The sequence below is a fragment of the Dyella sp. ASV21 genome (genome assembly GCF_016428975.1).
Taxonomy (GTDB): domain Bacteria; phylum Pseudomonadota; class Gammaproteobacteria; order Xanthomonadales; family Rhodanobacteraceae; genus Dyella.
The window spans coordinates 1-54,099 of the sequence record NZ_JAELTT010000005.1; the positions used below are offsets into that span (position 1 = coordinate 1).

Genomic DNA, 54,099 nt, shown 5'->3' on the forward strand with positions numbered 1-54,099 from the left:
CGGCAGGCCGCTCACCATGATTGGCGAGCAGTTGAATCTTAGCCCCAAGACTGTGTCGACCTACAAGCAGCGCCTGATGGAGAAGTTGCAGGTGGATCACGTGATCAGCCTGGCGCATCTCATGACCATCCACGGCCTGCTGGATACCCATAATAATCAGGTAGGTAACTGATTAGGTCGCCCAGGCGACAGGCACAAAAAAGCCGGACCATGGTCCGGCTTTTTTGTGTCCGAAAGATCGCGCGGTGATTAGCCGTGCGATGCATCCTTCTTGGACTGTTCGGCATCGGCCTCGTCGGTGCCTTCGGCATTAGCCGGTGCATGCGCCGGTTGCACGGCAGAGACATCCGAGTGCGCGAGGAGATCGCCCTGGCGCGGAATCACCGGCGTAGCAGTCGGCTCCGGTACCGCTACCTGCTCGGCCTCGACCTTTATGTTCTCTGGCCTGGGCTGTGCCGCCACGGTCGGTTCGACGTGCGAAGTGATCTCCGTGTGGTGGAGAACGTCGAGCGTAGCGGTGCTGAGCGTTTCGGCGTGCACGGGCTCCGGCGCGGCAGCATGGGTCTGAGGCGCATGAGTGACCGAAGCCTCCACGTTAGTGGTGAGCGTGTGGTCGGCGCGCTCTGTTTTTTCCGCCTTGATGGGCTCGGGCTTGGCGGCCGGTTCGGCTGCTTCGACCATTACCGCAATTGTGGCGGGCGCGGGAGCTGGCTGGGCGGCTTCCGCGGGCGGCGTGACGGATTCCACTGAGGCTGCCTCCACGGACGCCGCCTCGATCTTCACGGTTTCGACGTGAATCTCCTCGGCCTGCTTCTCGGGGATGGGCGGCAAGCTGGGGAGGTTGAACGATGCGGGCGAAACCGCGCTCATCACATCCTCGGCCGCAGCGTGAGCCAGCCTGGTGGTTGGCGCAGCGCTTTCGCTGATCGTCGCGGCTGCCATCGAGGCTGCCGCGACGGTGGCGGCGCCCGATGCCGGTGCGGTATAGGCGGCCCGCTCGGTGCTGGTGCCTTCCTCGTCCCGATCCTCATCATCCAGATCGAATTCGTCGCCTGCACCCTCGGTCGACTGACCGTTGGCCTGCTGTGCGGCGTCCTCGTGACGACGGCGGCGGCGGCCGCCGCGACGGCCGCGGCGACGGCGCGTCTGGCCGGCTTCGCCTTCGGCGGGCGCGTCAGTGGGCGTATCGTTGCTGGCTATCGCGTCGATGACGGGCAGGGCGGTGACGGCCTCTTTGGCGGCCTCGTTCAGCGGGGCGGTCTGCGGACGCTCAGCGGCGACAATGGCTTGCTGCTGGGGCTGCGTCGGCGCGGCGGCGTTCTGCTGGGCCTGCGGCTGGGCGGCGCGCGGCTGGCGCGGCGTCTGCTCCTGTCGGGGCTGCTTGCGCTCGGCCTGGGCCGTCTGGTTGGCATCCGCCTTGGCTTGCTGCTGACGCGGCTCCTGCGGCTTGCCGCCCTGGGCTTGCTGCTGGCGCTGCTGTTTGTTGCCCTGCTCGGCGTTGCGCTGATCCTGGCGGCCGCCCTTGCCCTGGGCTTGCTGCTGCTGACCCTTCTGGCCTTGCGGCTGCTCGCGGCGCTGCTGCTGTTGCTGCTGGGAGCGGTTGCCCTGCGTATTGCCCTGGTTCTGACGGCCACGTTCGTCGCGGCGATTCCCGCGTCCCTGGGGCTGCGTGGTCGCTTCGGCCGGGGTGGCGGCCGGTGCGGGCGTAGCCGGGGCACCTGTGCCGCGGAACCAGCCGAACAGGCGGGAGATCACGCCGCCGGCGGGCGCCGGGGCTGCGGCTGGCTGGCGGGCCGGCTGGCGGGCCGGCTGCGGGGCGGTCGGTGCCGGGGCGCTGCTGGCGGATTCTTCGCGGACCGGCGCCGGCGTGGCGGGAACGATGCCGCTCACGGCGGGCTGTTCGCTGCTACCCAGGGCTTGGCCCATCTTCGGCAGGGGCGAGGCTTCCACTGCGGTGAGGCGTTCGTAGCTGGGCTTGCTGTGCTCGCCCATATCCGCTTCGCGGATACGCTGGATTTCGATATGCGGGGTTTCGAGCTTGTCATCGGCCACGATCACTACGTGAACCTTATTGCGCAGCTCGATTTCAACCACGCTGGCGCGCTTTTCATTGAGCATGAAGTTGGCCACGCTCGGCGGGACCTGCACCAGCACCTGGCCGGTGTTGTCCTTCATGGCGTGCTCTTCGATCAGTCGCAGCGTCGACAGCGCCAGCGATTCCACGCCGCGAATGTGGCCGTGGCCTTCGCAGCGGGGGCAAACGATCTGAGTGGCTTCGCCCAGGCTGGGGCGCAGGCGCTGGCGCGACATCTCCAGCAGGCCGAAGCGGCTGATGCGGCCGATTTGCACGCGGGCGCGGTCCAGCTTCAATGCGTCCTTCAGGCGCTCTTCCACCTCGCGCTGGTGCTTGGGGCTGTCCATGTCGATAAAGTCGATCACGATCAGGCCGCCGGCATCGCGGATGCGCAGCTGGCGGGCGATTTCCACCGCCGCCTCGAGGTTGGTGTTGAACGCCGTTTCCTCGATGTCACTGCCCTTGGTGGCCTTCGACGAGTTGATGTCGATGGCGGTCAGTGCTTCGGTCTGGTCGATCACGATGGAGCCGCCGGAAGGCAGGCGCACCTGGCGATCGAAGGCGCTCTCGATCTGGGTTTCGATCTGGTAGCGCGAGAACAGCGGCGTGTCGTCGCGGTACAGCTTGAGCTTGCGCAGGGCGGTGGGCATCACCTGCTGCATGAACTCGCGCGCATCGTTGTAGAGCGATTCCTCGTCAATGAGGATTTCGCCGATGTCGTTGCGCAGATAGTCGCGCAGGGCGCGGATGAACAGCTTCGATTCCTGGTAGATCAGGAACGGTGCCTTCTGCGCCTGGGCGGCGTTGGAGATCGCCCGCCACAACTGCAGGAGGTAATCGAGGTCCCACTGCAGCTCTTCGGCGTCACGGCCGAGGCCGGCGGTACGCACGATCAGGCCGACGTCGTCGGGGACCGTGAGGTGCTCCAGTGCTTCCTTGAGCGCCTGCCGGTCTTCACCCTCGATGCGACGCGATACGCCGCCCGCCTTAGGGTTGTTCGGCATCAGCACCATGTAGCGGCCGGCGAGGCTGATAAAGGTGGTCAGCGCCGCACCCTTGTTGCCGCGTTCTTCTTTTTCGACCTGAACGACCAGTTCCTGGCCTTCCTTGAGCAGGTCGCGGATGTTGGACTTGTTGGGGTCCAGGCCGGGCGTGAAGTACTCGCGGCCGATTTCCTTCAGCGGAAGGAATCCGTGGCGTTCCGCGCCGTAGTCAACGAAGCAGGCTTCGAGCGATTGCTCCACGCGAGTGATGCGGCCCTTGTAAATATTGGCCTTTTTCTGTTCGCGGGAGGGAATTTCGATATCGAGATCGTAAAGGGTTTGGCCATCGACAATGGCCACGCGCAACTCTTCACGCTGAGTTGCGTTGATCAACATACGTTTCATTGTAATTTTTCCTCGGCTTGCCGCGCGTCGCGTGCCACGGTGGCGCCGTAACGTCGGCGGCCTGCCGGGGATCGCGCCGCTGCGGTTAAGCGGCAACATGTCGGCATCGTTTCCGGTGCCGGGATGATTCGTGGCAATGCGCTCGTCGCCCCGGAACCACATGGAACCGGACAAACGACAACCCGAACCGTTACGATGAAAGGGAGCAGCGACCGGCTGCCGGAGAAGGCGACCGGCGCTATCCTCGCCGACGTCACGAGCGGGCTTCCCGACACCAGCCGAACTTCGGTAGGGCGGGACGAAAGCGCCGGCCGAGTATCCTATTACGCCAGGTTTTTTTCAATGCAGACGGTAACTTCCCCAGACGCACCTCACGGTGTGCGTCAAGTCGAGATTGGCCCCGAGCGGGACGGTCAACGTATCGACAACGCGCTGATGACACTCCTTAAAGGGGTGCCTAAGAGCATGATCTATCGCATCCTGCGTACGGGGCAGGTGCGCGTCAACGGGAAGCGAGCCAAGCCCGATACGCGTCTCGCCGCCGGTGACATGCTGCGCATTCCGCCGGTGCGCACGGCTGAGAAGGCGCCCGATAAGGGGCCAGCCCCCGGTCTCGTCTCAAGCGTCACTGAGTCGATTATTTTCGAGGACAAGCACTTCCTGGTCATCGACAAGCCGGCGGGAATTGCCAGCCATGGTGGCAGCGGAGTCAGTCACGGTGCCATTGAGCTGCTGCGCGCCGCTCGTCCCAGCGAGCACTTGGAGCTGGTGCACCGCCTCGATCGGGATACCAGCGGCGTGCTGGTATTCGCCAAGACACGCGCCGGCCTGATTGGATTACAGGCCGCCATTCGCGAAGGTACGGTCACCAAGCAGTACCTGTGCCTGATGGTGGGTCACCCGCGCAAAGCCAAGTTCAGCGTGAATGCGCCACTGCAAAAGTCGGTATTGCAAGGGGGCGAACGGATGGTAAGAGTGTCCGATAACGGCAAGCCCTCGCTCACTTTTTTCCAGGAAATGGAGCAATACCCTAGCGCTCGTCTGATGCAGGCGACGCTGGGTACCGGGCGCACCCATCAGATTCGTGTGCACTCGGCGCACGCGGGCCACCCGCTGGCGGGCGATCCCAAGTACGGCGACAAGGAAATGAACAAGCGATTCAAGGATCTGGGCCTGAATCGCCTGTTCCTGCATGCCTCCCACCTGAGTTTTGAGTTGGATGGGCGTGCCTACAGCTTCTCCGCACCCATGCCAGATGACTTGAAGGAGTTTCTGGATGTGCTTGCTGTAAAAGGGAAAAAGATTCGCTACGTGCAGGAGCAACGCTTACTGGAAAAAGCGCGCACTGACCTCAAGTGAGCGCAGCCAGTGGCCGGTGAGTCCGCTTTCCACCAGGAGCGCGGACAAAGCGTGGGCTACGGCAATCGGCAGTAGTCGCGGTGCCCGCAGGAAGCACCAGGCCCACCACAGTTCGGCCATGAAGCAAAGCTGCATCAAGGCGCCATTGGGCGTGTGCAACAGGCCGAACACGGTCGCTGTGATGAGCACGATCACCGGGGCAGGTAGCTGCGTCTTCCGTAATCGCCCCATCACCACCGCCAACATGGCCCATTGCTGGAGTAGCGCCCAGGCGAAATAGGCCACGATGTGCAAGGTCGGCAACTTCGTCAGGCCGTGACCGTCGGCAGCGATAAGCGCGGCGGCAACTGGCAGCGGTACCAACGGCCACAACCAATCGGCCGTGCGATGGCCCAGCCAGGACCACGTCACCGGGCGCCGACGCCATTCGCCCTGGCCGCCGTAGATCAGTGCGGCGACAAAGGCGAGCGCGCCGGGAATGGAGGGCTCTACGCCCCAGCGCAACCCGGCGATGAGCCAGAGTGGGCCGAATGCTATGGCTGCCGTTTCCAGCCATGGGCGTTGAACCTCCGGAGTGTGGCGATAAGCGAGCCAGCACAAAAAGGTCAGGTAAGCGCTCAGGGTGGTCCAGTCCACCCACGGTGGCAGGTTTCCGCGACCCGGTGCGGCGACGGCGCGCCCGCTCGGCAGGATCAAGGCTCCGGGCCAGGTCTGCCGAGCGCTGTCGCGCAGAATGAGCAGGGATTCGGCAGATGCGTCGGCCGGCAGTCGCACCAGGGGCGTGTTTCGGCGGACGTCGGCCGTCAGGGGATCGATGGGAAGTCGAATATCCGCTGCTTGGGCGTCGATCGGCCGAAGTGGCGCCATCGGTTGGGCTGTCAGCAGGGTCACCTGGCGAATGCGCAAAGTAGCCTGGGCTGGTAGCTGCACACGTAGCCGCAACATGTAAGTGACGACATCGGGTGGCGCGCAGGCCGCTCCGCTGACTGCGCGCCACGCCATGGAGCGCAGGTCCTGTACCCACTCGTTCGCGCCGGTATCCCATGGGGTGGCGTCGGTCTGGCACGGGGCGGCGGTTTCCGTCGCCTGATAACTCAGGCTGAGTCGGCCGCTTGCCGAGCTTTGTGCATCGAGCTTGAGGAGCGGCCAATGACGCAGATCCACTGGACCGTTCAGTGGCAGGCCGAGTTCGAAGGGCGTGCCGTCCCGGCTGGTGATGCGAAGCCCCGTGTCGCTTGTGACCAGCTCCGTTGAGCCGAAGACCCGGCGCGCCACCAGATCATCCGGGCGTTGCAGTGGCCATTGCCAGAGCGGCTTCCCTTCACGGAGTGCCGTCCACATGGCTTCGGCGCGCATCGACAGATGCTCGCGGGTGAGCCATGCCGAAAGCGCGGCCATGCCCCACAGGAGGATGCCCGCGGCCAGCAAGAAGCCGGCTCCGGTGATGAGGCGGCCAGGGCGGGGCATGGTGCTCAACGGTCGAGCAAAGCCTCGACGCGTGCGGCGCAAATGAAGTCGTTCATCGACAGGCCGCCCACGTCGTGCGTCGACCACAACACCTGGCAATGGCCGTAGCCCGCCTCAAGGTCGGGGTGATGGTCTTCCTGGTTGGCCATGAAGCCCACCGCATTGATAAAGCCCAGCGTGCGGTGGAAGTCGGGGAATTTGAAGTCCTTGATGATGGCCTTGCCGTCGTTGGCGGTGTGCCAGCCGGGCAGGGTCGCCAGCAGCTCGGCGATGCGAGGGGCGCTCAGCTCGTTCTCCTTGCCCTTGAGCGGGGTGCAATGCTGGGTGGCGAGCGGGCTGAGACTCATGGCGATCGTTCCATTGCGAGATGAAGGCTGCGAAGGGTCCGAGCTTGGCACGCAAAAGTCAAAAATGGGCAGTCGGATCAAAACAGGACTAAAATGGTGCTGTTTCGCCCGGCGTGGTCCGGGTTTGCGTCGGAGTAGACATGATCGACATTTCAGAACGCGCGCAGCAGCACTTCCTGCGGCTGCTTTCCCAGCAGGGTATCGATGGACTCGGTATCCGCCTGCGTGTGACATCGCCTGGTACGGCGGCGGCCAATTGTGAGTTGGAGTTCGTCGAGCCGACCGAGCTCGCCGGCCAGGAATGGACCATCGTCTGTGATGGTTTCGAGTTTCATGTGGATGGCGACAGTGCCGCGTGGCTGGAAGGTGCGTCAATCGATTTCGAGCCGAACGCCACCGGTGGTCAGCTCAATATCCGGGCGCCCCGTATCAAGGGCGAGATCCCAGGTGAGGCGGCGGGAGTGATCGAGCGCGTACGCTACGTGCTGGAGGCGGAAATCAATCCGAAAGTCGCCTCGCATGGCGGTCGCGTGACGCTGCTGGAGGTGGATGCCAACGGCGTGGTGCTGTTGCAGTTCGGTGGTGGCTGCCACGGTTGCGGCATGGTGGACGTCACCCTCAAGCATGGCGTGGAAAAGACCCTGCGCGAGCGCGTGCCGGAAATTACCGAGGTCCGCGATGCCACCGATCACACCAGTGGCAGCGATCCCTACTACAAGCGACAGGAAGGCCAGTCGGCAATCGGCTGAGCCCGCCATGGGTGGTCGATGGTGCATGGCTAATGCATCTCAAGGAAAAGGCCCGCTTGTGCGGGCCTTTTCGTATCGCCAGGGCAGGGAGGCTTACTGTTTGCTGTCGCCCTGGATGTGCCCCTGCAAGGTATCCAGCTTGGTCGGCAAGCTGGAGAAGTAGGCGGCGACATCTTCAATGTCCTGATCGGACAGCGTGGCGACAAAGCCCTTCATGATGGCGTTGTCGCGCTTGCCGACTTTGTACTCATGCAGTGCTTGTTGAATATACATATTGTACTGGCCCGCCAGTCGCGGGTACTGCGGGTCGATCGCGTTGCCATCGGTGCCGTGGCAGGCGAAGCAGGTGGCGGCTTTTTGCTTGCCGTTTTCGATGTTGCCGTTGGCCAGTAGCGGGGTGCAGGCGCACGCCAGCGCGGCGCCAAGCGAAAGCAGGGTGAGCGCACGATTCATGCGGTGAGAGTCCTTGGCTTACTTGGCGAGGCTGGAGAGGTAGGCGGCGATGTCGGCAATGTCCTTGTCGGACAAGCTTTGTGCCTGGGCCATCATGGTTGGATGGGTGCGCTCGCCACTCTTGTACTCGTGCAGGGCATTGACGATGTACTGCTCGTTCTGCCCCGCGATGCGCGGCACCGGATAATTCGGATAGGCATTGGCATAGCCCGGAACGCCGTGGCAGCCGTTGCAGGTATAGATCAACTTTCGTCCGGCAGCTTTGTCACCCTCGGCATGCACGCTGGCAGTGGCGAGAAGAGCGGCGGCCACGGTCAGGCCAAGCAGTTGCAGTCGAGTCATCAAGATCGTCCCCACGATTCTGTGCTGGTACTCGGTGAAAGTTCTGGAAGTATAGTCGTTGCTTTCACAAACGGACAACATGCCGCAAGCCGCTGATTTATATCGGGGCGTGCGGCCTGCGCGGTCGTTCGGTACCGAGGTGCGACGGGTTCGCGCCATCCGAGTAAAGCCAATGGGAGGGGATATGCCGCAGGTGGGAAGGGCGTCGGTGCGATGGGTGGGTAAGGGGCGGGCGATGGCGATGTGTGCGCTGATGATCGGCGCGATGGGAGCGTGGGCGGGTGATGCGCCTACACATCCGCGCATCATTGGCTATGTGGGCGATAGCGCCACGTTGCCGCATGTAAGTGCGCGCAAGCTCGATGTGATCAATTACGCCTTTGGGCGGCTGGAGCCCACGGGTGACGTCAGCTTTCCAAGCCCGGTAGCCGATCGCACGCTGGCGACCTTCGTTGCGTTGCGCAAGGAAAACCCCGCGCTCAAGGTCATCGTCTCCATCGGTGGCTGGGGTGCCGATTACTTCTCCGACGTGGCCGCCACGGAGGCGGGTCGTGAGCGCATGGCCGACAGCGTGGCGGCACTGATCGAGAAACACGATGTGGATGGCGTCGACCTGGATTGGGAGTACCCCACGTTGCCAGGCCCGGGCATCTCGCATCGCCCGGAGGACAAACGCAATTTCAGTCTATTGCTGGAAGCCTTGCGCGCACGCCTGGATACGCTGGGCAAGGCGCATGGCGGTCGCCATTACCTGTTGACCATCGCCGCAGCGGACAGCGAGTTCGTGTCGGGCATCGAGCTGGAGCGTGCAGCGCGTTCGCTCGATTGGATCAACCTGATGACGTATGACTTCCACAACAGCCTCACGCCCACCACGGGGCATCATGCGGGCTTGCATCTGTCCGCGCTGGCACCCGCGGATGATCGTGCCGGCGACAAGGCCGTCGCGCAGTTCCTCGCGGCAGGTGTGCCGGCGAGCAAGCTTAATCTGGGCGTGGCGTTCTATGGTCGCGCGTTCAGCGGCGTGGAGCCCGCGCACGATGGCGTGCAACAGCGTTACGCCAAGTACGCCGGCAGCCCCTCATGGAGCGAGTTGCTCGCTGACTACATCGACAAGAACGGCTATCAGCGTCACTGGGATGCGCAGGCGCAGGCGCCCTATCTGTGGAATCCGGCCACGCGCACGTTCGTTACGTACGAAGATCCCGAGTCGCTGCGCGCCAAGGCGGCCTTCGTCGAAGCCAAAGGGCTGGGCGGTGTGATGTATTGGGAGCACAGTCTCGATCGCAACGAAGCGCTGCTGGATGTGCTGGACCAGGCGCTGGGGCACTGACGTCGGCGTCGTGTCGACGCCATCAATAGCGCGCTCCATTGGCCATCCCCGTCAAGGCGGGGATGGCGTTGGCCGGGTTCCGTGACACGGTGCAGGTTCGCGCCGTCGATGGGCGCGCGGCTATCCAAGCAGGCTTTTGAAGATGTGGATGCCAGCGGTGTACTCGCCGATGATGGTGCCCATGCACACCAGGAAGAAGTTGAGCAGCGTGCGCGCCACGCGATTCTTCCACCAGCCGCTCCAGTGACCAATGTCATCGCGCAGGGATTCGAAATCCGCCACGCGCGGACGGCGCACCCAGGCTTCCACCATGGCACTGATGCCACCGGAGGGGATGCCGGGACGGAACGGCTTGATGGGGCCGGCGACAAAGGCGGCAAGGATGCTGAGCGGATGCCCGCCTGCGATCAATGCACCCAGCGCCGAGAAGCCGCCGGTGAATAGTACCCAGTCGCGCAGCGCCGCCGTGCCTAGCGAAGTGTTGCGATGGAAGGCAAAGGCGATCGCCGCGAACACCGCAATGACCAGGCCGAGCGCGATCCATTTCGGCCAGCGCGCCTTGGGCGGAGCGGCGGCAAGCGTGGTGGCTTCCGCGCCCGGATCGCCCTGCTGCGACCGCAATTGCTCGCACAAGCCCTTCAGGTGGCCTGCGCCGATTACCACCAGCACGCGGCGACCTTCGCCGTAGCTGGACTGTGTCGCCTGCTCGCGCAGGCGAGCCGCCATATACGCATCGCGCTCGGCGATCAGGCTGCGGTAGAGCGGTGCGGACGTGGTGGCGAACTCACTGAAGGCGCTTTCCAGCATGTCGCCTTGCTTGAGTTTCTCGATCTCGGTTTCTTCAATGTCTTGCCGTTCGAACACGCTGGCGATCAATCCGCCGAGCAGGCCAAAACGCTGCCAGAACCCCACGCTGTGCCAGGCGCGGCGCAGGGTGGTGCCTACCTCGCGGTCGACCAGCCACACCGGCAGGCCGCGCTGCTCGGCGCCATCCATGCCGGCCTTCATCTCCGCGCCAGGCTGGATGCCGTACTGCTCGGCCAGGCGCTTCTGGAACGACGACAGCACAAGGCTCGCGGCGACCATGCCGGCCTTGCCCTGGCGGATCACCTGGAACAGATCCATCTGTTTGAACGCTTCCGGATCGCGCATGCCCTGGGCGCGGCTGTCGCATAGCTCCACGGCGACGGCGTCAAAGGTTTCATGCGCCAGCAGTGCTTCCACCGCCTCCACGCTGGTGCGCGATACGTGGGCGGTGCCTAGCACCACGTATTCCACGCCATCGCGGGTCACGCGCTCGATGGGCTGGTCGCGCAGGACGGCGGGCAGGGTGGCGTCGATATCGGTCTGGCTCATGCAGGCTCTGGGCGTGGCGGATGCATCATGGCATGGGGATGCTGGCGGTCGGGCACAAGCCATGACCGCCAGCGCGCGGGCCGCTGTTCAGTCGCGGAAGCGCTTGAGCAGGTCGCTGTAAGCGTCGATGCGGCGGTCGCGCAGGAACGGCCAGATGCGGCGCACATGCTCGCTGCGCGCCATGTCCACATCGACGATCAGCAGTTCGCGCTGATCGGTGCCGGCCTGGGCCAGGAACTCGCCCTGGGGCCCCGCCACAAAGCTGGTGCCCCAGAACTGGATGCCGTTGCCCACGCCGGCCTTGTCGGCCTCGTAGCCGGTGCGATTGCAGGAAAGCAACGGCAGGCCGTTGGCGACGGCATGGCCGCGCTGCACGGTGACCCAGGCTTCGCGCTGCCGATCCTTCTCGGCCTGGTCGTCCTGCGGGTCCCAGCCGATGGCGGTGGGGTATAGCAACAGGTCGGCGCCGGCCAGCGCCATCAGGCGAGCCGCTTCCGGATACCACTGATCCCAGCACACCAGGACGCCCAGGCGCCCCACCGAGGTTTCGATGGGGTCGAAGCCCAGGTCGCCCGGCGTGAAGTAGAACTTCTCGTAGAACGCCGGATCGTCGGGGATGTGCATCTTGCGGTACTTGCCCGCGATGGCCGCCGAGCGATCGAATACCACGGCAGTGTTGTGATAAAGGCCGGTGGCCCGCTTCTCGAACAGCGATGCGACGACGACGAGCTTCAGTTCCTCGGCCAGTTTGCCGATGCGCGCCGTGCTGTGGCCCGGGATGGGCTCGGCCAGGTCGAACTCATCCACCGACTCGCGCTGGCAGAAATACGGGCCGTTGTGCAGTTCCTGCAGCAACACCAGCTCGGCGCCCTTGGCGGCCGCTTCGCGCAGGCCGGCTTCGATAGCGTCGAGATTGGCGTCGCGGCTGCCGCGGTCGGTTTCCTGCAGCAGCGCGACTTTGAGGGTTTTGCGGGTCATGAATGCGGCCTCGCAGGCGTGGCGAAAACGCATAGTGTAGCGAACCCTGTGGTCAGGCTCGTGTTGGGCGTTCAGCGGCCGTAGGTAAGCGTGACCTGGGCCTTGCCTAGCGTATGACTATGAATCATGAAGCCTGCCAGCGCCGGCGATGCGTCATCGGGAAGCTCCAGCGCCGCTACGTCGAGGGCGTAGACCGTGAAGATGTAGTGGTGCGGCGCATCGCCCTTGGGCGGGCACGGGCCGCCCCAGGTGCCCTGGCCATAGTCGTTGCGCACGGCGAGTGCCCCTGCGGGGAGTGCGCCGCCGGTCGGCAGTGCGCTGGTGGTGGCAGGCACGTTGACCACTACCCAATGCCACCAGCCGCTACCGGTGGGCGCGTCGGGGTCGTAGACGGTAAGCGCATAGCTGCGCGTGCCGGCTGGCGCGCCTTGCCAGCGCACCGCGGGTGCGCGGTTGTCACCGGTGCAGCCGAAGCCCTGAAAGCTACTGCTCTGTGGAAGGTGGCCGTGCTCGCCCTCTACCTGTAGTTGGAAGTCCGCGGCGTACGCACTCAGGGCGACGACGGATGTGAGCAGGGTGGCGATCAGGCGGCGCATGGAGAACCTCGTGGGTTGTGAAGTGCAGCCATGATGGGACGCGTCGTTACGACGCAGTGGCCTCAAGCGCGCAACGACTCGCCTGAATCGCTCAATCGCGCAAGTCGGAAGGCAGTGTGCCGAAGCGCTCGCGAAAGCGCGCCGTGAAGCGTGATGGCGAGGCATAGCCGCACTCCACGGCGACCTGTTTGAGTGGCTTGTCCGTACCCTGCACCAGGGCCAGGCCGTGCACGAGGCGCACTTCTTCGAGGATGTCGCGAAAGCCCGTGGTCTCTTCCGCGAGGCGGCGGCGCAGAGTGGCTTCGCTCAGTGCGAGCCGGCTGGCCACGTCTTCGGCGCGCCATTCGTGCGCGGGTTGTGCGCTCAGCAGCAGGCGAATGCGCTCACCAAGGCGGCGTGGGCGTTCCAGCGGCGGCTGGAAACCGGCCATGGCCACCGCAGCCACCAGCTCGGCCACGCGGTGACGCAGCAGATTGTCGGGAAGTTGTTCGGTGACGCCTTGCTCGGCGTGGGCAAAGGCTTGTTCCAGCGCCCGGGTAGCGGGCAGGGGCGCCCAGGGTGGCGTTGCCGCGTCGCCGGGCACCGGCGATGCGTGTTCCAGCATGGCTTGAGGCAGGCACAGGCACACGGCGCGATACGTGCCACCGTCCGGTGGCAGGTTTTCCACGTGCAACAATTGCCCGGGCGCGACAGCGGCGAAGCCACCAGCGATGATCTCGTCCTGTCGCTGGCCATCGCCCAGGCGCTTGCTGCCGGCACGCACCTGAAAAATGGAAAACTCCGCGAAGGGGGCGGCTGCGATGCGCTGCCGACGCCTTGCGAAAATCTCCAGGCGGGCGAGGGTCACGCGTCGACTCAGTCGATCAGGCCCGCCGGAAGCTGCATGGTGATGCAATGCAGGCTGCCGTTCTGCCAGATCAGGGGGCGGCAAGGCACTTGCACCACCTCGCGGCCGGGATGAGCCTCGCGGATGATGCGCGCCGCTTCATCGTCGGCCACGTCGCCATAGGCGGGCACCAGCACGGCGCCGTTGACGATCAGGTAGTTGGCGTAGGAAGCCGCCAGGCGGCGACCTTCGTCGAGAATCGGGCGCGCCCAGGGCAACGGGTAGAGCTGGTACGGACGGCCATCCGGCGTGCGCAGCGCGGCGAGTTCCTCGCCCATGCGCTTGAGCTCGTCGTAGTGCGGATCGGTGTGGTCATCGCAGGCCTGGTAGACGATGCGATCGCCCGGAGCGAAGCGCGCCAACGTGTCGATATGGGCGTCGGTATCGTCGCCTTCCAGGTAGCCATAATCCAGCCACAGCACGCGCTTGGCATGCAGGCTGTCGCTCAGGATGGCGGTCATTTCCTCGCGCGACTGTTCCGGATGGCGCTGGGTAAGGCAGCGCCAGGTGGTGAGCACGGTGCCCACGCCGTCGCTTTCGATGCCGCCACCTTCCAATGCCCAGTCCACGCGCTTGTGTGCGGCTTGGCCGAACACGCCTTCGTTGACCAGTCCGGCAATCAGGGCGTCATCCTGCTCGGCGCCGAACTTGCCGCCCCAGCCGGTGAAGCGGAAATCGGTGAGCTGGAACTGGCCTTCGCCTGCCTTCAGGGTGATCGGGCCGGAGTCGCGCAGCCAGGTATCGTCATAGGGCAGCTCGACGAAACGCACCTGCGACAAATCGACGCCTTCACCGGTCAACAAGGCCTGCGCGCGCAAGCGCAGCGCGTTGCTGGCCACCACGATGATCAGCGGCTGGAAACGGGTGGCGGCAGCGGCGAGGGCGACATAGGTGGTTTCCACCTCGGCGAGGCGGTCGGCCCAATCGGTATCGGCATGGGGCCAGGCGATCAGGACGGCCGATTGCGGCTCCCATTCGGCCGGCAGGCGCAGGTTGGCGTCAGTCATGGCGGGTATTTCTCTGGCAAACGGGAACAGCGGCCGCTTGCCGAAGGCAAGGCCGCGAGGGGGCGAAGTGTAGTCGAAGTGACGTCAGGTCGCCCAAAACACAAGCGCGGCCCGCGTTGCCACGGGCCGCGCCGGCGATGGTCTCAGCGGCTCAGTTGACCGCGGCCGGATTGGTGTTGTTGCCTGCCGGTGTATTGAGCACCGCGTGAATCACGTGGCTGTTTTCGAAATACACGATGAAATTGGCGTAGTCCCAGCGATTGATCACCGGATGCTTGGCGCTATCGCCGCCGCGCGGGGTGAGCTTGCGCTGCGGTGCGCCGTATCTCTTCTCCACCTGATCCATGCTCATGCCGCGAGCGGGCAGGTCCATGCCCTTTTCCTGCTGTACGCGATTGACGAGCAGACTGTCTGCCCGGGCGGCCACGGGCGCGCCAATGGCGGCCAGCGCCACGATCATGGCCAGGCCGATGCCGAACTTGCTGATGCCGTAGGTGTTCACGGGTCCCCTCTCCGCGCAAGGCGTTGCCGCGCCGTTGTAGCAGAACTAAAGGGGCTAATCCACGCGAATTTGCGGCGAATGCGATGGGGTGGGCATTCAAGCCCGGTATGATGGGCGGCTGCGGGCGGCAGGACGCCCGGTACGGATAAGCTCTCCCTATGATTTCCTTTCGTCATTTCGCCTTGCGCCGTGGTAGCCGGCTGCTGCTCTCCGATGTGGATCTGGTGATCCAGAGTGGGTGGCGGCTGGGTGTGATTGGCCGCAACGGTTGCGGCAAATCCAGCCTGTTCGCCGCGCTGCAGGGCCATGTCGAAGCCGATGCCGGCGATCTGGAGTTGCCCAGCAAACTGCGCATGGCCTCGGTAGCGCAGGAAACGCCGTCGCTACCCGATCCGGCCATCGAATACGTGATGGGTGGCGACCAGGAGTTGTCGCTGGCCTTGCGCGATGAGCTGGACGCGCAGGCGCGTGGCGATACCGAGGCCATGGCGATGGCTCATCACCGCATCGAGGAGTTGAACGGCTACGACGCGCGAGCTCGTGCCGGTCGCCTGTTGCATGGACTGGGTTTTGCGCCCGAAACGCATGAAACGCCGGTCAAGGAGTTCTCTGGCGGTTGGCGCGTGCGCCTGAATCTCGCGCGCGCACTGATGGCGCCCTCGGAACTGCTGCTGCTCGACGAGCCCACCAACCACTTGGATCTCGATGCCGTGCTGTGGCTGGAAGAGTGGCTGCGGCGCTATCAGGGCACGTTGCTGGTGATTTCGCACGATCGCGAATTCCTCGATGGTGTGATTACGCACACGCTGCATCTCAATGACGGCGGCGCCAAGCTCTATACCGGCAACTACAGTGCGTTTGAACGCTTGCGCGCCGAGCAGCTGCGCCAGCAGCAGATCGCGCATGAACGCGAGCAGGCTGAGCGCGCGCACCTGCAATCCTTCGTCGACCGCTTCAAGGCCAAGGCGAGCAAGGCGAAACAGGCGCAATCGCGCGTCAAACGCCTGGAAAAGCTGGCTGGCACCGAGGCCGTGCGTCTGGAGCGTCCCTTCCGCTTCACCTTTGCCGTGCCCGATCGACTGCCCGATTCCATGTTGCAGTTGGAAGAGTTGGCCGCCGGTTATCCGGGTGAGCACGGCGGTGCCGCCGCAACCATCCTGCACGATGTGCGGTTTCGCCTGGAGGCTGGCGAGCGCATTGGCCTGCTGGGTCCCAATGGCGCGGGTAAGTCCACCCTGGTCAAAACCCTGGTGGGCGAGCTGGCGCCGTTGTCGGGCGAGCGCAAGGCGCACAAGGACCTCAAGATCGGCTACTTCGCCCAGCACACCGTGGAGAGCCTGCGCGAGGGCGCGTCGCCCTTCGATCATCTGCAAGACAAGGCGCCGGGTGTGGGTGCCCAGGCCTTGCGCGATTTTCTCGGTAACTGGAATTTTGCGGGCGATCGCGCGTTCGAGTCGGTCGACGGTTTCTCCGGTGGCGAGCGCGCCCGCCTGGCCTTGGCGCTGATCGCCTGGGACAAGCCGAACTTGCTGTTGCTCGATGAGCCCACGAACCATCTTGATCTGGATATGCGCGAAGCGCTGGCCGATGCGCTGGCCGAGTTCGATGGCGCACTGGTGCTGGTCTCGCACGATCGCCACTTGCTTGGCTTGGTCTGCGATAGTTTCTGGCGCGTGGCTGATGGCGTGGCCGAAGGGTTCGATGGTGACCTTGACGACTATGCGCGTTGGTTGCGCAGTCGTGGCGCCACCAACAAAAAAGCCAACAAAGAAGTCGCCGAAGCCAAACCGGAGCAAAGCAACGAGTCGGCACAGGATCGCCGTCGCCGTGCGGCTGCTCAGCGTGAGGAAGGCAAGGCGGCACGCCAGCGCGTCAAGAAGATCGAGACGCGCGTGGCGACCATCGAGGGGGAGTTGGGCCAGCTTGAGACCAAGCTGGCCGACCCGGCCACCTATAACGGATCCACCGCGGAGATGATGCGCCTCGGGCAGCGGCAGACCGAGCTGCGCAAGGAAAAGGAAACGCTGGAAGCGGAGTGGCTGGAACTCTACGAACAACTTGAGGCATGAGGCAGACGATGCAGGCGCAGCCAAACCCGATCCTGGAAGTGTGGCTGCCCGATCTGCCGCGCTTTGCGTCCGACCATCCCTTGCGCGCGCTGCTGTACAAGGCCGATGCCTTGCCGACCGGTGCCAAGGGTTATCTCGGCGGTTTGGCGGAGCGCTTTGTCGTACCCGGGGGGCTGCCCGTGGCGGCGCTGACGCGCGAGCTGATGGCGGGTGATGCCGAGGGCGCCAACTGGCTGAGCGCCGACCCGGCTTGGGTGCAGCCCGATCTCAATGGCGCGCGCCTGCTCGCCTGCGGGCAGATGCAGCTCAGCATGGAAGAGGCTCAGGCGCTGGCCAAGCCGCTGAAGCCGGTGTTCGGCGACGCCGGCATGATCCTGGAAGTGTCCTCGCCCGATCACTGGCATGTACGGTTACCGATCGAGTCGCCGGTGCCGGATTTCGCATCACCCGAGCAAGCGATGGGCGAGGATCTTTACGAGCATCTGCCGCAGGGGGCGGATGGCCGCCGCTGGCGAGCGTTGCTCAACGAGGTGCAGGTGATGCTGCATCAGCACCCGCTCAACGCCGAACGGCGTGAGCGCGGTGCCCCGCCGATCAATAGCCTGTGGTTGTGGGGCGGCGGGCGCTTACCCCAGGTGGTGCGCACTGCCGTAAAGGGTGTCGTGGGCGATGACGTGGTGCTCGGCGCCCTGGCGCGTCGCGCCGGTATTCCTGTGCAGTCACGCAGCACAGCCAGCGTGGGAGCCGCGCAGGCGGGTTGGCTGATCGATATGCAAGATCTGGCGGTGGAGGACATCACGCAGCAGTGGTGGCCCGTGCTGCAGGCGCTGCTGTCCAAGCAGCCGGTGCGATGGAGTTTTGCCAGTGGCGAGCGCTGGGATTACCGGCCGACGCATCGCTGGCGGTTCTGGCGACGGATGCCACGATGAAGCCGCTGCATCTGCGTCGTCGCGCACCCCACGGTGCGCCGGTTGGCTGGTCCGCGTCGGTGCATCCGGTACTGCAGCAGGTTTATGCCGCGCGTGGCGTGTTGTCGCCGGAGCAGGCCGAGTATCGCTTGGCACGCTTGCTGTCCCCGCATCAACTGGGTGGCATGAAGGAAGCAGTGGCGCTGCTGATCGAGGCGATCCAGGGCGATTGGTCCATCGTGATCGCGGGCGACTACGACTGCGACGGCGCCACCGGAACCGCGGTGGCGGTGCGCGGTTTGCGCTTGCTGGGCGCGCGTCGCGTGGATTACGCGGTACCCAATCGCTTCATTCATGGCTATGGCTTGAGTCCCGCCCTGGTCGAGTCGTTGACGCCCGTGCCGCAGCTCATCGTTACGGTCGATAACGGTGTGGCCAGCATCGCGGGCGTGGCGGCGGCACGTGAGCGCGGTATCCGCGTCATCGTGACGGATCACCATCTGCCCGGCGAGCAATTGCCGGATGCCGATGCAATGGTCAATCCCAACCTCGCTGGCGAGGACTTTCCCAGCAAGGCGTTGGCAGGCGTCGGAGTGATGTTCTATCTGCTGCTGGCGCTGCGTGCCGCGCTGCGCGAGCAAGGCGTGTTTGCACCGGGTAGCGAGCCGGATCTGTCGGTGCTGCTGGACTTGGTGGCGGTGGGCACGGTAGCGGATCTGGTACCACTGGATTTCAACAATCGCGTGCTGGTAGAGGCAGGCTTGCGCCGGCTTCGTAGCGGCCAGGGTTGCGCGGGCGTCAGTGCCTTGGTCGAGGCGAGCCAGCGTAGCCTGCTTACCTTATGTGCCAGTGATCTCGGTTATGCCGTCGGTCCGCGGCTTAATGCGGCCGGCCGGCTGGAAGACATGCGCATCGGCGTGGAGTGCCTGCTCAGTGACGAGCCGGCGCAGGCGCGTCGTTATGCTGAGCTGCTCAGTTCCATCAACAAGGAGCGGCGCGAGCTTCAGGACGCCATGGTGGCCGAGGCGGAAGTGATGGTGACTCGTGCCGCCGATACCGATGCCGTGGGTGTGGCGCTGTTCGAGCCCAGCTGGCACGCAGGTGTGGTGGGCTTGGTCGCCTCCAAACTGAAAGAGCGTCTGCATCGCCCGGTGATTGCCTTTGCGCCGGCCAGCGACGATGCACCGGATGAGTTGCGCGGCTCGGCGCGCTCCATTGCGGGTTTTCATATCCGTGATGCGCTGGCCATGATCGATGCGCGTCATCCAGGCCTTATCCAGCGCTTTGGTGGCCATGCCATGGCGGCGGGCTTGAGTCTGCGCAGCGACGACTACCCACGCTTCGCTGCGGCGTTTGATGCACTCGCGCGCGAGTGGCTGGACCAGGATGCCCTGCAGGCCGTGCAGCTCACCGATGGCGAACTGCCGCCCGGCGCCGCCACGCTGGAGCTTGCGCATCAGTTGCGCGCGGCGGGGCCGTGGGGGCAGGCGTTTCCCGAGCCGGTATTCGACAACCTGTTCGAATGTGCCAGCTGGCGTGTCATGGGCGAGCGTCACTTGCGGCTGAGTCTGCGGGATCCGCGTGATGGCTCGGTCCATGACGCGGTGATGTTCAACGCCTACGATGGCACGTCGCCGCCCACGGTATTTCGCGCCGTCTATGAGGTAGTGATCAACGACTGGCAGGGTCGTGAAAGCGTGCGCCTGTTGCTGCGGCACATGATCGAGCCGTAAGCCTGGTGCGTGCGTCGATCATGTCGCCGCGTCGCGTTGGGCCATCAATGCGCAAAGGCGCTCGCGACGCTCCTGGCGGCTGAAGCCATTGGCGTCGAGCATGTGCCGCTCGGCCTCGCGTATTTGCAGTTCGCCAGCCGTATGGCGCCGCAACTGCCCGCGCAATAGTTCGTTCTCCAGTTCGAGCAGTCGATACAGTTCGAGCAGGTCATCAAAGGCGCGCAGCATGGTTTCAGTCGCATTGTTCGCTTCCATCGATGTCATCGGTCACCACTCCGTTACATGGGCTTCCGACAGTGAAGGCCCTCCGATTAATCGATGGTGATAGAGCGGCTGGGGCAAGGTGCGATTCAGGCTTTGCGCGGCGCGCCATTCACGAACGCCAAGATCATGTGTATCAGTGATGAAACAGTCGTGGGCCATGCACGCCTGTTTTGCGGGTGCCGTGACCAAAGTAGTCCAAACCCTACGCATTGCTAGGTGAGGGGCTGATAGGCTCCTCAACCAGACTGAGTGCACCCTTGATCGGTCCCGTGAGGACAGCGTGACGAGTTGATCGCTCACACGATTCAGGGGTGGCGGGGCTCTCTTCTAGAACAGGGTTGGCAACATGGTCACCTATTCGCTCAAGCAGTCCGTCGATGGTCTTTGGAGTCTGTGCCGCGCCGAGGCTTCGCTCTTTCATGGCTTGCAGTTGTCGGCCGCCATCCGGCTGGCGCGGGAGGTGGCTCGTGACGAGCACTTTCGCTCGGGGCGTGTGGTGAGGGTGGAGATGCCTGGTACCGGTTCATCCATTCGCTTGGCGCACTACGCACGTTATGCGTTGCCCCTGGAGAAGGCGGCGTAGCCGCTCGTATCGCTGCATCCGTGTGCGTGAATGCGTGGCGGTCGACCGGCGTGGCTTGTCGGATGAGCTTTGGCTAGGCAAAGTCGTGGGACTTTCCAGTAAGGATCTGTCCATGCGCTTGCCGTTCCGTCGCTCCGCTTTGGCCTTGCTTGCGCTGGCCGCGCTGCCGCTTCAGGCGACCACGCTGCTGATCAATGCCCACATTCACACCATGGACCCGGCGCAGCCAGAGGCCACCGCGTTGGCCTGGAAAGAGGACGGTCGCCTGCTGGCCGTGGGCAGTGCCGTCGATCTACAGAAGCGCTACCCGGATGCGACCAAGGTGGATGCACGCGGCGCCACGGTAATTCCGGGTCTGATCGATGCCCATGGCCACATGCTGGGTCTGGGCATGACGCACGTGCAGGTCGATCTGGTTGGCACAACGTCGAAGGCGGACATTCTGGCGCGCCTGAAGGCGGGCGCGGCCAAGCTGCCGAAAGGCGCCTGGTTGATCGGTCGTGGCTGGGATCAGAACCGCTGGGCAGGCAAGCAGTTTCCGACGGCCGCCGACCTGGATGCGGCGTTTCCCGATCGCCCGGTGTACTTGGAGCGTATCGATGGGCATGCATCCTGGATGAACTCCGCGGCCATGAAGCATGCGACCAAGCCGCTGGACGGCGAGTGGCAGCCCGAAGGTGGACGCATTCTGCGCGTGGGCAGTCGGGCCAGTGGTGTGCTGGTGGATGGCGCCATGGGCCTCGTGGCCGAGGCCATTCCGCCGTTGACGCACGAGCAAACGCGTGAAGCCTACAAGGCGGCCTTCGAAGACGCCGTGTCGTCGGGGCTTACCGGTGTGCACGATCCGGGCGTGAGCCTGGGGGACTTCAAAGTGTTGCAGGAGATGGCTGCGGCAGGCGAAATTCCGTTGCGCCTGTATGAGATGGCCGACGGCAATCATGAAGCGCTGGACTGGCTGTGCACGCAAGGTGGTCATTGGGCAGACGCGGGCGGACGCCTGCAAATGCGCACCGTGAAGCTCTATATGGATGGCGCCCTGGGTAGTCGCGGCGCGGCCTTGCTGTCCGACTACAGCGACGATCATGGCAACAGGGGCATCCTGGTAACTTCCCCGGACGCCTATCGCAGCGCCGTGGAGAAGGCCCGTCGCTGCCACGTGCAGGTGGCCACCCATGCCATCGGTGATCGTGGCAACCGGATGGTGCTCGATACGTATCAGGCCGTGCTGGGCGATGGTGCCGCGAGCGATCACCGCTGGCGCGTCGAGCATGCGCAGATCCTGGCGCTGGACGATATTCCTCGCTTCGCCACGCTGCATTTGATTGCTTCGATGCAGCCCACGCATGCCACGTCCGACATGCCCTGGGCCGAGCAGCGCCTGGGTGTGGAGCGCCTCAAGGGTGCGTATGCGTGGCAGCGGTTTCTCCACGAAAAGGTGCCGCTCGCCTTCGGTTCGGATTTCCCGGTGGAGCAGGTCAACCCCATGCTGGGTGTCTATGCGGCGGTAACGCGGCAGGACCTCAAGGGGCAGCCCCCGGGCGGGTGGTTGCCGGACCAGCGGGTGAGTCGCCTGCAGGCGCTGGCGGGCTTTACGCGTGGTGCCGCGTACGCGGCCTTCATGGAAAACGAGGTCGGCGTGCTCAAGCCCGGCATGCGGGCCGACTTCGTGCTGCTGGATGGCGACGTGATGACCGTGGCGCCACGCGACATCGCCGGTCTCAAGCCACTCAGTACATGGGTGGATGGCAAGGCGGTCTATCGCGCCGACCAGGCGGGCGCCCCAAAGACAAACGCCACGCAGTAATGCGTGGCGTTTGCGGGGACGGTGGTGCGGGTATTACGCGGCCTTGCGAGCCACTACGCCAATATTGCTGTGGGCGGACTTCAGCGATTCGGCCTTGTTGTCCTCGCTGATGGCCACGCCCTCGGCGCGTACGAACTCAAGGTCCGTCACGCCCAGGAAGCCAAATACCGCACGCAGGTAGGTTTCCTGGAAATCCATCGGGGCGGCGGCGCTGCCTTCGCTGTAAATGCCGCCACGCGCGGAGGCAATGATCACTCGCTTGCCGCCCGCCAGGCCTTCCGGGCCATTGGCGGTGTAGCGGAACGACTTGCCGGCGACGGCGATGCGATCGATCCAGGCCTTGAGCTGGCTGGGGATCGAGAAGTTGTACATGGGGGCGCCGATCACTACCACGTCAGCGGCCAGGAACTCCTCCAGCATCTGGCTGCCGAGCACCGCCGCGGGGTCGCTGGCATCGGCCACCGGAGTCCAGTGCGGGATCGGGTTGGCGACCAGATCGTGGTAAATCACTTCGGCAGCCGGCTGGTTGTGCGTCAGTTCGGCCACGATGGCCGCGGTCAGGCCGCGCGAGACCGAGTGGCCACCCAGGGCGCTAGCGTCGAGATGCAGCAGTTTCATGGTATTTCCTCAGGTAACGGGCCGGTCGTCCGGCGACAGGGCTAAGTTAGCCATCGGACAATCGCCTGATAAGTCGGGTAAACTTGAACGTATTGTTCTCACAGGGAAACGGCGATGACGGTACTGGAAGGCGCCCTGCAGGATCTGAATGACCTGTATTTCTTCGCTGCGGTGGTGGAGCACGGCGGCTTCTCATCGGCCGGCCGCGCGCTGGGCATTCCGAAGTCGCGCCTGAGCAAGCGCATTGCCCAGTTGGAAGAGCGGCTGGGAGTGCGTCTGCTGCAGCGAACCACCCGTCGTTTCGTCGTGACCGAGGTGGGCGAGCGCTTCTACGGTCACTGCCGCGCTGTGTTGGAGGAGGCGCGTGCCGCCCAGGAGGCGGTGGAAGAGGTGCGTTCGGAGCCGCGGGGCGTCGTGCGGGTGAGTTGCCCGGTTTCCCTGGTGCAGACCGTGGTGGGTCACGTGCTGCCCGATTTCCTGGCGCAACATCCGAAAATGCAGGTGCGCCTGCAGGCGACGGATCGCCGTGTGGATGTGATCGGCGAGGGCTTTGACGTGGCCATTCGCGTGCGCAGCAAGCTCGATACGGATGCCACCCTGGTCATGCGTACCTTTGGTCAGTCACGCGTTTTGCCGGTGGCGAGCCCGGCACTGCTCAAGCACTACGGCTACCCCAAGGTGCCGGGCGACCTGTCCAACCTGCCGGCGCTCACGATGAACGAGCACGAGGGAGCGCAGAGCTGGGAGCTACTGGACGCCCAGGGTGAGCGCGTGGTGGTGGACATCCAGCCGCGCCTGATCTGCGGGGATTTTGCCGCGCTGCTGGAGTGTGCCAAGCGAGGTGTCGGCGTGGCCATGCTGCCGGAGTTCGTCTGTGGTCCGGCGGTGGGGCGCGGCGAGCTGGAGGTGGTGCTGCCCGAGTGGAGCGTGCCGCAGGGCACCATGCATTTCGTTTACCCCAGCCGTCGAGGCTTGCTGCCTGGCGTTCGCGCCTTTGTGGACTTCCTGGCGGAGCGGCTGCCCGATACCGTGCGGGAAAAGCATGCCGAGTGCAGTAAATACGTTTAGTCGTAGCCCAGTCAAAGCCTCGTGCTAGCATCCCAGTTTGGCCTTTTAGACATCCGGATCATGCAGATCGACACCAAGCTTCCGAAAGTAGGCACCACCATCTTCAGCGTCATGAGTCAGTTGGCGCTGGAGCACAAGGCAGTGAACCTGGGGCAGGGCTTTCCGGACTTCGAGCCGCCGCAGCCGCTGCGCGACGCGATCACTCGCGCCATGGCCGAGGGGCGCAACCAGTATGCGCCGGGCATCGGCTTGCCGGGCCTGCGCGAGCAGATCGCGCTGAAGACGGAGCGCCTGTACGGCCATCGCCTGAGCGCCGATGCCGAGGTCACCGTCACCTCAGGCGCTACTGAGGCGCTGTTTGCGGCCATTGCCGCCGTGGTGCGCGCGGGCGATGAAGTGATCGTGTTCGACCCGGCCTATGACAGCTATGAGCCGGCCATCGAGTTGCAGGGCGCGCGTGCGGTGCATATTCCTCTGCAGGCGCCGACCTTCGCCGTCGATTGGCAGCGCGTGCGCGATGCAGTCACGCCCAAGACGCGCATGATCCTTATCAACAGTCCGCACAATCCAACCGGCGCCGTGCTTTCCGCGGCCGACCTGGACGAATTGGCCGCGATCGTTCGCGATACGGAAATCGTGGTGCTGTCGGACGAGGTGTACGAGCACATCGTGTATGACGGCGAGCAGCACCAGAGTGTGCTTCGCCATGCTGAGCTCGCAGCGCGCAGTTTTGTGGTGTCCTCCTTTGGCAAAACCTATCACTGCACCGGCTGGAAGCTGGGCTATGCGGTGGCGCCCAAGGCGTTGAGTGCGGAATTTCGCAAGGTGCATCAATACCTCACGTTCTGCACGTTCCATCCCGCGCAGGTCGCTTTTGCCGAGTTCATGGCGAGCACGCCGCAGCACTACCTTGAGCTGCCGGCGTTCTACCAGGTCAAGCGCGATCGTTTCCGCGAGCTCATTAAGCCGTCGCGCTTGAAGTTGCTCGACGTGCCGGGCGGCTACTTCCAGTTGGTCGATTACTCGGCCATCAGCGATAAGGACGATGTGTCCTTCTGCGAATGGCTGGTAAAGGAGGGCGGCGTGGCAGCGATTCCGCTTACTCCGTTTTACGATAAGGCGCCGGGCACGCATTTGCTGCGCCTGTGCTTCGCCAAGAGCGATGCCACCATGGAGGCGGCCGCGGAGCGTCTATGCAAGCTCTAACCCTCAGCCTCGTCCAGGGCGCGACGCGTTGGCACGATGCCCCGGCCAACCGCGAATACTACGGCGAGTTGGTGCGCCGCACGGCAGGACAGACCGATTTGGTGGTGCTGCCGGAAACCTTCCTCTCGGGCTTCAGCAACGATACGCGGGCCAGCGCCGAGACGATGGATGGCGAGGGTGTGGCCTGGATGCGCGCGCTGGCGGAAGAGGTGGGCGCAGTGCTGTGCGGCAGCCTGGCCATTCGCGAGGATGACAAGGTCTACAACCGTCTTATCTGGGCGCGCCCTGATGGAACCTACGCGCAGTACGACAAGCGTCATCTGTTTCGCATGGCCGGCGAGCACACGCGTTACGGCGGCGGCAGCGAGCGCCTGATCGTGGAGTTGAAGGGGTGGCGCATCCTGCCGCAGGTTTGCTATGACCTGCGTTTTCCGGTGTGGCTGCGCAACGGTCGCCGCGAATCCGCGACAGGCGGGATGGAATATGACCTGGCCTTGTTCGTTGCGAACTGGCCGGCGCCGCGACGTCAGCCTTGGCGCACCTTGCTGCGCGCACGTGCCATTGAAAATCTCAGCTACGTCGTGGGCCTCAATCGCGTGGGCGTGGACGGCAATGATCTGCCTTATGCGGGCGACAGTGCCGTGCTCGATCCCATCGGTGAGCCGCTGGTGGAGTTGGGGCCGCAGGAGCAGGTGGTGACGGTAACGCTGGACCCCGCGCCGTTGCTCGCGCATCGCGAGCGCTTTCCTGCATGGATGGATGCGGACACATTCACGCTCGACGTCTGAGCGTGGAGGCATAGATGCGAAAAGAAAAAGGGGCGTCGATCGCCCCTTTTTCTGGTTGACTGGTTGCTCGCCGCTGTCGGCGCAAGCTCAGAGTATCGCCAGCACCGCTTCAGGCGGGCGGCCGATGGCCGCCTTGCCGTTGGCCACCACGATGGGTCGTTCGATCAGGCGTGGATGACTGGCCATGGCCTGCAGCAGGCTGGTGTCATCCAGCGACGGGTCATCGAGCCCCAGTTCGGTGTATTCCGCCTCGCCCTTGCGGATCAGCTCACGCGGCGTCATGCCGAGCTTGCCGAGCAGGTCGGCAAGTTCGGCAGCGCTGGGTGGCGTATCGAGGTAATGGATGACCTCGCACGTCAGCCCGCGCTCTTCCAGCAGCGCGAGCGTGGCGCGCGACTTGGAGCAGCGGGCGTTGTGATAGATGCGCGGTGTCATCTCAGCTCTCGGTATCAGCGGTTACCGTGACGGTTGCCGCCGCGACCGCCGCCGCCCTGCGGGCGCCCGCCACCACCGCCTTGCGGGCGACCACCGCCCTGGGGACGGCCACCGCCGCCCTGCGGGCGACCTGCGCCACCACCTTGCGGACGGCCACCGCTGCCCTGCGGGCGGCTGCCACCTTGGGGACGGCCACCACTACCTTGCGGGCGACCGCCCTGGCCGCCTGCGGGACGCCCCTGGCCGCCGCCGGAGCGGTTGCCGCCACCATATCCGCCGCCACCAAAGCCGGTGCCGCCATAGGGGCTGCTGCCGCTGCGGCCTTCGCCGCCGGCGCTACGGTTGCCGAACGGCTTGCTGCCGCCGCGGCGCTTGCCGGCACCCGCACCCGCACCCGCACCGCCGCGAGCGCCACCGCCCTCACGCGCATCGCCAGCGAACCAGGTGCGCACCGACGGCAGCTCCTGGCCCGGTGCCACGCCGCGCTTGTTCTTGCGCTGCATGCCGCCGGCCGGGCGGTCCGGACGGGCAACATTGCCATTCACTTCCTTGCCGGGCTTGCGGCGCTTGGCGCCACGCACCGGTTCTTCGCGGATGCGGTCATAGGCGCGCAGTTCGCGTGCTTCGTCCTGGTAGCCGCCGCTCCATGCATTGGAGCTGCCGCGCTCGGGGCGATACTCGGTGACGTTGCGCGGTGCGCGGCGCTGATGCAGCACCGGGCTCAGCGTGAGCACCGGCTGCGGGGCGCCAAGGCCGGTGACCTTGCGCAGGTCCTTGACGGCTTCTTCGCCCAGTGCCTCGCAGTCGCCGCGACGCAGGTTGCGCGGCAGTTCCACCTTGCCGTAACGGATGCGCTTGAGGCGACTCACCAGAAAGCCCTGGGAATCCCACAGGCGACGCACTTCGCGGTTGCGACCCTCGCAGATCACCACGCGGAACCAGCTATGGCTGCCGCCGCGACTGATGACGCCGATCTCGTCGAAGCGGGCGGGGCCGTCTTCCAGCTCCACGCCGGCCTTGAGCTTTTCGATCACTTCATCGGGCACTTCGCCGTGCACGCGGCACAGGTACTCGCGCTCGAGGCCGCTCTTGGGGTGCATCAGCGCGTTGGCGAGTTCGCCGTCGGTGGTGAGCAGCAGCAGGCCGGTGGTGTTGATGTCCAGGCGGCCCACCGCGACCCAGCGTGCGCCCTTGAGGCGCGGCAGCTGCTCGAACACGGTGGGACGGCCTTCGGGGTCTTCGCGGGTGGTCACCACGCCTTCGGGCTTGTGGTAGACCAGCACTTCGGTTTCGTCACGATTGTCGGTGGCGACGACGAACTGCTTGCCGTCCAGCACCACGCGATCGCCGGCGTGCACGCTGGCGCCAATGGTGGCGGGCGTGCCATTGAGCTCGACTTCGCCGGCCTGGATGCGCTGTTCCAGCATGCGGCGCGAGCCGAGGCCGGCGTTGGCCAGCACCTTGTGCAAGCGCTCTTCGATGGCGGGGGTGTTTTCGTCGCGCGGAGCGCGCTTAAGGGTCAAAACGGATTTCTGCGGCGCAGTCATGCGCGGTACTCCTCGGTATCTTGCGTAGCGGCGCCTTCATCGGCGGTCGCATGGGTCGCTGCCTCATCGGCAGTGTTGTTCGTGGTATCGGCGTGCGGGGCAGCGCCGGGTTCGTCGTTCGCGGCAACTTCCGTTGCCTGCGGGTGTTCCTGGTGCGAGGTGGGCGTGTGATCCGTGCCGACCTCTGCGCTTTCGGTGTGGGGTGAGTCGGGTGTTTCGTGAGTGCTTGTGTCGGAGGCGATGTCTTCTGCCTCGTCCGCCTCGGGGTCGATCGGCAGGTCGCGCACCACGCGAGCCGGTAGCGGCTCGGGCGCAATGCTCATCTGCGGATCTTCCATGTCGCGGATTTCCGACAGTGGCGGCAACTCGTCCAGCGACTTGAGGTTGAAGTAATCGAGGAAGGCGCGGGTGGTGCCGAACAAGGCGGGCTTGCCCGGCACGTCGCGGTAACCCACCACGCGAATCCACTCCCGCTCTTCCATGGTCTTGATGATGTTGGAAGACACCACCACGCCACGGATCTGCTCGATTTCCGGCCGGGTAATCGGCTGGCGGTAGGCGATCAGCGCCAGCGTTTCGAGCAGGGCGCGGGAATAGCGGCTGGGCTTTTCGGTCCACATCCGCGACAGCCACGGATGGATGTCCTGCTTAACCTGGTAGCGCCAGCCCGAGGCCACCTCACGCAACTCTACTCCGCGTTCGGCGCAATCCTCGGTGAGTGCGGCCAGGGTCTGTGCAACCTCTTCGCGCCCGACCTCGTCCTCTTCGCCGAATAGCTCCAGCAATTGCGGAATGGTCATGGGCTGCGTGGCTGCCAGCAGCGCCGCCTCGATGATGGGTTTGAGTTGCTCGATCTGCATGGCCTCAGGTCGGGTGCGGATTCATGGGTGCTGCTGCCATCATTCGGTGGCAGCGGCCGGTTCGTCGGTAACGAATTCTTCGGCGTGTCCGGCCTTGGAGCGGACGTAAATGGCCGAAAGCGGTTCTTCCTGCACGATCTCCACCAGCATCTCCTTGGCCAGCTCCAGCATGGCCAGGAAGGTCACCACCACGCCAAGGCGCCCTTCGGTGACATCGAACAATGTCTCGAAGCGCTGAAAGGTGTGGCTGTCCAGTCGGCTCAGCAACTCGCCCATGCGCTGGCGCACGCTGAGTGCTTCGCGCTTGATGGCGTGATGCCCGAACAGTTCGGCGCGATGCAATACATCCTTCAGCGCCAGCAGCAGCTCCTTAAGTTCGAGCGGCGGCGGCAGCTTCACCACGTTGCGCTCGCCTACGTCCGCGTGGACGGGCGCCATGTCTCGCTCCATGCGGGGCAGGGCGTCGATGTCCTCCGCCGCACGCTTGAAGCGCTCGTATTCCTGCAGCCGGCGAACCAGCTCGGCGCGAGGATCCTCCTCCACGCCTTCCTCGGCCGGCGGCCGCGGGAGCAGCAATCGCGATTTGATTTCACCAAGAATCGCGGCCATCAGCAGGTACTCGGCCGCAAGCTCCAGGCGCATCACATCGCGCATCATCTCGATGTAGTCCATGTACTGCCGGGTGATCTCGGCGACAGGGATATCCAGAATATCCAGGTTTTGCCGGCGGATCAGGTACAGCAACAGATCCAGCGGTCCTTCGAAGGCCTCCAGGATGACTTCCAGCGCATCCGGAGGGATGTACAGATCCTGCGGCATCTGCAGGATGGGTTCGCCGCGCACGATGGCCAGCGGCATTTCCTGCTGTTGTGGTACCGACGCAAACGCGTCCTGCGGTATGGCGGCCGCCTGAGGCTCGACTGGCTCAGTGCTCATCAATGCATGTCATTGGGCCGTCCACGACGGCGTGCGTTGCGTTCAACACGTAAGGAGACGTTCAGTTCCACCGGCATTCGATCGACGAATGTCCCCGCTCGGATCACGATCACCGACAAGTGACCCGTTGAAGCTAACTTGCGCGATGCCTAGCCGGTGCGCCTAGCGTCACCGTCGCGGACATGCATGACGAAGACGCTCCAGTGGCGTTTCGATCAGGCTGGCCTTGAGCGACCCTTGAGCGTCCCTGGCAGGCCTGGGGCCATGGCTGGGAAGCAAGCCACAAAGCGACATATCCCGTGTCACTGGGCTCTGCAATAGGTCGGCTGGTTGCATCGGGACGGGTGCCGTAGCGGTCGATCTTGGCCGATCGTGCGCGCACCCTAAGACCCACGCGAAACCTAGATTAGCCGCTGCGCGCCGGCAAGTCCAGTGCGCATGCCACGCATTTCCTCGGCAAAATAGTGGCGCATGCCGCTCACTGAACGCTCGATCATTCATGTAGACATGGACGCCTTCTATGCGTCCGTGGAGCAGTTCGACCATCCCGAGCTGCGCGGCCTCCCCGTGATCGTGGGCGGGCTGGGGCCGCGCGGCGTGGTGTCCACCTGCAGTTACGAGGCGCGACGCTTTGGCGTGCGCTCGGCCATGCCCACCGCGCAGGCGCGCCGGCTATGTCCGGTTGGCGTGTATCTGTGGCCTCGCATGACCAGGTATGAAGAAGTCTCGGCGCAGGTGTTTGAGGTATTTCACGAGGTGACCCCGCTGGTGGAGGGTCTCTCGCTCGATGAGGCCTTCCTGGATGTGGGTGCCAGCTTGCGCTTGCTGGGTTCGATCGAGTCGATCGGGAGGCGCATCAAGGAGGCTATCCGGGAGCGCACCGGACTGGTTGCCTCGGTAGGCATGGGGCCCAACAAGCTGCTGGCCAAACTGGCCGGCGAGGTCGCCAAGCCGGACGGGTTTCGTCGAATCGCCGCGGCATCCGCGGCGCAGGAGCTTGCGCCCTTACCGGTGGGGCGGCTGTGGACGGTGGGCAAGGTGACCGAGCAGGCGCTGCATCGACTGGGCATCCACACGATGGGGGAATTGGCAGCTTGTGACACGGCGCGTCTGGCCGGTGCGCTGGGGCGTCATGCGTCGGCATTGCAGGCGCTCGCACGCGGCGAAGACGCGCGTGCCGTCACGCCTGAGCAAAGGGAGCTGTCGGTGGGGGCCGAGCACACCTTTGATGTGGATCTGGCTGAGCTTGCGCTGGCCGAATCGTGGCTGCTCAGGCACTGTGAGCGCATTGCGGCGCGCGCGCGCGAACGTGGCCTGGCGGGTCGCACCGTGACGGTGAAATTGCGTGAGCCGCCCTTTGTGACCCATACGCGGCAGACCCAATTGGCCGCGCCGAGTGCGGCGGCGCCTGCGATCTATGGCGTGGCACGGAGCTTGCTTCAGGCGTGGTGGAAGGCGCAGCGCCATCCGCGCTTGCGCTTGTTGGGTGTGAGTCTGTCGGGCTTCGGGGAGCGGCGACAGGAGGATATGTTCGACGTATCGAAATCCCATAAGGAGGCCGATGCGCTGCAAGACAGGATCAACGAGCGTTTTGGCTCGGGAAGCCTGGTGCGTGCCGGCGTTTTGCGCACGCGGAAGCAGGATTGAAGTTTAGTAGAAGCGCACCACATGCTCTGAGTGAGGTGGCGCTTTCAGGATGAAGCCATGGGCGCCCGGTGCATCCGGTGCGGGGAGGCAAGGCAGGATGAGCAAAGCGGAAGACAATGCCAAGCGCGGCCAGGATGCCGAGCAGCTGCGGCCGGCGCGCATGCGTATCGAGACCACGGTGCTGATGAGCCGTGTCAACGAGTCGCATCCGACGGAGCTGGTGGATATTTCCGCGACGGGCGTGTTGCTGCGGCGACCCTTGGGCTGGAAGGGCGAGCTCGGTCAGAGTTGGATCCTGGATATGATCTTCGGGCACGACCTGCATATCCATCTGGAAGCGCAGGTGGCGCGTATTTCCGAGCGACACCTCGGCTTTGCCTATACGCGCATCCCGGAGGACAAGCAGGCGCCGCTATGGAATTTGCTGGGCGGTTACGCCGACATCCTGGAGCTTTGGCACGACGAGTAAGCTGACTTGCCACGCCAAAAAAAGCCCGCCTTTCGGCGGGCTTTTTCGTTTGGAGTGCCGGCTCAGCTTTGCGCCGCGGCGACCTTCTTTTCATCGCGCAGCTCGCGACGAAGGATCTTGCCGACATTGGTCTTGGGCAATGCGTCGCGGAACTCGATCATCTTGGGGCGCTTGTAGCCGGTGAGGTTGTCGTGGCAGAACTTCTTGAGTTCCTCCACGGTGAGGTTCGGGTCCTTGCGCACCACGAACAGCTTCACCACTTCACCGGAATGTTCGTCCGGCACGCCGACGGCGGCCACTTCGGCCACGCCCGGGTGCAGCATCACCACGTCCTCGACCTCATTCGGGTACACGTTGAAGCCGGACACCAGGATCATGTCCTTCTTGCGATCGACGATGTAGACGAAGCCATTCTCGTCCATGCGCGCCACATCGCCCGTGTGCAGCCAGCCATCCGCGCCCAGCACCTTGGCGGTTTCGTCCGGGCGTTGCCAGTAGCCCTTCATCACTTGCGGGCCGTGCACCATCAGCTCGCCCACTTCGCCCAACGGCAGCGGTTGGCCTTCTTCCGACCATATGGCGACATCGGTGGAAGGAATGGGCAAGCCAATGGAGCCGTTGTACTCGGTATTGTCCAGCGGGTTGATGCACGCGGCCGGCGAGGTCTCGGTGAGGCCGTAGGCTTCGACCAGGGTCACGCCGGTGACCTTCTGCCAGCGCTCGGCCACTGCGCGTTGCACGGCCATGCCGCCGCCCAGCGTCAGGTGCAGGCGGGAGAAATCCAGCTCGGCAAATCCCGGCGTGTTGAGCAGGCCGTTGAACAGCGTGTTGACGCCGGTGAGCGCGGTGAACTTGGACTTGGCCAGCTCCTTGACGAAACCTGGCATATCGCGCGGATTGGTAATCAGCCAATTGAGGCCGCCCAGGCGCATGAATACCAAGCCGTTCGCCGTAAGCGAGAAGATGTGATACAGCGGCAGTGCCGTGATGATCACTTCTTCGCCCTGCTTGGCGTTCTGGCCGATCCAGGCGCCAGCCTGCATCATGTTGGCGACCATATTGCCGTGGGTGAGCATGGCGCCCTTGGCCACGCCGGTGGTGCCGCCGGTGTATTGCAGGAAGGCGATGTCGTCATGGTTCAGCTGTACCGACGGCAGCGGGTGCTTTGCGCCTTGCGCCAGTGCGTCACGGAAGCGAACCGCCTGTGGCAGCTGGTACGGAGGCACCATCTTCTTGACGTGCTTGAGCGCGAAGTTGATCAGCACGCCCTTGGCGCCCAGCAGGTCGCCGATGCCGGTGGTGATGATGTGCTTGACGCCCGTCTCGGCTACCACTTGTTGCAGTGTGGACGCAAAGTTATCCAGCACCACGATGGCCTTGGCACCCGAATCCTCCAGCTGATGCTTGAGCTCGCGCGCGGTGTACATCGGGTTGGTGTTGACCACCACAAGGCCAGCGCGCAGCGCGCCAAACAGGGCGATCGGGTACTGCAGCACGTTGGGCATCATGATCGCGAGGCGATCGCCCTTGCCGAGCTTGAGCGTGCCCGTGAGGTAGCCTGCGAATTGGCGGCTCTGGGCATCTATCTCGGCGTAACTCAGCGTTTTGCCAAAGCTGGCGAAGGCGGGGCGCTGGCGAAAGCGCTCAAACGCCTCTTCGAGGACCGCGGCAACCGAGCTGTACTGGTTGGCGTCGATCTGCGCAGGAACCCCTTTCGGGTAATGGGCCAGCCACGGGCGCTCGTTACTCATGTTGGATCCAAAGCTCCTAAGTTGATCTGCCCGTCAGTGATGTTGGCACGGTTAGGGCAAGATGATGACGCGGCATTGGAGCATACGCTCGCGTATAGCAGCAAGCCGCGCTGCAGCGTGATCCTGGAGCGCCCATAATGCAAAAAATGCCGTTGCTTCTGTTGTTTGCGTTCCTGTCGTCGCTGGGGCTGACGGGTTGTCATCGCACCTCCGACGAAAGTCGAGTGCGCGAGGCTGTGGCGGCGGGCGCACAGGCGGCAGAGCATGTCGATGCATCGGCACTCGATGCTTTGCTGGCTGACGACTTCGACGGCAATGATGGCTCGCTCGAACGCCGCCAGTTGATTGGTTTGCTCCATGCGGCGGCCTTTCGTGGCGAAACCCTCCATGCCGTCACCGGCCCCGTCGAGGTGGAGTCGCGGGGTGAGCGCTATCTGGCGCGTTTTACCGTGACGCTGACCAGTGGCGGCAAGCTGCTGCCTGAGCATATCGGTATCTATAAGGTAGAAACCGCGTGGCGGCGGGACGGTCGATCCTGGCGATGCTATTCGGCCCACTGGGAGCCGATGGGCGGCTGACCGTCGCGCTAGCCTCCCGGGGCAAACGTCCCGTAGGCAAAGAAAACGCCGCGCGAGGGCGGCGTTTTCTCTGAGCAGGTCAAAGCAACATGCTTATGCGGCCTTTTTGCTCGCCAGCTGGCGCAGCACGTACTGCAGGATGCCGCCGTGGCGGAAGAACTCGCGCTCCTTGGGCGTGAGCAGCAACACCTTGACGGTGAACTCCTTCTTGCTGCCGTCGGCGGCGGTGGCGGTGACCTTGGCGGTCTTCGATTCGCCGCCATCGAGGCCGGTGATGTCGAACGTCTCCTTGCCGGTGAGGCCCAGCGACTGCGCGTTCTGCCCATCCTGGAATTGCAGCGGCAACACGCCCATGCCGACCAGGTTGGAGCGATGGATGCGTTCGAAGCTCTCGGTGATCACGGCCTTGACGCCCAGCAGCAGGGTGCCCTTGGCGGCCCAGTCGCGCGACGAGCCGGTACCGTATTCCTTGCCAGCCAGCACCACCAGCGGGGTGTGCTCCGCCTTGTACTTCATGGCGGCATCGTAGATGGCCATCTGCTCGCCACTGGGCACGTGGAGCGTGTAGCCACCTTCCACGTTGCTAAGCATCAGGTTCTTGATGCGGATATTGGCGAACGTGCCGCGCACCATCACATCGTCGTTGCCGCGACGCGAGCCGTAGGAGTTGAAGTCCTTCGGGTCCACGCCCTTGGAGATCAGGAAGCGGCCCGCCGGGCTGTCCTTCTTGATCGAGCCGGCCGGCGAGATGTGATCGGTGGTGATGGAGTCGCCGAACAGGCCGAGCACGCGCGCGCCATGGATGTCCTCGATGCTGCCCGGCTCCTTGCTCATGCCATCGAAGTACGGCGGGTTCTTGATGTAGGTGGAGTCGTCCCACTTATAGACGGCGCCGTCCGGCGAAGCGATGGTGTTCCAGCGGCTGTCGCCCTTGAACACGTCGGCATAGCTCTTCTCGAACATTTCCGGATTGATCGCGCCCGCGATGGTGTCGGAAATCTCCTTGTTGCTCGGCCAGATGTCCTTCAGATACACCGGCTTGCCATCGCTTCCCGTGCCGAGCGCCTCCTTGGTGAGGTCGATATCCAGCGTGCCGGCAATGGCATAGGCCACGACCAGTGGCGGCGAAGCCAGGTAGTTCATCTTCACTTCGGGGTGTACGCGGCCTTCGAAATTGCGGTTGCCCGAAAGCACCGAGGCAACCGCCAGGTCGCCCTCGGCGATGCCCTTGCTGATTTCACTGGGCAGCGGGCCCGAGTTGCCGATGCACGTGGTGCAGCCGTAGCCGACGATGAAAAAGCCGATCTTTTCCAACTCCTTGAGCAGGCCGGTCTTCTCCAGGTAGTCGGTGACCACCTTGGAGCCGGGGCCAATGGAGGTCTTCACCCACGGCTGGGCCTTGAGGCCCTTGGCGGCCGCTTTCTTGGCGAGCAAGCCCGCGCCCAGCATCACCGCGGGGTTGGAGGTGTTGGTGCAGGAGGTAATGGCCGCGATCACCACGGCGCCGTCGCCGAGCTTGAAGCTCTCGCCATTCTTCTCCACCCGCACGCCACTATCGGTGATGTCGTTGGCCGGGTTGCCGATGGCTGAGGAGCCGCCTTCGGCGATAAAGGCCGAGGTTTCATCGTTGCGCGGCTTACGATTGGCGGTGAGCGGGCCCACGGCATCGTGGAAGCTCTTCTGCACACCCTCCAGCAGTACGCGGTCCTGCGGGCGCTTGGGGCCGGCGAGCGAGGGCTTGACGTCGGCCAGGTTCAGTTCGAGCGTGGTGGTGAAGCGCGGTTCCACTGCGTTTTCGTCGTGCCACAGGCCCTGGGCCTTGGCGTAACCCTCCACCAGCTTGATCTGCGCCTCGCTGCGGCCTGACAGGTGCAGGTAATTCAGGGCTTCCTGATCGACCGGGAAGATGCCGCAGGTGGCGCCGTACTCCGGGGCCATGTTGGCGATGGTGGCGCGGTCGGCCAGCGGCAAGTGCTTGAGGCCGTCGCCGAAGAATTCCACGAATTTGCCCACTACGCCGAGCTTGCGCAGCATTTGGGTGACGGTGAGCACCAGGTCGGTGGCGGTAACACCCTCCGCGAGCTTGCCGGAAAGCCGGAAGCCCACCACCTGCGGAATCAGCATGGAGGACGGCTGGCCCAGCATGGCGGCCTCGGCCTCGATGCCGCCCACGCCCCAGCCCAGCACGCCGATGCCATTGATCATGGTGGTGTGCGAGTCGGTGCCGAACACGGTGTCGGGGTAGGCCCAGGCCTGGCCGTCCTTCTCTGCGGTAAACACCACGCGGGCCAGATGCTCCAGATTCACCTGGTGCACGATGCCGGTGCGCGGCGGCACGACCTTAAAGTTGTCGAACGCCTTCTGGCCCCAGCGCAGGAACGCGTAGCGCTCCTGGTTGCGCTGGAACTCGATCTCCACGTTCTTTTCCAGTGCCGACTCGGAGCCGTACGCATCCACCTGTACCGAGTGGTCGATCACCAGCTCGGCCGGCGCCAACGGATTGATCTGCTTGGCATCGCCACCCAATTTCACCACCGCGTCGCGCATCGCGGCCAGGTCCACCACGCAGGGCACGCCGGTGAAGTCCTGCAGCACCACGCGTGCCGGCATAAAGGCGATTTCGGTGTCCGGCTCGGCCTTGGCGTCCCAGTTCGCAATGGCCTCGATTTCCTTGGCGGTCACATTGACGCCGTCCTCGTGGCGCAACAGGTTTTCCAGCAGGATCTTCAGCGAATAGGGCAGCGTCTTGAGGTCAAAGCGTTGGCCGAGCTTGGTCAGGCTGGCGATCTGATAAGGGCTGCCGTTGACAGTAAGGGTGTCGCGGGTGGCGAATGAATCCAGCATGGGGCTAACTCCTGATTGCTTGAGTCTGGCGAGCGCACGGGGCGCAGCTTGGGGATCCTAAGGCACCGAACGTGAGGGGAATTGCAAAGGGCGAAGGGGTGGCGCTTCGTCCCGGGGCGCTCCGTCCGATGTGCTGCTTTCCAGTTTGGGCCAAAAGATGGGTCGTGCAAGAGACCCGATCGGGGATTGCGCCACATCGACATTGCAAGATTTCGAACGCAGGCGGAAGCGTTGTCTTGCGTTGCGGCGTTTGTGCTGCGACTGGCAAAATAAGGAGCTGTCAGGCCGCCCCAGAGCGGCATGGCGACAGGGCTTCACGCCTTGTCGAGCCTCGGCGGTTGCCGTCGCTTGCTGCCCCTTTTCGTTGTTCACCGGACGAGATCACATGCTTAACGCCTACCGCCAACATGTTGCCGAGCGCGCCGCGCTGGGCATTCCGCCGCTGCCGCTGTCGGCCCAGCAGACCGCCGAGTTGATCGAGCTCCTGAAGAACCCGCCGGCTGGCGAGGAAGCGTTCCTGGTCGACCTGATCACCCATCGCGTGCCCGCGGGCGTGGACGATGCGGCCAAGGTCAAGGCGTCGTACCTGGCGGCCGTGGCGTTCGGTACCGAGAAGAGCGCGCTGATCTCGCGTGAAAAGGCGACCGAGCTGCTCGGCACCATGCTGGGTGGCTACAACATCCATCCGCTGATCGAGCTGCTGGATGACGCGCAGGTCGGCACCGTCGCCGCCAATGCACTCAAGCACACCCTGCTGATGTTCGACGCCTTCCACGACGTCAAGGAAAAGGCTGACCAGGGCAACGCCAACGCCAAGGCGGTGCTGCAGAGCTGGGCCGACGCCGAATGGTTCACCAGCAAGCCGGAAGTGCCCGAGAGCCTCACCGTCACCGTGTTCAAGGTGCCGGGCGAAACCAACACCGACGACCTGTCGCCGGCACCGGACGCCACCACGCGCCCGGACATCCCGATGCACGCGCTGGCCATGCTCAAGAACAAGCGCGAGGGTGCGCCGTTCCAGCCGGAAGAAGACGGCAAGCGCGGTCCCATCCAGCAGATCCAGGATCTCGCCAAGCAGGGTCACCTGGTGGCCTACGTGGGTGACGTGGTCGGCACCGGCTCCAGCCGCAAGTCCGCCACCAACTCGGTGCTGTGGTGGACCGGCGAGGACATCCCGTTCATCCCGAACAAGCGCTTCGGTGGTGTGTGCCTGGGTAGCAAGATCGCCCCCATCTTCTACAACACCATGGAAGATGCCGGCGCGTTGCCAGTCGAGCTTGACGTCTCCCAGATGGAAATGGGCGACGTGGTCGAGCTGCGTCCGTATGACGGCAAGGCCCTTAAGAACGGCAAGGTCATCGCCGAGTTCCAGGTGAAGTCCGAGGTACTGTTCGACGAAGTGCGCGCCGGTGGCCGCATTCCTCTCATCATCGGTCGTGGCCTCACCGCCAAGGCGCGCGAGGCGCTGGGTCTGCCGGTGTCCACCCTGTTCCGCCTGCCGCAGCAGCCGACCGATACGGGCAAGGGCTTCACCCTGGCGCAGAAGATGGTCGGTCGCGCCTGCGGCCTGCCGGAAGGCGAGGGCGTGCGTCCGGGCACCTATTGCGAGCCGAAGATGACCTCGGTGGGTTCGCAGGACACCACCGGTCCGATGACCCGTGACGAGCTGAAGGACCTGGCGTGCCTGGGCTTCTCGGCCGACCTGGTCATGCAGTCGTTCTGCCACACCGCCGCTTATCCCAAGCCGGTGGACGTGAAGACTCACCACACGTTGCCGGAATTCATCAGCACCCGTGGTGGCATCTCGCTGCGCCCGGGCGACGGCGTGATCCACTCCTGGCTCAATCGCATGCTGCTGCCCGACACCGTGGGTACCGGCGGCGACAGCCACACGCGCTTCCCTATCGGCATTTCGTTCCCGGCCGGCTCCGGCCTGGTGGCCTTCGCGGCCGCCACCGGCGTGATGCCGCTGGACATGCCCGAATCCGTGCTGGTGCGCTTCAAGGGCGAGCTGCAGCCGGGCGTCACCCTGCGTGACCTGGTCAACGCTATCCCGCTGTACGCCATCAAGCAGGGCCTGCTCACGGTCGCCAAGCAGGGCAAGAAGAACATCTTCTCCGGCCGTATCCTGGAAATCGAAGGTCTGCCGAACCTCAAGGTGGAGCAGGCGTTCGAACTGTCCGACGCCTCCGCCGAGCGCTCGGCGGCCGGTTGCACGGTGCACCTGGATAAGGCGCCGATCATCGAGTACATGAACAGCAATATCACGCTGTTGAAGTACATGATCGCCCAGGGCTACAAGGACCCGCGCAGCCTGCAGCGCCGTATCAAGGCGATGGAGGCGTGGCTTGCCAACCCGCAGCTGCTGGCACGCGATGCCGACGCCGAATACGCCGCCGTCATCGAGATCGATCTGGCCGACGTGCACGAGCCGATCGTGGCCTGCCCGAACGACCCGGACGACGTGAAGACCCTGTCCGACGTGGCTGGCGCCAAGATCGACGAAGTGTTCATCGGTTCGTGCATGACCAACATCGGTCACTTCCGTGCGGCCTCCAAGCTGCTGGAAGGCAAGCGCGATATCCCGACCAAGCTGTGGGTGGCTCCGCCGACCAAGATGGACCAGCAGCAGCTGACCGAGGAAGGCCATTACGGCGTGCTCGGCACCGCCGGTGCCCGCATGGAAATGCCGGGTTGCTCGCTATGCATGGGCAACCAGGCGCAGGTGCGCGAGGGCGCCACGGTGTTCTCCACCTCCACGCGCAACTTCCCCAACCGCCTGGGCAAGAACTCCAACGTGTACCTGGGTTCGGCCGAACTGGCGGCGATCTGCTCGCGTCTGGGCCGCATCCCCTCCAAGGAGGAGTACATGGCGGACATCGGCGTGATCAACGCCAATGGCGAGAAGATCTACAAGTACATGAACTTCGATCAGATCCAGGATTACAAGGAAGTGGCCGATACGGTCACGGCCTAAACCGGATCGGAAAGGGCGGCGCAAGCCGCCCTTTCTTTTTGCGTGACGGAAGACTCCGCGCTACTCCTTCGCTGTTCCATGGCGAGAACTGCGCCGCCTCGCTGACTTGCCGTGAAAACCACGCGCCACCACCACTGCCGTCATTCCAGCGAAAGCCGGAATAACGTGAGGGACGAGTGGCGGTGAGTCAGGAGTGGAGCGGGAAGTGGCGGTGAGATGGGATGTGGCGAAAGCAGGGGCTGGAGGGCGCGCCGGTAAAGCACGGAGTGCCGCAAGCTTCACCACGCCGGCGCGTCAAGCCGGTTTGCATCAGGATGGCGCCCGTCAGGATAGATCGTGTCTCCACGCGCAGATGGGACGGTTCTCACTCCAGTCGTTTATGCTTTCGCCTCGACACACGGCAGGCCCCAGGGCGCGGATGATCTCTTCCCATCTATCGGTAGTTTCGCTGCGCGACCTTATGCTGGTGCAGGCCGTGCGTCGCCACGGCAGCTTCAATAGTGCGGCGCGGGCCATGCATATCAGCCCCTCGGGCTTGTCCCATCAGGTGCAAAAGGTAGAGCAGGCGCTGGGAGCGCCCTTGTTCGAGCGGGGCGGTCGTCGCGTGGTGCCGACGGCGGGTGGCGCGCGTCTGCTGGAGCAGATCGACGCCGTATTGGCGTCCGCCGAGCACTTGCAGCAAGTGGCGCGGGCAGGTGAGGTGGCCTTTGGCGGCGAGCTTCGCCTGGGTGTGCCGGCCTCGTTGGGGCCGTATCTGCTGCCGCATCTGATTGGTCCGTTCCCGCAGCATTTCCCCGGTACGCGTCTGAGCCTCTCGGAAGGCAAACCGCGAGGTTTGCTGCGTCGCTTGAACGAGGGCGAGCTGGATGCCGTGCTGGCGCCGCGCGTAACGCCGGTCAGTGGTACCGCCATGCGCTCGCTGTTCTTCGAGCCTTGGGAGGTCATGTTTCGTGCCGATCACGCTTTGGCTGGCAAGCGCAGCGTGGGGCTGGAGCAACTGGAGGCCAGCGAAGCTACCGTGATGACCGAAAGTCATTGCGAAGACATGCTTGGCGGCGGCCATGTACAGGATGTGAGCCTGGAAAGCTTGGCTGCACTCGTCGGCCTGCGTGGCGGCTACGCATTGGTGCCTGCGCTGGCACATGATCGCCTGGCTTCCATGCCTGACATCGTACTGTCCAAGCTCAAAGGGCAGGTGCCGGGTCGCGAGATTGCGCTGTATTGGCGCGAAGCCACCCCGTGGCACGAAGATTTGCAGAACTTCGCCGTGCTACTACGCAAGCTTGCCAAGCAACGGCCCGGGTTGCGGTTGGTGGATGAGGCGGCCTGAGGTGCGCCTGCGCCTACCGAGCCCCCGCCGATGAATCAGGGTAAGTCGCCGGACCCCGGCTTTTGCCGGGGTGACGGCCTTGCGGCGTGCGGCGCCTCTCAGGGTGTTGGTCACGTCGCACGCTTCGCCCTGGGCACTTCGCCCCAGCGAAGGTAGAGCGTGCTCTAGGGAGGCGTTGGTTTTTGCCCGTTATTCCCGCGCAGGCGGGAATCCAATGCCGTCGCATGCAAAGGCTGAATCCGTGGCGCGCGGATGCGCGCCGCGCCCACTCAGAAATCCAGTTCCTGTGATGCACACAGGTAGTCGATCATCGGCGCCAGTCGCTTATAGGTGTCCACCAGCCATGGCAGCAACTCGCTGGAGCAGGCAAATTTTTCGTCGAAGCCCTCGCCGCAGGCGAAATCCTTGCGCTTCAAGTCGTCGATCAATTCGTGCTCGGGGTCGAAGCCGCGTGGCGGTCGAGTGAGCGATTCGCCCCAGAAATTGAAATGCTCGCGAAACGTCTTGCTGCGCGTGGCGCGCTTCCATGCATCCGGGTTATCGACGAGGAACGCGCGAATGCGCTTGAGTGCATCCGATTCCGGGTGCCACATGCCGCCACCGGCGAAGCAATCGCCTGGCTGGATGTGCACGTAGAACGACGGCGCGGGAATTTCGTGGCGTCGCTCGTGGAAGAAGCGGGCACCCTGCCACGGCTTGTAGGGCTGTTTGTCGTTGGAGAAGCGCGTGTCGCGATAAATCCGAAACAGCGAGCCGCCGTTCTTGCGCGCGTCGGCGCGATAGTGCGCGCTGATCTTGCTGAGCGGTGCCTGCATGTCGCCAATCAGGGCGAGAAACGGATCGCGCACGTGCTTTTCATAGTCGTCCTTATGGTCCTGGAACCATTCGCGGCTATTGTTGTTGGCAAGTGCGCGCAGGTAGCGAAACGTGGCGGGCGAGAAATAGGCAGTCGGCATAAGTGGCGTCAGGCAGAAAGTGGCGTCAGGCAGAAAGTGGCGTGGCTTCGGCGGCGAGGATTTCGCCCCAGGCTTGCAGTTGATCGAGAATGGCGAGCTTGCCCTGGTGGGCGGGCTCCAGACGCAGTTCGGCGATACGCGCGAAATACTCGTCGAGCGTAAGGTGGGTGAGTGGCGTGCGTTTGAGCAAGCGGTTGCTGCAGAACGCGGCCCAGCGCGCCCGTTCCTCGCCGTTCAACGTTTCCGGCCAGTTGCGCGCGCGATAGCGAAACAGCAATTCGGCATAGCGCGGGTCGCGGAACGCAAAGCTGTGCTGGCCCAATTGGTCCGGCGGCGTGGCGCGTATCTCGGCGAGCAGGCGCTTGTCGGCGTCGGGCAAGAAGCCGCCATACAGTCCCAGCTCCGGGTCGGCGGCGGGTGGCAGGTCGGCGGCACGGGCGAACACGCGACGGAGTTTTCCGGCGAGCCCGTCCGCGGCGGCCAGCAGGTCACGATGTGCCTGCGCACGTTCCAGGTCGATCTGCAGTCGCTCCAGATCCACGCCCTTCAGCGTGGAGAGCGGCGCCAGGGCCGGCGCGCGATTGGCACGCACGGTGCGCAAGGGGATGCGCTCCACGCCTTCGGGCAGGTCGGCGCGCGCGGTGAATATGCGATCGGCGATCTCCTCTTCGTCCAGCGCCAGCCACTCCGACGGGTCGGTGGCCAAGTCGTAGACGATGATCTCGCCCGCGCGGCTTGGGTGAGCCGCCAGGGGCGCGATCACGGCCACGCAATGACGGCTGGCCGGATAGCGCGAGGACACGTGCACCACAGGGGTGATGGCGGCCACATCCAGCATCTCGAACACGCGTTGCTTGCGACGCAGGCTGAAATGCCAATCCCACAGGCGCGGCTGGCGCACGCGGATCAGTCGCGCCAGGTCGATCAGGGCATACACGTCCGAGAGTGCGTCGTGGGCGCGCTCCTGCTGCAGGTGATTGGCGGTGGCCAGGTGCTCCAGCTTGAAGCTGGGTGAGCCGTCCTCGCGGAGGGGCCACACGATGCCTTCCGGACGCAGCGCCTGGCACATGCGCACCAGGTCGATCAGGTCCCAGCGAGAGTTGCCGTTCTCCCATTCGCGCCCGTAGGGCTCGTACATGTTCCGGTAGAACAGCTGCCGGCTTACTTCGTCATCGAAGCGCAGCGAGTTGTAGCCCACCCCGCAGGTGCCCGGTTGGGCAAGCTGCTCGTGCACGCGGGCGGCAAAGTCGGCCTCGATCACGCCCTCGCGCTCGGCCTGTTGCGGTGTAATGCCGGTAATCAGGCAGGCCTCGGGGTGCGGCGGCATTTCGCGCGGCGGCTTGCCGAAGAACATCACCGGCTCGCCCACCACCTCCAGCTCCATGGTGGTGCGAATGCCCGCAAACTGCACCGGGCGGTCACGCCACGGGTCGGCGCCGAAGGTTTCGTAGTCGTGCCACAAGAAGGTCTGCATGGCGCGATCATCGCATGCCCCTGCGCGCCGGCTCCACGCGTTGCCACTGGCCCAGGGGCTTGCCCATGCCGAAAATCGCGGTAGGGGCCGCTGGGCAGCTGTTAGACTTCAACGCCAGGAGGGCGCATGAGCCAAGCCAACGAAGACAATCTGATCTGGATCGACCTGGAAATGACCGGACTCGATACGGATAACGACTCCATTCTCGAGATCGCCACCATCGTCACCGACAAGGACCTGCGCATCCTGGCAGAAGGTCCGGTGTTCGCAATCCATCACCCGCTGGACCGACTGGAAGGCATGGATGCGTGGAACCGCAACCAGCACCGCAAGTCGGGCCTGTGGGACCAGGTGGTGGCCTCCGCTGACGATCACGCCGCAGCCGAACTGGCCACGCTGGAGTTTCTCAAGCAGTGGTTGCCGGCCGGCAAATCGCCGATGTGCGGCAACTCGATTTGCCAGGATCGCCGCTTCCTGCACCGCCAGATGCCGCGCCTGGAGCGCTTTTTCCACTACCGCAACCTGGACGTGTCCACGCTGAAGGAGCTTGCGCGCCGCTGGGCGCCAGCCATCAGCAAGGGCTTCGCCAAGGAGTCGGCGCACACGGCCTTGTCCGATATCCGCGACTCCATCGACGAACTGCGTTACTACCGCCAGTTCATGGGTGCGCTGGGCGGCGAATTCTGACCACCGGAGACCGGGAAACCTGATGTCCATCGACCTGTTCGCTCCCGTGCTCGACTGCGCCGGTCGCCCGCTGCGGCTGGATCGACCCCGGGTGGTCGGCATTCTCAACGTCACGCCCGATTCCTTCTCCGATGGCGGCAGTCACCACACCGTCGAGGCGGCGGTGGCGCATGGCTTGCGCCTGGTGGAGGAAGGGGCGGACATGCTCGATATCGGCGGCGAATCCACTCGGCCCGGCGCCGAGGATGTGTCGCTGGACGACGAACTGCGCCGCGTGGTGCCGGTGCTGGAGCAGCTGGCTGCGCGCACCTCCGTGCCGCTGGCCATTGACACCTCCAAACCCGAGGTCATGCGCGCGGCGGTGGGCGCAGGCGCGGGCATGATCAATGACGTCTACGCCCTGCGGCGCGAGGGTGCGCTGGATGCTGTCGCGGAGCTTGGTGTGCCGGTGTGCCTTATGCATATGCTGGGCGAGCCGCGCAGCATGCAGCAGGAGCCGCACTACGACGACGTGGTGGGCGATGTGCATCGGTTTCTCACGGATCGTCTGTTTGCCTGCGAACTGGCCGGTATCGACCGACGCAAAGTGATGGTCGATCCGGGCTTCGGCTTCGGTAAAACACTGGAACACAACCTGGCGCTGCTGCGCTCGCTGGAGCGCTTCGCCAGCCTGGGCAGCGGCGTTTATGTCGGCATGTCGCGCAAATCCATGATTGGCGCCTTGACCGGCCGCGAGGTGCCGACCGAGCGTGTCTCCGGCTCCGTGGCGGCGGCCCTGATTGCCGTGCAGCGCGGCGCGCGCATGGTGCGCGTGCACGACGTGGCCGCCACGGTCGATGCCCTGGCCGTATGGCATGCGGTGCAGCAGGGTGATGCGCCCGAGCGTCGCGATGCCAAGCCGGCCGCGCCGCGCTGGCCGGACGACGAATAACCCCTTTCATCACTGGCGGCGCGCAACGTTCTGTCGCGACGTCATGGAGTGCACGCAATGACGCAACGCAAGTATTTCGGAACCGACGGCATTCGCGGGCTGGTCGGGCAATGGCCCATCAGTGCGGATTTCATGCTGCGCTTAGGGCGCGCGGTGGGTATGGTGCTGGGGCGTTACGGGCATGCCCGGCCCAAGGTGCTTATCGGCAAGGACACCCGCGTGTCGGGTTACATGTTCGAATCCGCGCTGGAGGCTGGGCTGGTGGCGGCTGGCGCCGACGTGGCGCTGCTGGGGCCGATGCCTACGCCGGGCGTGGCGTTTCTCACGCGCTCCCTGCGCGCGGATGCCGGCATTGTTATCAGTGCCTCGCACAATCCGCATCACGACAACGGCATCAAGTTCTTCTCCGCCCATGGCGAAAAGCTCTCCGACGAGGTGGAGCTGGCCATCGAGCAGGAGCTGGACCTGGAATTCACCACGGTGCCATCCGAGCGGCTGGGCAAGGCCATTCGCGTGGCGGATGCGGTGACGCGTTACGCCGAGTTCTGCAAATCCACCGTGGCCGAAGACTTCAGCTTGCGCGGCATCAATGTAGTGCTGGACTGCGCCAACGGCGCGACTTACCAGGTGGCCCCCAAAGTCTTTGCCGAGCTGGGTGCGCACGTGGTCACGCTGGGCGACAAGCCCGATGGCTTCAATATCAATCGTGACGTTGGCTCCACGCATCCCCAGTCCCTGCAGCAAGCGGTGGTGGAGCAGGGCGCCGATATCGGCATTGCCTTCGATGGCGATGGCGATCGCGTGCAGATGGTGGATCGCAACGGCAAGCTCGCCGATGGCGACGATCTGCTCTACGTGCTTGCGTGCAATTGGCATCCGCGCGGCCTGCTGCATGGCCCCGTGGTTGGCACGTTGATGAGCAATTACGGTTTGCAGCTGGCGCTGGGGCAATTCGAGGTGCCGCTGATTCGCGCCAATGTAGGCGATCGCTATGTGCTGCAGCAGCTCAAGGCGCACGGTGGCAACCTGGGTGGCGAAACCTCCGGCCATATTCTGTGCCTGGATCGCGCCACCACCGGTGACGGCATCGTGTCGGCCCTGGCCGTGCTGGAGGCGCTGGTCGACGGCGGCCAGGATCTGGCCCAGGCCCGCCAAGGCCTGCACAAAATGCCGCAGGTGATGATCAATGTGCGCGCGGAGGGTGCGCGTGAGGCTCTGCAGACCGACGCCGTGCGCGCGGCGCTCGCCGAGGCGGAGCAGGCATTGGCCGGCCGTGGCCGTGTAGTGCTGCGAGCCTCGGGCACCGAGCCGCTGGTACGGGTAACCGTGGAGGCCGCCAACGAGGACGAGGTGCGTCAGTTGGCGGCAAGGCTGGCCGATGTCGTAAAATCCGCCGCTCAACGTTCGTGAGCCTGTAACACCCAGGTCGCCAAGGATTGGCCCGACGTGCCCCGCCCCTGCGGTGGCGGACTGACAAGTGGACCGCACGCACTACCTGTGGACAAGCCATGAAGAAAGTACCGACCCTCGACATCCGTCGTTACGAGACCGATCGCGCCGCCTTCGTCGCCGAACTGGGCGCCGCGTATCGCGAATTCGGTTTTTGCTGCATCAGCGGCCACGGCATTCCCCGTGAGCTGATCGACGGCGCCTACGACACTTTCCAGCGCTTCTTCGCGCTGCCCAGCGACGTGAAGATGAAGTATCACGTGCCTGGCAGTGGCGGTGCGCGCGGCTACACCCCGTACAAGGTGGAAACCGCCAAGGACAGCAAGTACGCCGACCTCAAGGAGTTCTGGCACATCGGTCGCGAAATTCCGCGCGACTCCCAGTTCGCCGATGTGATGCCGCCGAACATCTGGCCGGCCGAGGTGGAAGACTTCAAGCAGAACGGCTACGGCTTGTTCGAGGCGCTCGATCAGCTTGGCTCGCGTGTGCTGCGCGCGCTTGCGCTGCATATCGACCTGCCGGAGCACTTCTTCGACGACAAGATCGATCAGGGCAACTCCATCCTGCGCCCCATTCATTACCCGCCGATCACCGAGGAAAACATTCCCAACGTGCGCGCGGGTGCGCATGAAGACATCAACTTCATCACCCTGCTGGTCGGCGCAAGCGCCGAAGGCCTGGAAGTGCTCACGCGTGAAGGCGAGTGGCTGCCCATAACCACCGAAGGCGATGCCATTGTGGTCAACATCGGCGACATGCTGCAGCGCCTGACCAATCATGTGTACCCTTCCACCTCGCACCGTGTGGTGAACCCGCAGAACGACAACGCGCGCAAGCCGCGTTACTCGGTGCCGTACTTCCTGCATCCGAACCCGGACGTGGTGCTCGATCCGCTGCCGCAGACGATCACCGCAGAGAATCCGAGCCGGTATGACACCAGCATCACCTCGCACGAATACCTGTTGCAGCGCCTGCGCGAGATCAAGCTGATCTAAGAAGGTCGTCATCCCCTCGAACGCGGGAATCCAGTGCCGTTGCCCTCAAGGCTTAACGGCACTGGATTCCCGCGTTCGCGGCGATGACGCTTATTGCTCAGTGCATCTTTAAGCGCCATGCCGGCCGCGCGTCGTCTTTGCGATAGCCGCCCAGCCAGCCTGCACGTACGCCAGCGAATAACGGGTGCCGTAGCTACTCACTCCCGCGAAAGCAGGAGCCCAGCGACTTCATGCAGCCGTGCGGCCCCGCCACGTCGCCGGGATATCAGGCGCTCGCCTCCAGCGCGCGATAGCGCTTGGATTCGCGGGCCGACAGCCACAGCGTAAGGCGATCGGGCAGCAGTTTCGTAAGCGCCTTGATAAAGCGATTCACGCCGCCGGTGACATGCGTGGCTTCGCCGCGTTCCACAGCATCGTAAGCCTCGCGCACCACGTGTTCGGCCGTCTGCCACATAAAGCCTGGCAGCTTGTTCATCAGCTCGCGCGTGCCGGTAACGTCATGAAACTCCGACCAGGTAAAGCCTGGGCATAGCGCACACACGTTGATGCCCAGGTGGCGATTTTCCAGCGCCAGCGACTGCGAGAACTTGATCAGGTACGCCTTGCTCGCCCCGTACAGCGTGTGCCCGGCTGAGCCCGGCACATAGCCGGCCAGCGAGGCCACATTGATGATGCGGCCGTAACCGCGTTCGCGCATGCCGGGCAGCAGGCGCCAGGCCAGCTCCGCCGGGGCGGTCATCAATACCTGGATAAACGCCGCATGCACGCTCCAGTCGCAAGCCTCGAACGTGCCCGGCACGCCGTAGCCGGCATTGTTGACGAGCCAGTCCACCGCCAGACCACGGGCGGCCAGTTCCTGGCATAGCTGGCCTACTGCGTCGGGTTGGGCCAGGTCGGCGGGCAGCACGGTGACAGTGCCGCCGTGCCGTTGGCGCAGCTCATCGGCCAGGGCCTCAAGGCGCTCCACGCGGCGCGCTGTCAGCACCAGGTCGTGCCCTCGGGCTGCCAGGTCGCGGGCAAAGGCCGCGCCAATGCCGGCCGATGCGCCGGTAATGAGGGTGAGTGGTCGGGTGGCTGGCATCAACTGGTCTCCTTGTGGTGTTGTTGTTTTTTGCCGTATTCACAGTGGCTTGTCCGTGCTGCATTGCCACTGGCATGGTCGATCGGTAAGCTTTCGGGTTTACATGCAATGGATTCATGGACATGCGCAAGAAACTCGTCGCCGGCAATTGGAAGATGCACGGTAGCCGCAGCATGGCAGTGGCCTTGGTAGGCGACATCGTGGCTGCGCTTCCCGGTTCCATCGACGTGGCGGTGTTTCCTCCGTTTCCATACCTTGGTGAAGTGGCCGGCCAATACGCGGGCTCGGGCCTGGGCTTTGGCGCACAGGACGTGAGCGAGCATGTCGGGCAGGGCGCCTATACCGGCGAAGTCTCCGCCGCCATGTTGGCCGATGTCGGGGCGCAATGGGTATTGGTCGGTCACTCCGAACGCCGCCAATATCACAGAGAAAGCGATGCACTCGTCGCGCGCAAGTTCGCTGCGGCGCGCGCGGGTGGCCTCACCCCGGTTCTGTGTGTGGGCGAAACCCTGGCCGAGCGCGAGGCCGGCCTCACCGAGGCCGTGGTGGCGCGCCAGCTCCAGGCGGTGATCGAGCACAACGGCATTGCTAGCTTCGATGCGGCGGTGATTGCCTACGAACCGGTGTGGGCCATTGGCACGGGCCACACGGCCTCCGCAGAGCAGGCGCAGCACGTTCATGCGTTCATCCGTAGCCAACTCGAAAAAGAAGATGCTATGATTGCCCGTCTGACCCGGCTGCTTTACGGCGGCAGTGTCAAAGCGGCGAATGCTGCGGACTTGTTCGCGCAGTCGGACGTGGATGGAGGATTGATCGGTGGCGCGTCGTTGACAGCGACCGATTTCCTGGGAATCTGCGCTGCGGCGCATTGAGCGCAACGGACTCTTTAGAGAACCATGTTCGTCATCTTCAGCGTTTTCTACATTCTGATCGCCGCGGCGATGATCGTGCTGATTCTGTTACAGCGCGGCGCAGGTGCTGATGCCGGTTCCGGCTTCGGTGGCGGCGCTTCGGCAACGGTATTCGGTGCGCGTGGCTCGGCCAGCTTCATGACCCGCGCTACGGCGGTGTTGGCGGCGCTGTTCTTCGCGCTCAGCCTTGGCATGGGTATCTACCTGGGCCATCACGGTTCGTCGTCGTCCGACGGCAGCGGTGATCTCGGTGTGATGTCGGGTCTTGCCAATAAGCCGGCCGCGACGCAGAATGCGCAGCCCGCCGCACCGGTCAACGCGGAAGTCCCGCAGGCCAGCGCCCCGGCGAAGAGTGATGTCCCCGCAGCAACGGCTCCGGCCAAGCCCGCAGGCGATGTCCCGGCCGCGACGGAACCGGCAAAGAAAAATTAAGTAAGACACCTGCCCAGGTGGCGGAATTGGTAGACGCACTACCTTGAGGTGGTAGCGCCGTAAGGCGTGGGGGTTCGAGTCCCCCCTTGGGCACCATTACAAACTTGCGATCAGTTGCCAATGATCGCAAATGCCGAATAAAACAGGCACTTAGAAGCCCCCTAGCGGGGCTTTTTTGTTGCCCTGAGTTGCAAGAAATTGCGTTGAGTTGCACCATGGTGCACCGGAATTGCACCAGCGACTGCACCAGAGGACGCACCAGATGGCCAGCTTTCAACGAGACGGTAAACGCTGGAAGGTCCAGGTGCTGGTGCACGGCCAGCGCCGCAGTAAGCGGTTCGACACCAAGGCCGAGGCGGCCCAATGGGCACTCGAAGTTGAGGCTGAGGGAACCAGCAAGCCGCAGTTGGGCCAGGGCTTGGTCGTCAAGGATGCGCTGAAGAAGCTGCACACGGCCTACGTCAACGAGGGCAAGAGCCGCTCGGACATTGGTCGGTCGCTGCGTCTTCAGGAGGATCCGATTGCCAAGGTGCGCCTGACGGATCTCAACTCCGATCACCTGGACGACTTCAAGGAGCGCCGGGCCAAGGCGGGTGTCGAAGACGCCACCATTCGGCGCGAGATCAACGTGATCCGCGGCATGTGCCGTCGCTGCCGGGAAGACTGGAAGCTGATGGCCAAGACGAGCAACCCCTTCAAGGGGTTCAAGCCGCCGAAGGATCCAGAGAGCCGCAAGCGTCGAGTGACGCCCGGGGAGATTGAATCGGTGCGGCATGGCTTCGGTATCACCACGCAGTTGCATGGGGATACGGAAACCGCCCGCGTGGGGCTGATGTTTCTGCTGGCCTGCGAGTCGGCGATGCGCTCGGGAGAGATGGTCAGCCTGACCTGGCCAGAGGTTCACCTGGATCGCGGCTTCGTGCATCTGCCGAAGACGAAGAACGGGGACGAGCGGGATGTTCCGCTGACACCGTTTGCGATCGAGATCATGAAAGCGCTGCCCGTGATCGAGGGCGAGCCGTGCTTCGGTACGACGGACGCATCGCGGGATGCGCTTTGGCGCAAGATCCGCGACACGTTGCCGGTTGTCGATTTGCACTTTCACGATTCGCGTTCCGAGGGGATCTGGCGTCTATCGAAGAAACTGGATGTCCTGCAGCTGGCGCGGGCTATCGGGCACCGCGACATCAACTCGCTGCTGATCTACTACCGTGAGTCTGCCGAGGACATGGCAGCAAAGCTGGCCAGTTAACCAGCTTTGCTCGGCGCCTCGAGGGCCTTCACTTCGATGTTGCAGCACATCTGCCGGCTGTCAGGCTGGTCCGCGTAGTCAATCGCATAGCTGCGCTTGACGACGACGTACCACTTGCCTCGAATGGAGATGCCTTCGCCCTTCATCGGGGCATGCGATGTGTTGACGGAGACCAGGAAGGTCTTGCCCTCATACACCTCAAGACGGTCAGGCATGCTCATCGTGCTCGCGCCATCATCAAGCGGCGGACACGCTGCTCGAACTCAGTGCTGTGCGCCTCGAGCAGATCCTTGGTGGCCTGCTCGATGATGTCGTCAGGGGCTTCCACCATGCGCTCGTAGTACGGATCGTTGGTGGGGTTCACGTCCACGTCGAAGGTCTCGATGTGGACGCAGACCAGGTTGAGTTTCGGTGGGGTCATCACGCAGTCTCCTTGGGCTGGCGCCAGATGACCTGACCGTTCTCGACGTGCAACTCGCATCCTTCCGGAAGCGCGTTATCAGCGAACGATTGAAGGCGCTGTTGCATGGCGGTGACCTCCGCGACATTTGGTTCGTCACGGGTTATGCGACCAACCTTGCAAGCCGCATAGGCCTGCTCGACGGTAACCTTCATGGCACCACCTCGTAGCCCCAGCGCTGTGCCAGCAAGGTCTTCTGCTCGGTGGTGAGCACCTCAGTCATGCTGCCCACGATCTGGGTGAGCATGTCGAGCTTGGCGCTCAACTCCCGGATGGTGTCATCGCGCTGCTCGTTGTTGACCTGTTCGATGACGCACTGGTCGAGGGTGTACGTGCCGTCCCTGGTGGGGCCGTAAGCGTGTTTGTTTTTGAAGCGCATCAGCGGCCTCGTCGGGTCTGGTAGTCCTTGATGTCTTCCGGGAGCCAGCGACGCATGCGACGACTCATTTCGACGTGGGGCTTCGGGAAGCCCGGCTTTTTACTGAGCCGGTTCACGAAGGTCCAGCGCGAGATCTTGAAGTACGCAGCGCAGTCGTCGCTGGTCCAGAGACCATCGGGGGTGTCATTGGCCGCCGGGCGGTTATCCCCGGCGGTCAGTGTGGTGGGCGCTGGTTCCAGCGTCAGCGTGTAGTTCTGCTTGTTCAATCAATGGCTCCAAAGATGGCAGCCGACTCTGCGTGCTGGCGGGCGAAGTCGCGCAGCGCGTAGAACATGCGGTTGTGGTGTTCGCTGGGCTGGCGCCAGCACAGGTGATTGATGGCACACAGAGAGGCCACGATGCCGGCGGCGTCGCCGCTCATCGTTCCCTCGTAGCCGTTGGTCATCACCTCGATGTGCAGCGTCTCGTAGTCAGCGGGCGCGATGTAGAAGCCGCCGTTCGACAGGTCGTAGAAGTTCCACATGCCACCGTGATAGTCGGCAGCCTGGGTATCGAGCACGGCGTAGCACGTGTTCTCGAACTTCAGGTATGCGCCCGGCAGCTTCTCAGGGAGGAATGCCAGGCGCTTCTCATCAGGCACCACCGTCGCGGTGACGCGCTCTTCGATCTCGTCGCTCATGGTTGTTCTCAGTAGATGGGTGTGAATGGGAAAGGAGCGATCGGCCCGGTTGGATCCCCACGTCCTCGCTGGTTCGTTGGGTGGTTCGGGGTACGGACGCATCGTTTTTCAGTTGCGAGCCGCTCCTTACAAACTCAGAACAACCAGCTCACCCAGCAGTAGAAGCCGTGGATGATGCCGATCGGGAAGAGGAGGGCGCCGGCGATCAGGATGCCGATCTTGGCCTGGGCCAGGCACACGACGATGTGCGTGATCCAGGCAAGCATGCAGGCGACGACGATGGTCGGGATGAGCTTGTCCATGGGGGAGTCTCTTAGTTGGTGCCGGTGGACCCGAAGCCACCTTCACCGCGAGCGGTGTCGTCGAGCTCGGCCACGGCTTCCCAGCTGGCGGCCGGGATGGGAAGGAGGAGGGCTTGGGCGATGCGATCGCCGACACGGATCATGTCGACCAGCTCGGAGAACTTGAGCTTGTCCGAGCGCAGCACGACCTTGAGCGGGCCGCGGTAATCAGCGTCGATGACGCCCACGCCGTTGGCCGGGCGGATGCCGTGCTTGCTGGCCAGGCCAGAGCGGCCGAAGACCAGCATCACGTGGTTCGGGTCGAACGAGACGTTCAGCCCGGTGTCGACGACCAGGTGGTGGTTGTTCCAGTCGACATCGATCTTGGCGGCGTACAGGTCGTGACCCGCTGCCTGCTCGGTTCCCTTGGTGGGAGCCTTCGCCGTGGGCAAGCGGGTGGTGAAGCGGATTTGCTGCATGAGTGAACCCCTGTGGATTGGTGGTGTAGGAACCACAAAACAAACTGGCCTTGGCCAGCTGGGGCGCAACATACAGCAATTGATGGACTCCAACAACAAATGATGGAGTTGTTACAGGGTGTCGATGCTCTCCAGACGCCCCAGCGTCGTGCGTAGGGCGTTGCGGGTGCGCAGTAGGGCAATGGCCAGCTTGTCCGCTTCGGCTTGCTTCTGGGCGGCCAGGCGCTGGAAGTAGCGTGCGTTGTCTTGGCTCTCCACCGGGTGGGTGGAGTCAATCAGAAGGCACGACTGTGCGTGAATGATCGCATCGACGCTGCCGTGTACGAGGAAGCTGTGGCCGAGGGGGAGAGAGACCATCCCCTCGGGCGTGTTATTGCTGCCCTCGGGCTGGTTCGAGATAC

The 54,099-nt window shown here is 64.2% G+C and carries 55 protein-coding genes and 1 tRNA gene (1 of these 56 only partly in view); 25 read left to right on the plus strand and 31 right to left on the minus strand.

The window, feature by feature from the left end; translation table 11 throughout:
- The coding region (locus JHD67_RS02755) for a LuxR C-terminal-related transcriptional regulator (protein WP_343214293.1) at positions 1-172 on the plus strand (172 nt) is incomplete at its 5' end.
- A gap of 77 nt (positions 173-249) precedes the next feature.
- On the opposite strand, the gene JHD67_RS02760 is transcribed toward JHD67_RS02755, so the two are convergent.
- Positions 250-3,462 (minus strand): Rne/Rng family ribonuclease, encoded by a 3,213-nt coding sequence (locus tag JHD67_RS02760; RefSeq protein WP_199097057.1) that lies wholly within the window; start codon positions 3,460-3,462, stop codon positions 250-252.
- Positions 3,463-3,804: 342 nt separating this feature from the next.
- Here JHD67_RS02760 and JHD67_RS02765 point away from each other — a divergent pair, with 342 nt between their 5' ends.
- Complete coding sequence (locus tag JHD67_RS02765; protein WP_199097302.1) at positions 3,805-4,821, plus strand: RluA family pseudouridine synthase; 1,017 nt, start codon at positions 3,805-3,807, stop codon at positions 4,819-4,821.
- Here the strand turns inward: JHD67_RS02765 and JHD67_RS02770 are convergent.
- Both JHD67_RS02770 and JHD67_RS02775 read right to left on the minus strand, forming a co-directional pair.
- Positions 4,789-6,288 (minus strand): CPBP family intramembrane glutamic endopeptidase, encoded by a 1,500-nt coding sequence (locus JHD67_RS02770; RefSeq protein ID WP_199097059.1) that lies wholly within the window; start codon positions 6,286-6,288, stop codon positions 4,789-4,791. The two genes, JHD67_RS02765 and JHD67_RS02770, sit on opposite strands and share 33 nt — an antisense overlap.
- A gap of 5 nt (positions 6,289-6,293) precedes the next feature.
- The gene (locus tag JHD67_RS02775; protein ID WP_199097061.1) at positions 6,294-6,635 is read right to left on the minus strand and encodes a 4a-hydroxytetrahydrobiopterin dehydratase; all 342 of its coding nucleotides are present in this window, start codon (positions 6,633-6,635) and stop codon (positions 6,294-6,296) included.
- 140 nt (positions 6,636-6,775) lie between these two features.
- Between JHD67_RS02775 and JHD67_RS02780 the strand changes: the two genes are divergently transcribed.
- Positions 6,776-7,384, plus strand: a complete 609-nt coding sequence (locus JHD67_RS02780; RefSeq protein WP_199097063.1) for an NfuA family Fe-S biogenesis protein — start codon at positions 6,776-6,778, stop codon at positions 7,382-7,384.
- Between the two features lie 93 nt (positions 7,385-7,477).
- Here JHD67_RS02780 and JHD67_RS02785 read toward each other — a convergent pair whose 3' ends face one another.
- Complete coding sequence (locus JHD67_RS02785; RefSeq protein WP_199097065.1) at positions 7,478-7,837, minus strand: cytochrome c; 360 nt, start codon at positions 7,835-7,837, stop codon at positions 7,478-7,480.
- An 18-nt stretch (positions 7,838-7,855) separates the two neighbouring features.
- The gene (locus JHD67_RS02790; protein ID WP_199097067.1) at positions 7,856-8,179 is read right to left on the minus strand and encodes a cytochrome c; all 324 of its coding nucleotides are present in this window, start codon (positions 8,177-8,179) and stop codon (positions 7,856-7,858) included.
- A gap of 235 nt (positions 8,180-8,414) precedes the next feature.
- On the opposite strand from JHD67_RS02790, the gene JHD67_RS02795 reads away from it, so the two are divergent.
- Positions 8,415-9,512: a glycoside hydrolase family 18 protein gene (locus tag JHD67_RS02795; protein ID WP_199097069.1), complete on the plus strand. Its 1,098-nt coding sequence runs from the start codon at positions 8,415-8,417 to the stop codon at positions 9,510-9,512.
- 120 nt (positions 9,513-9,632) lie between these two features.
- On the opposite strand, the gene JHD67_RS02800 is transcribed toward JHD67_RS02795, so the two are convergent.
- From JHD67_RS02800 to JHD67_RS02825, 6 genes are all read right to left on the minus strand, one after another.
- Positions 9,633-10,868 (minus strand): TraB/GumN family protein, encoded by a 1,236-nt coding sequence (locus tag JHD67_RS02800; RefSeq protein WP_199097071.1) that lies wholly within the window; start codon positions 10,866-10,868, stop codon positions 9,633-9,635.
- Positions 10,869-10,955: 87 nt separating this feature from the next.
- Entirely contained in the window at positions 10,956-11,846 is an 891-nt protein-coding gene (locus JHD67_RS02805) for a carbon-nitrogen hydrolase (RefSeq protein ID WP_199097073.1), read from the minus strand.
- Positions 11,847-11,917: 71 nt separating this feature from the next.
- The gene (locus tag JHD67_RS02810; RefSeq protein WP_199097075.1) at positions 11,918-12,442 is read right to left on the minus strand and encodes a YbhB/YbcL family Raf kinase inhibitor-like protein; all 525 of its coding nucleotides are present in this window, start codon (positions 12,440-12,442) and stop codon (positions 11,918-11,920) included.
- A gap of 91 nt (positions 12,443-12,533) precedes the next feature.
- Positions 12,534-13,289 carry a helix-turn-helix transcriptional regulator gene (locus tag JHD67_RS22850; protein WP_199097076.1) on the minus strand — a complete coding sequence of 252 codons (756 nt, stop codon included), beginning with the start codon at positions 13,287-13,289 and terminating at the stop codon, positions 12,534-12,536.
- An 8-nt stretch (positions 13,290-13,297) separates the two neighbouring features.
- On the minus strand, positions 13,298-14,335 hold the full coding sequence (locus JHD67_RS02820; RefSeq protein WP_199097078.1) for an agmatine deiminase family protein: 1,038 nt from the start codon (positions 14,333-14,335) through the stop codon (positions 13,298-13,300).
- A 151-nt stretch (positions 14,336-14,486) separates the two neighbouring features.
- Positions 14,487-14,795: a hypothetical protein gene (locus JHD67_RS02825; RefSeq protein WP_199097304.1), complete on the minus strand. Its 309-nt coding sequence runs from the start codon at positions 14,793-14,795 to the stop codon at positions 14,487-14,489.
- A gap of 200 nt (positions 14,796-14,995) precedes the next feature.
- Between JHD67_RS02825 and JHD67_RS02830 the strand changes: the two genes are divergently transcribed.
- The 3 genes from JHD67_RS02830 to recJ are packed head-to-tail and all read left to right on the plus strand — an operon-like array spanning position 14,996 to position 19,547.
- Positions 14,996-16,906: an ATP-binding cassette domain-containing protein gene (locus JHD67_RS02830; RefSeq protein WP_199097080.1), complete on the plus strand. Its 1,911-nt coding sequence runs from the start codon at positions 14,996-14,998 to the stop codon at positions 16,904-16,906.
- Positions 16,907-16,914: 8 nt separating this feature from the next.
- Complete coding sequence (locus tag JHD67_RS02835) at positions 16,915-17,835, plus strand: phosphoglycerate mutase (RefSeq protein WP_199097082.1); 921 nt, start codon at positions 16,915-16,917, stop codon at positions 17,833-17,835.
- Complete coding sequence (recJ, locus tag JHD67_RS02840) at positions 17,832-19,547, plus strand: single-stranded-DNA-specific exonuclease RecJ (RefSeq protein WP_199097084.1); 1,716 nt, start codon at positions 17,832-17,834, stop codon at positions 19,545-19,547. Before JHD67_RS02835 ends, recJ begins: the two co-directional genes overlap by 4 nt.
- 18 nt (positions 19,548-19,565) lie before the next feature.
- On the opposite strand, the gene JHD67_RS02845 is transcribed toward recJ, so the two are convergent.
- Positions 19,566-19,811 (minus strand): hypothetical protein, encoded by a 246-nt coding sequence (locus JHD67_RS02845; RefSeq protein ID WP_199097086.1) that lies wholly within the window; start codon positions 19,809-19,811, stop codon positions 19,566-19,568.
- A gap of 346 nt (positions 19,812-20,157) precedes the next feature.
- On the opposite strand from JHD67_RS02845, the gene JHD67_RS02850 reads away from it, so the two are divergent.
- Positions 20,158-20,394, plus strand: coding sequence for a hypothetical protein (locus tag JHD67_RS02850; RefSeq protein ID WP_199097087.1), 237 nt, complete (start codon positions 20,158-20,160; stop codon positions 20,392-20,394).
- Positions 20,395-20,506: 112 nt separating this feature from the next.
- Complete coding sequence (locus JHD67_RS02855; protein ID WP_199097089.1) at positions 20,507-22,198, plus strand: amidohydrolase; 1,692 nt, start codon at positions 20,507-20,509, stop codon at positions 22,196-22,198.
- A 33-nt stretch (positions 22,199-22,231) separates the two neighbouring features.
- Here the strand turns inward: JHD67_RS02855 and JHD67_RS02860 are convergent, their stop codons facing one another.
- Entirely contained in the window at positions 22,232-22,816 is a 585-nt protein-coding gene (locus JHD67_RS02860; protein ID WP_199097091.1) for an FMN-dependent NADH-azoreductase, read from the minus strand.
- Positions 22,817-22,930: 114 nt separating this feature from the next.
- Here JHD67_RS02860 and JHD67_RS02865 point away from each other — a divergent pair, with 114 nt between their 5' ends.
- Genes JHD67_RS02865 through JHD67_RS02875 form a run of 3 tightly spaced genes read left to right on the plus strand, consistent with a single transcriptional unit; the run spans position 22,931 to position 25,878 of the window.
- Positions 22,931-23,884 (plus strand): LysR substrate-binding domain-containing protein, encoded by a 954-nt coding sequence (locus JHD67_RS02865; protein ID WP_199097093.1) that lies wholly within the window; start codon positions 22,931-22,933, stop codon positions 23,882-23,884.
- A 60-nt stretch (positions 23,885-23,944) separates the two neighbouring features.
- Complete coding sequence (locus JHD67_RS02870) at positions 23,945-25,090, plus strand: pyridoxal phosphate-dependent aminotransferase (RefSeq protein ID WP_199097095.1); 1,146 nt, start codon at positions 23,945-23,947, stop codon at positions 25,088-25,090.
- Positions 25,078-25,878, plus strand: coding sequence for an amidohydrolase (locus JHD67_RS02875; RefSeq protein WP_199097097.1), 801 nt, complete (start codon positions 25,078-25,080; stop codon positions 25,876-25,878). The genes JHD67_RS02870 and JHD67_RS02875 overlap by 13 nt, the downstream gene beginning before the upstream one ends.
- 87 nt (positions 25,879-25,965) lie before the next feature.
- On the opposite strand, the gene arsC is transcribed toward JHD67_RS02875, so the two are convergent.
- From arsC to JHD67_RS02895, 4 genes are read right to left on the minus strand one after another with little or no spacing between them, the layout of a single operon-like run.
- On the minus strand, positions 25,966-26,313 hold the full coding sequence (gene arsC, locus JHD67_RS02880) for an arsenate reductase (glutaredoxin) (protein WP_199097099.1): 348 nt from the start codon (positions 26,311-26,313) through the stop codon (positions 25,966-25,968).
- Positions 26,314-26,327: 14 nt separating this feature from the next.
- A complete protein-coding gene (locus tag JHD67_RS02885) occupies positions 26,328-27,860 on the minus strand; it encodes a pseudouridine synthase (protein WP_199097101.1) in 1,533 nt (510 codons plus the stop codon).
- On the minus strand, positions 27,857-28,720 hold the full coding sequence (gene scpB, locus JHD67_RS02890) for an SMC-Scp complex subunit ScpB (RefSeq protein WP_199097103.1): 864 nt from the start codon (positions 28,718-28,720) through the stop codon (positions 27,857-27,859). Before scpB ends, JHD67_RS02885 begins: the two co-directional genes overlap by 4 nt.
- A gap of 39 nt (positions 28,721-28,759) precedes the next feature.
- Positions 28,760-29,578, minus strand: coding sequence for a ScpA family protein (locus JHD67_RS02895; protein WP_233171604.1), 819 nt, complete (start codon positions 29,576-29,578; stop codon positions 28,760-28,762).
- A gap of 549 nt (positions 29,579-30,127) precedes the next feature.
- Between JHD67_RS02895 and JHD67_RS02900 the strand changes: the two genes are divergently transcribed.
- Positions 30,128-31,303 (plus strand): DNA polymerase IV, encoded by a 1,176-nt coding sequence (locus JHD67_RS02900; RefSeq protein ID WP_199097107.1) that lies wholly within the window; start codon positions 30,128-30,130, stop codon positions 31,301-31,303.
- 97 nt (positions 31,304-31,400) lie between these two features.
- On the plus strand, positions 31,401-31,772 hold the full coding sequence (locus tag JHD67_RS02905) for a PilZ domain-containing protein (protein ID WP_199097109.1): 372 nt from the start codon (positions 31,401-31,403) through the stop codon (positions 31,770-31,772).
- A gap of 62 nt (positions 31,773-31,834) precedes the next feature.
- Here the strand turns inward: JHD67_RS02905 and JHD67_RS02910 are convergent, their stop codons facing one another.
- Complete coding sequence (locus JHD67_RS02910; protein WP_199097112.1) at positions 31,835-33,523, minus strand: long-chain-fatty-acid--CoA ligase; 1,689 nt, start codon at positions 33,521-33,523, stop codon at positions 31,835-31,837.
- Between the two features lie 146 nt (positions 33,524-33,669).
- On the opposite strand from JHD67_RS02910, the gene JHD67_RS02915 reads away from it, so the two are divergent.
- A complete protein-coding gene (locus JHD67_RS02915; RefSeq protein ID WP_233171599.1) occupies positions 33,670-34,101 on the plus strand; it encodes a hypothetical protein in 432 nt (143 codons plus the stop codon).
- Between the two features lie 93 nt (positions 34,102-34,194).
- On the opposite strand, the gene acnA is transcribed toward JHD67_RS02915, so the two are convergent.
- Positions 34,195-36,945 (minus strand): aconitate hydratase AcnA, encoded by a 2,751-nt coding sequence (gene acnA / locus JHD67_RS02920; RefSeq protein ID WP_199097116.1) that lies wholly within the window; start codon positions 36,943-36,945, stop codon positions 34,195-34,197.
- A 385-nt stretch (positions 36,946-37,330) separates the two neighbouring features.
- On the opposite strand from acnA, the gene JHD67_RS02925 reads away from it, so the two are divergent.
- Positions 37,331-39,922: a bifunctional aconitate hydratase 2/2-methylisocitrate dehydratase gene (locus JHD67_RS02925; RefSeq protein WP_199097118.1), complete on the plus strand. Its 2,592-nt coding sequence runs from the start codon at positions 37,331-37,333 to the stop codon at positions 39,920-39,922.
- A 418-nt stretch (positions 39,923-40,340) separates the two neighbouring features.
- Positions 40,341-41,252 (plus strand): LysR family transcriptional regulator, encoded by a 912-nt coding sequence (locus JHD67_RS02930; RefSeq protein ID WP_199097120.1) that lies wholly within the window; start codon positions 40,341-40,343, stop codon positions 41,250-41,252.
- 269 nt (positions 41,253-41,521) lie between these two features.
- Here JHD67_RS02930 and JHD67_RS02935 read toward each other — a convergent pair whose 3' ends face one another.
- Both JHD67_RS02935 and sbcB read right to left on the minus strand, forming a co-directional pair.
- Entirely contained in the window at positions 41,522-42,208 is a 687-nt protein-coding gene (locus JHD67_RS02935; RefSeq protein WP_199097122.1) for a DUF2461 domain-containing protein, read from the minus strand.
- Positions 42,209-42,233: 25 nt separating this feature from the next.
- The gene (gene sbcB, locus JHD67_RS02940) at positions 42,234-43,682 is read right to left on the minus strand and encodes an exodeoxyribonuclease I (RefSeq protein ID WP_199097124.1); all 1,449 of its coding nucleotides are present in this window, start codon (positions 43,680-43,682) and stop codon (positions 42,234-42,236) included.
- Between the two features lie 126 nt (positions 43,683-43,808).
- Here sbcB and orn point away from each other — a divergent pair, with 126 nt between their 5' ends.
- The 4 genes from orn to JHD67_RS02960 all read left to right on the plus strand — a co-directional run bounded on the left by orn (position 43,809) and on the right by JHD67_RS02960 (position 47,744).
- Positions 43,809-44,369, plus strand: a complete 561-nt coding sequence (orn, locus tag JHD67_RS02945) for an oligoribonuclease (RefSeq protein WP_199097126.1) — start codon at positions 43,809-43,811, stop codon at positions 44,367-44,369.
- A gap of 22 nt (positions 44,370-44,391) precedes the next feature.
- Positions 44,392-45,300 carry a dihydropteroate synthase gene (gene folP / locus JHD67_RS02950; protein ID WP_199097128.1) on the plus strand — a complete coding sequence of 303 codons (909 nt, stop codon included), beginning with the start codon at positions 44,392-44,394 and terminating at the stop codon, positions 45,298-45,300.
- A gap of 57 nt (positions 45,301-45,357) precedes the next feature.
- Positions 45,358-46,710: a phosphoglucosamine mutase gene (gene glmM, locus JHD67_RS02955; RefSeq protein ID WP_199097130.1), complete on the plus strand. Its 1,353-nt coding sequence runs from the start codon at positions 45,358-45,360 to the stop codon at positions 46,708-46,710.
- A gap of 98 nt (positions 46,711-46,808) precedes the next feature.
- On the plus strand, positions 46,809-47,744 hold the full coding sequence (locus JHD67_RS02960) for an isopenicillin N synthase family oxygenase (protein WP_199097132.1): 936 nt from the start codon (positions 46,809-46,811) through the stop codon (positions 47,742-47,744).
- Positions 47,745-48,009: 265 nt separating this feature from the next.
- Here the strand turns inward: JHD67_RS02960 and JHD67_RS02965 are convergent, their stop codons facing one another.
- Entirely contained in the window at positions 48,010-48,825 is an 816-nt protein-coding gene (locus tag JHD67_RS02965) for an SDR family oxidoreductase (protein ID WP_199097134.1), read from the minus strand.
- A 122-nt stretch (positions 48,826-48,947) separates the two neighbouring features.
- Here JHD67_RS02965 and tpiA point away from each other — a divergent pair, with 122 nt between their 5' ends.
- The 4 genes from tpiA to JHD67_RS02985 all read left to right on the plus strand — a co-directional run bounded on the left by tpiA (position 48,948) and on the right by JHD67_RS02985 (position 51,420).
- Entirely contained in the window at positions 48,948-49,697 is a 750-nt protein-coding gene (tpiA, locus tag JHD67_RS02970) for a triose-phosphate isomerase (RefSeq protein WP_199097136.1), read from the plus strand.
- Between the two features lie 24 nt (positions 49,698-49,721).
- Entirely contained in the window at positions 49,722-50,168 is a 447-nt protein-coding gene (gene secG, locus JHD67_RS02975) for a preprotein translocase subunit SecG (protein ID WP_199097138.1), read from the plus strand.
- Between the two features lie 11 nt (positions 50,169-50,179).
- Positions 50,180-50,264: transfer RNA gene (locus JHD67_RS02980), tRNA-Leu, on the plus strand.
- A 166-nt stretch (positions 50,265-50,430) separates the two neighbouring features.
- On the plus strand, positions 50,431-51,420 hold the full coding sequence (locus JHD67_RS02985) for a site-specific integrase (RefSeq protein ID WP_199097140.1): 990 nt from the start codon (positions 50,431-50,433) through the stop codon (positions 51,418-51,420).
- Here JHD67_RS02985 and JHD67_RS02990 read toward each other — a convergent pair.
- The 9 genes from JHD67_RS02990 to JHD67_RS03030 all read right to left on the minus strand — a co-directional run.
- Positions 51,417-51,635, minus strand: coding sequence for a hypothetical protein (locus tag JHD67_RS02990; protein WP_199097142.1), 219 nt, complete (start codon positions 51,633-51,635; stop codon positions 51,417-51,419). The genes JHD67_RS02985 and JHD67_RS02990 overlap by 4 nt on opposite strands.
- Positions 51,636-51,637: 2 nt before the next feature.
- Positions 51,638-51,841, minus strand: coding sequence for a hypothetical protein (locus JHD67_RS02995; RefSeq protein WP_199097144.1), 204 nt, complete (start codon positions 51,839-51,841; stop codon positions 51,638-51,640).
- Positions 51,841-52,035 (minus strand): hypothetical protein, encoded by a 195-nt coding sequence (locus JHD67_RS03000; protein WP_199097146.1) that lies wholly within the window; start codon positions 52,033-52,035, stop codon positions 51,841-51,843. Before JHD67_RS03000 ends, JHD67_RS02995 begins: the two co-directional genes overlap by 1 nt.
- Complete coding sequence (locus JHD67_RS03005; protein WP_199097148.1) at positions 52,032-52,259, minus strand: hypothetical protein; 228 nt, start codon at positions 52,257-52,259, stop codon at positions 52,032-52,034. The genes JHD67_RS03000 and JHD67_RS03005 overlap by 4 nt, the downstream gene beginning before the upstream one ends.
- Positions 52,259-52,525 carry a hypothetical protein gene (locus tag JHD67_RS03010; protein ID WP_199097150.1) on the minus strand — a complete coding sequence of 89 codons (267 nt, stop codon included), beginning with the start codon at positions 52,523-52,525 and terminating at the stop codon, positions 52,259-52,261. The genes JHD67_RS03005 and JHD67_RS03010 overlap by 1 nt, the downstream gene beginning before the upstream one ends.
- Positions 52,522-52,938: an antirestriction protein gene (locus JHD67_RS03015; RefSeq protein ID WP_199097152.1), complete on the minus strand. Its 417-nt coding sequence runs from the start codon at positions 52,936-52,938 to the stop codon at positions 52,522-52,524. The genes JHD67_RS03010 and JHD67_RS03015 overlap by 4 nt, the downstream gene beginning before the upstream one ends.
- Before the next feature lie 134 nt (positions 52,939-53,072).
- Positions 53,073-53,240 carry a hypothetical protein gene (locus JHD67_RS03020; protein ID WP_199097154.1) on the minus strand — a complete coding sequence of 56 codons (168 nt, stop codon included), beginning with the start codon at positions 53,238-53,240 and terminating at the stop codon, positions 53,073-53,075.
- A gap of 11 nt (positions 53,241-53,251) precedes the next feature.
- On the minus strand, positions 53,252-53,698 hold the full coding sequence (gene dut / locus JHD67_RS03025) for a dUTP diphosphatase (protein WP_199097156.1): 447 nt from the start codon (positions 53,696-53,698) through the stop codon (positions 53,252-53,254).
- A 111-nt stretch (positions 53,699-53,809) separates the two neighbouring features.
- Positions 53,810-54,099, minus strand: partial view of a hypothetical protein gene (locus tag JHD67_RS03030; protein ID WP_199097158.1) — the 3' portion only. 136 nt of this gene lie beyond the right edge of the window; 290 of the gene's 426 nt are visible here — the last part of the coding sequence; its start codon lies off the right edge, out of view — the gene reads right to left on this strand; it ends in the stop codon at positions 53,810-53,812.

Bases quoted from the DNA above. Each gene is read 5' to 3' on its own strand.
- secG (WP_199097138.1), top strand. From the start codon at position 49,722: ATGTTCGTCATCTTCAGCGTTTTCTACATTCTGATCGCCGCGGCGATG.
- JHD67_RS02995 (WP_199097144.1), bottom strand. From the start codon at position 51,841: ATGACCCCACCGAAACTCAACCTGGTCTGCGTCCACATCGAGACCTTC.
- JHD67_RS02795 (WP_199097069.1), top strand. From the start codon at position 8,415: ATGGCGATGTGTGCGCTGATGATCGGCGCGATGGGAGCGTGGGCGGGT.
- orn (WP_199097126.1), top strand. From the start codon at position 43,809: ATGAGCCAAGCCAACGAAGACAATCTGATCTGGATCGACCTGGAAATG.
- JHD67_RS02875 (WP_199097097.1), top strand. From the start codon at position 25,078: ATGCAAGCTCTAACCCTCAGCCTCGTCCAGGGCGCGACGCGTTGGCAC.
- JHD67_RS02895 (WP_233171604.1), bottom strand. From the start codon at position 29,578: ATGCCGCTGGCCATCGTGCGCGGCGAACCCATCCTGCAGATGCCGCAG.
- sbcB (WP_199097124.1), bottom strand. From the start codon at position 43,682: ATGCAGACCTTCTTGTGGCACGACTACGAAACCTTCGGCGCCGACCCG.
- tpiA (WP_199097136.1), top strand. From the start codon at position 48,948: ATGCGCAAGAAACTCGTCGCCGGCAATTGGAAGATGCACGGTAGCCGC.
- scpB (WP_199097103.1), bottom strand. From the start codon at position 28,720: ATGCAGATCGAGCAACTCAAACCCATCATCGAGGCGGCGCTGCTGGCA.
- JHD67_RS02765 (WP_199097302.1), top strand. From the start codon at position 3,805: ATGCAGACGGTAACTTCCCCAGACGCACCTCACGGTGTGCGTCAAGTC.
- JHD67_RS02965 (WP_199097134.1), bottom strand. From the start codon at position 48,825: ATGCCAGCCACCCGACCACTCACCCTCATTACCGGCGCATCGGCCGGC.
- JHD67_RS02830 (WP_199097080.1), top strand. From the start codon at position 14,996: ATGATTTCCTTTCGTCATTTCGCCTTGCGCCGTGGTAGCCGGCTGCTG.
- dut (WP_199097156.1), bottom strand. From the start codon at position 53,698: ATGCAGCAAATCCGCTTCACCACCCGCTTGCCCACGGCGAAGGCTCCC.
- JHD67_RS02835 (WP_199097082.1), top strand. From the start codon at position 16,915: ATGCAGGCGCAGCCAAACCCGATCCTGGAAGTGTGGCTGCCCGATCTG.
- JHD67_RS02960 (WP_199097132.1), top strand. From the start codon at position 46,809: ATGAAGAAAGTACCGACCCTCGACATCCGTCGTTACGAGACCGATCGC.
- arsC (WP_199097099.1), bottom strand. From the start codon at position 26,313: ATGACACCGCGCATCTATCACAACGCCCGCTGCTCCAAGTCGCGCGCC.
- JHD67_RS02865 (WP_199097093.1), top strand. From the start codon at position 22,931: ATGACGGTACTGGAAGGCGCCCTGCAGGATCTGAATGACCTGTATTTC.
- JHD67_RS02985 (WP_199097140.1), top strand. From the start codon at position 50,431: ATGGCCAGCTTTCAACGAGACGGTAAACGCTGGAAGGTCCAGGTGCTG.
- JHD67_RS02935 (WP_199097122.1), bottom strand. From the start codon at position 42,208: ATGCCGACTGCCTATTTCTCGCCCGCCACGTTTCGCTACCTGCGCGCA.
- JHD67_RS02860 (WP_199097091.1), bottom strand. From the start codon at position 22,816: ATGAAACTGCTGCATCTCGACGCTAGCGCCCTGGGTGGCCACTCGGTC.
- JHD67_RS02905 (WP_199097109.1), top strand. From the start codon at position 31,401: ATGAGCAAAGCGGAAGACAATGCCAAGCGCGGCCAGGATGCCGAGCAG.
- JHD67_RS02820 (WP_199097078.1), bottom strand. From the start codon at position 14,335: ATGACTGACGCCAACCTGCGCCTGCCGGCCGAATGGGAGCCGCAATCG.
- JHD67_RS02915 (WP_233171599.1), top strand. From the start codon at position 33,670: ATGCCGTTGCTTCTGTTGTTTGCGTTCCTGTCGTCGCTGGGGCTGACG.
- JHD67_RS02845 (WP_199097086.1), bottom strand. From the start codon at position 19,811: ATGACATCGATGGAAGCGAACAATGCGACTGAAACCATGCTGCGCGCC.
- JHD67_RS02760 (WP_199097057.1), bottom strand. From the start codon at position 3,462: ATGAAACGTATGTTGATCAACGCAACTCAGCGTGAAGAGTTGCGCGTG.
- JHD67_RS03005 (WP_199097148.1), bottom strand. From the start codon at position 52,259: ATGCGCTTCAAAAACAAACACGCTTACGGCCCCACCAGGGACGGCACG.
- JHD67_RS02910 (WP_199097112.1), bottom strand. From the start codon at position 33,523: ATGAGTAACGAGCGCCCGTGGCTGGCCCATTACCCGAAAGGGGTTCCT.
- JHD67_RS02805 (WP_199097073.1), bottom strand. From the start codon at position 11,846: ATGACCCGCAAAACCCTCAAAGTCGCGCTGCTGCAGGAAACCGACCGC.
- JHD67_RS02800 (WP_199097071.1), bottom strand. From the start codon at position 10,868: ATGAGCCAGACCGATATCGACGCCACCCTGCCCGCCGTCCTGCGCGAC.
- JHD67_RS02900 (WP_199097107.1), top strand. From the start codon at position 30,128: ATGCCGCTCACTGAACGCTCGATCATTCATGTAGACATGGACGCCTTC.
- acnA (WP_199097116.1), bottom strand. From the start codon at position 36,945: ATGCTGGATTCATTCGCCACCCGCGACACCCTTACTGTCAACGGCAGC.
- folP (WP_199097128.1), top strand. From the start codon at position 44,392: ATGTCCATCGACCTGTTCGCTCCCGTGCTCGACTGCGCCGGTCGCCCG.
- JHD67_RS02785 (WP_199097065.1), bottom strand. From the start codon at position 7,837: ATGAATCGTGCGCTCACCCTGCTTTCGCTTGGCGCCGCGCTGGCGTGC.
- JHD67_RS02930 (WP_199097120.1), top strand. From the start codon at position 40,341: ATGATCTCTTCCCATCTATCGGTAGTTTCGCTGCGCGACCTTATGCTG.
- recJ (WP_199097084.1), top strand. From the start codon at position 17,832: ATGAAGCCGCTGCATCTGCGTCGTCGCGCACCCCACGGTGCGCCGGTT.
- JHD67_RS02790 (WP_199097067.1), bottom strand. From the start codon at position 8,179: ATGACTCGACTGCAACTGCTTGGCCTGACCGTGGCCGCCGCTCTTCTC.
- JHD67_RS02825 (WP_199097304.1), bottom strand. From the start codon at position 14,795: ATGATCGTGGCGCTGGCCGCCATTGGCGCGCCCGTGGCCGCCCGGGCA.
- JHD67_RS02780 (WP_199097063.1), top strand. From the start codon at position 6,776: ATGATCGACATTTCAGAACGCGCGCAGCAGCACTTCCTGCGGCTGCTT.
- JHD67_RS02810 (WP_199097075.1), bottom strand. From the start codon at position 12,442: ATGCGCCGCCTGATCGCCACCCTGCTCACATCCGTCGTCGCCCTGAGT.
- JHD67_RS02990 (WP_199097142.1), bottom strand. From the start codon at position 51,635: ATGCCTGACCGTCTTGAGGTGTATGAGGGCAAGACCTTCCTGGTCTCC.
- JHD67_RS03000 (WP_199097146.1), bottom strand. From the start codon at position 52,035: ATGAAGGTTACCGTCGAGCAGGCCTATGCGGCTTGCAAGGTTGGTCGC.
- JHD67_RS03015 (WP_199097152.1), bottom strand. From the start codon at position 52,938: ATGAGCGACGAGATCGAAGAGCGCGTCACCGCGACGGTGGTGCCTGAT.
- JHD67_RS02850 (WP_199097087.1), top strand. From the start codon at position 20,158: ATGGTCACCTATTCGCTCAAGCAGTCCGTCGATGGTCTTTGGAGTCTG.
- JHD67_RS02925 (WP_199097118.1), top strand. From the start codon at position 37,331: ATGCTTAACGCCTACCGCCAACATGTTGCCGAGCGCGCCGCGCTGGGC.
- JHD67_RS02770 (WP_199097059.1), bottom strand. From the start codon at position 6,288: ATGCCCCGCCCTGGCCGCCTCATCACCGGAGCCGGCTTCTTGCTGGCC.
- glmM (WP_199097130.1), top strand. From the start codon at position 45,358: ATGACGCAACGCAAGTATTTCGGAACCGACGGCATTCGCGGGCTGGTC.
- JHD67_RS02870 (WP_199097095.1), top strand. From the start codon at position 23,945: ATGCAGATCGACACCAAGCTTCCGAAAGTAGGCACCACCATCTTCAGC.
- JHD67_RS02885 (WP_199097101.1), bottom strand. From the start codon at position 27,860: ATGACTGCGCCGCAGAAATCCGTTTTGACCCTTAAGCGCGCTCCGCGC.
- JHD67_RS03020 (WP_199097154.1), bottom strand. From the start codon at position 53,240: ATGGACAAGCTCATCCCGACCATCGTCGTCGCCTGCATGCTTGCCTGG.
- JHD67_RS02855 (WP_199097089.1), top strand. From the start codon at position 20,507: ATGCGCTTGCCGTTCCGTCGCTCCGCTTTGGCCTTGCTTGCGCTGGCC.
- JHD67_RS02775 (WP_199097061.1), bottom strand. From the start codon at position 6,635: ATGAGTCTCAGCCCGCTCGCCACCCAGCATTGCACCCCGCTCAAGGGC.